Source organism: Synechococcus sp. MIT S9508, assembly GCF_047303045.1.
Taxonomy (GTDB): Bacteria; Cyanobacteriota; Cyanobacteriia; order PCC-6307; family Cyanobiaceae; genus Synechococcus_C.
Map to the genome: position 1 here is coordinate 2453634 of NZ_CP138941.1, position 57671 is coordinate 2511304.

A 57671-nucleotide genomic window follows, 5' to 3' on the forward strand; every position below is an offset into this window, starting at 1 on the left:
CGATTGGATAAAAGCCAATCCGCAAACAGTTGCTGAGGCATGGGTTAAGTACGCCTGCGACTAATCAATGCATTTCCGCGAATAGATTAGGCTGGACCAGCCCATACCAGTGTTTTCCATAGCATCTAAAAATCAATTGGAGAATTGTTTTGGCTCCTTGATGACATCAGTATCTATATCTCAACGAACAGTTGTTTCTTGAAGACTGATAATTAAAACCTCTCGCCATTTGCGCCTGACCTCGCTCACTAATACCACTTCTGATAATTTGTCGCTCGAGCAGATCTAATACATTTTCGACTCTCCGCTGACTATAACCAGAGTCCAACATTGCACAGGCCATTGCGGCCACCCCCTGACCAAAATCATTTCTTGCGGCATGCACCGGAACTGCTGCCAATAAAGCAACGAATAAAAATAGACTCTTCATGACAAATAGCTAAAGAAGCAAACCTTAGGCAAGATTTGGATTTGCCCAAGTGTGGCAAATGCAGCATAGCCAATCAATAGGTTTCGACCAAGTCAATCAATCTGCTTTGTATACACTGCGAGCTACATCTTAACTATATACATTGGGATAGGCAAATTAAATATTTAATAGATCACGAACAGAGCAAACCAGGATCAGTAGGCACAGAAGGGGGGGGGCTCCAGCGTCAGTTCAGGTAACTAATGGAGATTCGGAAATTTCTTCTGAGATTTAGACGATCACATGGCCTAGAGGTAACTCCCTTAGAGCCCAACCTAACAGGAGCATGCCGAATGGGGCCTAGAATACGATCTGACATTGACCAGAAGTAAATCACAAACGCAGCTAAGGGAAGCGCGTATCAGCGCAATTTTCTGATTAATACGTCAGTCATCCGTCCAAAACCATTTTTACCCTTGCAGCTAGCTGGCCTTAAGAGTCTTTCTCCTTCAAAAAATTGTATTTAATTGATGGGTCCTGTTGATCAGCAATCAATCACAACACATCCACCCAGCTCATTCTCAAAGACCATTAGTAATTCCTCCAAGAGTTTTAGGATAGGGCGACTTATTGATATCAATATTTCCTGCACCTGATCGTGTTGCTCGAAGTTCCATATAGGCAGGATCTGAGACTTGGTTATTTAACAGAGAAAGCATTTCCTGCTTTGAACACCCAGCATCAACCACTCCCATACCAGACAAAAGAGCATAAGTTCTTTGAGCACCTGTACCATGCGTTGGATCGCCAATGGCATATGCAGCCTGTGCCATCTGAATAGTGTCTTGGCGTGTGATTCCTAATTGCGTTGAGCCATAATCTACAAGTATTCCTGCCAAGCAATCAGCCTGTAACTCAACTTCTGCACCACCTTCCAAAGAGCCATATCGATTTTGAATAGCATGGCCAAATTCGTGAGCTACGACATATGCAACCGATGAGGGACCAAAAGCCTTATAGAAATAATTCAACTGTGATGGGACTAGATAAATTGTATTGGTAGCTGGGCAATAAGAGCTTCCACCTACTTCGTCACCACGCACAAATTCTCCGCAACCTCCATAGACTTTTGTACCTTGTTCAATAGCAAACACTTGAGGAGGCTGAAAACCATCAAACCGTTGATCAGTAACCCAATCTCTGATCAAAAAGCTAGTCGTCTGGTCTACGACTGATGCAACAGTCCTTGCTAAAGCTGATCCCCCAAGGATCGCCACTAATCCAGCCGCTACAAGTGTGAATCGCATTAGTGATAAGCATTTTGCTTTTGTATAGCAACAGCCATTACCGATGGCTAATCGAAATTGACAGGACGCCAGTCACCGCTCAGTTGAAAAGCCGCCCAAACATACGGAGCACGCCACATTGGTATCGCGTGGCTCCTGAACTCCTTCTGTGTTTCAGCCAGTGCCTGTCCTTTTCCTTGCCCCTCTTTCAAACGCTGATAGAAGCTCTCCATAAAGGCTGCCGTGGCGGAATCATCAACTTTCCAAAGACTCAACAGACTACTGCGTGCACCGGCTACTGCAATTGCACGCTTCAAACCATAAACCCCTTCACCTGCACGAATATCGCCTCGACCTGACTCACAGGCTGAGATCACAACAAGCTCTGTTCCATCCCAATCAAGTTGAGCCACCTCTAAGGCCGTCAAGTAACCGTCGTCATTTGGATTTGAATTTGGGCGATTGGCTCCTGCTAAAGCAATCCCACTTCTTAATAACGGACTTTCCCCTTGTAAAAGTGATGTGCTCAAGCCTTCGGAACTGCTGCGCTGTGTTTTCGATGTTGAGCGTGGAGTCGTCCCCATAGTTGCTTGATCAGGCAAGTAAAAAGCATGAGTAGCTAAGTGAAGAATTTGCGGGGCTCGAGTTTGCTTGACAATGCTTGCAGTAGCTTCTAGGTCCATCAATAGTTTGCCGCCCACTAACCCTTGAATTGTCTTGCCTTCATTTGCTGTTGCCTTCAAGCGCTTCCATATCAATTGAGTTGGCAAAGCTGCTGAACGCTTAACACTCGTATCTTCACTGCTGCGACTTGCAACAGCCTGCACTGAAGATACAACACCATCATAGTTAGGATCTGCAATAAGCAATACATCGGCTTGAGCTGATTTGGTTGGATTCTTTAGATCTAATAGCTCACGCCCGGTAGTCAAAAGTCGCAGCTCAACTTGATCACTTAAATAGCCATTATTAGCAATCGGTAGAGCTGCAAAAGGCAAACGATTTAGCTCCCCATCTGGCGAGACAAACCAAGTTTTTGCACTTTGAGTTACTTTCAGAAGTGGATCAATAATTATTTCACCGATTCTCTTGATTAATTCCAGGGATTCATTTGATTGACTTTCAATACTTTCTACAGCTTTACTGATTTTCTTATCAATTAAGTCGGAGGGTCCTAAATCCACCACCTCAATCATCCCATTCGATTTGAGCACCATCGCTAAATAACGTTCATCATCCCAACGCTTGTCAACAGACCGGTTTGCTGTAAAGGGACGATGCCTTTGAAATTCAATCAATACACTGTCTGATGGAAGAACTCTAACAATCTCTTCAACCTCAACAATCCTGGGCTTAAGTTGAGGCAATAATCGGTATAACTGTCTTTCTATGGCATCTTGACGGATGGTTAAAGTTTTACGTTTATCAGGCGTGGTAGCCACAGAAGCTATTTTTTTCATCACTTCCTTGAGTTCATTAGTCACTTTAATTTGCTCTTCTGAAAACAGTGCTATAAGCGCTTGCTTTTTTTCAATTTCTGTCAATAAGCCTTGGCGATTCAAGCGAGCGAAGAGCGATACCTCAGCACCACTTTTGCCTGATGATGCCAATGAGAAACTTGCTTCATGAGTAAACCCAAAGCTTTTAATAAATGAAAGCCGATCATTGCGTGCCATAAAAGGTGCTTCTCGTTGAATCAACTCTGCTTCAATAAGCAGACCACGCTTTAGCATTTGCGCTGATTTTTCCCGTGAGCCCTGGCTTTCATAGAGAAAGGCTAAATTATTTATAATGTCAGCCGTAGACGGATGATTGTGGCCGTAAATCTTCTCAAAGTTACTAAGGACATCCAGTAATAGCGGCTCGGCCTTATGACCTTGATCTTCTTTTATATACCATATCGCCAGATTGCTCTTGCTTATTAATGTCGCGGGATGGCGCTCGCCATATAAAGTTAAATAAATATCTAAAGATTCTCGATATAGCGGCTCGGCCTTATTATTCAAGCCTTGCTCAGCATATGTCCACGCCAGGTGATTAAGTGTCAAAGCAACTGCCGGATGATTTTCTGGCAATATCTTTGAATAAATAGACAACACACTCAGGTAAACCGGGGCCGCCTTTGCATATAATCTTTCCCTCTTATAAACATCAGCTAGGTGTTGAAGAGCACTAGCCGTTTGAAGTTTTTCAGCTCCTAGCCTATCCTTAAATATCTTAATCGCTTGTTGGAGCAAACCTTCTGCTTTGCGGTAGAAGCCTTGTTTTGAATATAGCTCACCTAGGCTTCTGTAAAGCCCAGCTGTATAGACGTGATTCTCTCCTAATTTTTCCTTGGAAATTAGAATTGCTTTTTGAAATAGTGGTTCTGCTTCGCTATATAAAGATTGAGTTTGATACACCAAGGCGAGATTACTGAGTGTGGAAATCATCTCCACAGGATCAGTATCTGGTTGCTTTTCCTGTATCGCCAGCGCTTTCTGGATATAAGTCTCTGCTTTGCTGTAAGAGCCTTGATCAAAATAGATACGTCCTAACGCGTTGTAGCCATATGAGGCAGCGAGGCTTTCCGAACCATATTTTGATTGCCTGATCTCAACAAGCGTCTTCCAAATCTTTGCTGCTTCAGCATGCTTACCTGACTTTTGTAAATCAATTGCCCTATTTACTGTTTCCTGGTTGTCATTTAATGTTGCGCCCTTGGCAATGAGATCCGCGGCGAAGGCTGGATTAGCAATGCTTGAGTCAAGACAAATTCCCACAGGCAGACATAGGCACCAGAGAGAAAGAAAGTTAACAATTCTCATTTGCATACTTGCTATTAACAATAGATTAGCAAAGTTTTATTAGTCATCTCCCTCTTCTTAGATTAAAACTTTTTTATTGTGCATCAACCCTGACAGGAGGGCAGGCTCAGCGAGTGGCGATCGCTAGAGCCTTGATTCATCACCCTCGGGTTCTCCTAATGGACGAGGCCACCAGTGCTCTGGATCCTTTCTCTCAACAGCGCATCAACGAAACAGTGCAGTCTCTTGGGATTACACGCATCAGCGTTGCGCGCCGCCTGGCCACTATCCGCAATGCGGACAGGATCATTGTGCTTCGCGATGGTGTAGCCGCTGAAAGTGGAATCTGGGACGAACTCAAGCATCACGGCTACCTTGCAGAAATTCTGGCGAAGGGCGACTGACAGTCGATGACGGAGTCAAAGAAATCGCTTTCCCTGCATCAACTAATGAATGCCGAAAAGGTTTCCGTTGCAGATTCAACCTTCAAAACATCAATCACTCGCGACGATCTGGAAGAGCTGCACCTGGGACTTGGTGATGCATGGCTTGATGCGATCGCGCCTCAGGAATGTGAAAAGCTTGAGCGTCGCTTTGCGTGGTCTGGACTTGACCGTAAGGCACTTTGCAGTGTGCTGGATCAGCTTGATCAACCCATTGAATCTTCCAGCTCAGAGCTTTGGTTTCAGGAGTTAACTTTTTTGCAGGCAGCCTTGTGCAGTGATGCTGAACGCGAGCTTGATCCTTATGTCGCGGAGGTGTCGGCAGCTAATCCGGATCAGCTGCCTTTCAGTGACCTATGGCTTCCCGCTGTCGATGCTTTCGTTGATCGTCTACGCAGCTGCTTGGTCGATCTCCAACATCGCAGCATCGACGATCAGGTTTACCGTTCTCTAGGTCGGTCACTGCTTATCAGATTGACCAACATCTCTGAACAGGCCTTGTTCGAGCAATTCAACCTGCAGCGTCCGCCAGGGGCGATATTGCTGGCCCACCTTGGTGGCGATGGGGATGGTGAGGGGCCTCCTATTAGGGAGTACTACGAGCGGTTTATTAGGGAGCAGAGGCGCGATGGATTGGCAACGTTTTTAGAGACGTTTCCAGTCTTAGGACGATATCTGGGTCAAGTCTGTGGTGATTGGCAGCGTGCCAATGAGACCTTGCTTCGGCGGATTGATGCTGATACGCATGCCCTGCAGCAGCTCTTTGATGTCGAGCCTGCGATGGCTCTGTCTGAAATCCATCAGGGTCTGAGTGATCCCCATAACCATGGTCAGGTTGTGAGCATTCTGAAGTTTGCTGAAGCGACTCATTGTGCTCCCATCCAGGTGGTCTACAAGCCCAAGGATATGGGTGTGGATTTTGTTTACCAGCAGGCAATTGAGCATCTCAATAATGTCAGCACACTGACGCCGCTGCGCAGTTTGCGGATTCACTGCGGTAATGACTACGGATATATGGAGCATGTCGAGCATCGTCTCTGTTTGGATGATGATGAACAGAAGTCTTTTTATCGCAATGCCGGACGATTGACAGCCGTACTTCATCTTCTGGGCTGCACCGATTGCCATTACGAGAACCTCATCGCCTGCGCTGATCAGCTGCTGTTGATCGATACCGAAACTCTTTTGGAAGCTGATCTGCCTGATCATGTTTCAGATGCCTCTGATCAACAGACAAACCTGACTCAGTCGAGTCTTCAGAAGAGTTTTCAGAGTTCAGTGCTTCGATCAGGTCTGATGCCGAACTGGATGTTTGTTGGTCAGGCCAAGGTCGCTGTCGATATCAGTGCTCTAGGCATTGCCCCCCCTCTCAAGCCCTTTACGAAGGGTCCGGGTTGGCTGGGGCTGAACAGTGACGGGATGATGGCTGCCCAGATCAGCCGTCCATCACTGTTGCCCACGAGTCTTCCCGTGGGTGTTGGTGCCACCAATGGTCTCAATGCCCATCTTGAGACGTTCTGCCAAGGATTCCGTGAGCAGTGCGCCGAATTTGAACGGACGCGTGAAGACTGGATCAGGCCTGGAGGTGTTCTCGATCAGTTCATCGGCCTGCCGCGTCGCATTGTGCTTCGGGCAACAAGAGTGTATTTCGCATTGCAGCGTCAGCAACTTGAGCCAGCGGCTCTTCGTTCGCCCCTCCGCCAGGGACTCGTGCTCGAGCAGCTCAGCCGCAGTTTTCTGATGGCCAGCGAACAACCGCTGCACTGGCCTGTATTTGAAGCTGAATTGCGTCAGATGGAGCGTCTGGATATTCCATTTTTCGTGCATTCCATCGATGGACAGGATCTGCCCTTAGTTGACGGCATGAAGCCCGTTGAAGGGTTTATAGAAACCAGTGGTCTGGAGTCGAGTCGTCAGCGTATTGCTGTATTAGATCCAGCAGCCGTTGCTTTCCAGGAGCAATTAATTCGCGGCACGATCGGTGCGCGCATCTCCACTGAAGCTGGTCGAAGCCCCCGAGATGTCGCTGGGCTTGATGTCGACGTCGTGAAGCTCACGCCGGAACAACTCCACCAGGAGAGCCGTCGTCAGCTCAAGATGCTCGAAGAGATGGCCATTAGCGATGCGGATGGTCTCGTCGACTGGCTAGGGATGGATCTTGGCAGTGATGGTGAGAGTTTCTGCTTCGGCCCTGTTGGTACTTCGCTTTACGGTGGATCCATCGGTGTTGCTTTACTGGCAGCCCATTTTGCCGATGAGACTTGTTCAGCGGAACTGATCATAAGTTGCTTGAAACCTCTGTTGCAGATTGGGGAAAAGGACCGGGATGGGCTTCGCTTGCGCTGGTGGCGTGATCAGCCGCTTGGCTTGAGTGGCTGCGGGGGGTCTCTGCTCTCTGTGCAGGAGTTGGCGACCTGGGGACCCGAATCACAAAAGCCAAGCCTCCAAGAGCTACAGACCTCCCTCATCGGGGCATTGTTGCCTGAGCATATTCGCGCTGATCTCGGTCTCGACTTGATCGCTGGTTCTGCTGGTCTGATTGGACCGTTGCTGAGGGATGGTTCCTCACTAGCTCTGGACTTGGCGATGGTTGCTGGAGATCACCTGCTTGCACGCCAAAACGAGCAGGGAGCTTGGAGTATCCAAGGTAAGCAACCCTTGCTCGGCTTCTCGCATGGAACTGCCGGTTATCTTGTTGGGCTGGCAAAGCTCGGCCAGCAGTCAGGTGAGCAGCGCTTCCTCGATGCGGCGACCAAGGCTCTGATCTATGAACGGGAGCGATTTGATGCGGAACACCTCAATTGGCCCGATTATCGAAATCGACAACCGGATCAGCCAAACACATTCATGACTACCTGGTGCCACGGAGCACCGGGAATCGCCTTGAGCCGGGCTTGTTTGTTTGGATCTCCGCTTTGGGATGAGAAGTGTGTTGCTGAGATTGCCAACGCTTTGCAGACACTCACTGCACTGAAGCTGCCCTTTTGCGATCATCTCTGCTGCGGCACGTTTGGTAATGCCAGCATTCTTCGCATTGTGGCTGAGGGGCCATGGGCGATGTCTCTTCCAGAGTCAGTCCGTACGGCTGCGATTGAAAGGTCATCTGCGCTCGTTTCGCGAGCTGTCGCTAGAGCCGATCACGACGGAGGAGTATTGCGTGCCTTTGGCACGTCTGACAGCAATCTGTTGCTGCCAGGTTGTTTTACGGGAATCTCCGGTATGGGTCTGGCGCTGCTTGATCAGCTGAATCGCGATGATCGCCTCTCCACGCTTCTGACCATGGGCTTGCTGTCACCATCGGCGGCGGTGTCGCCGACACCAGTGCACCAGACGGCTTCCAATGCCTGCTGAGGGGATCGTTTCAGGCCAGGGGATCAGCACCTCCCGGCCACGAGCGGTTTTTTTTGTATTAGCCCTACATCTCAATGCTTTTATAGATCGAAGCATCGGGGAAAAGGGTTTTGTGGCTAGTGCAGAAGTCAGCAACGAATTGATGGATCCTGCCTCTTGAGAACCAAGGAGCAGGGGTGACAAGCTCGCTTCTCAGCAGATGTTTATCCCGGGTGAATCACTCCGGAGAAGAGGCACTGAAGGCACTCGGCACTTGCCCAAAAATTGGCGAGGTCACCCAAGCTCCCGAAACACCGATTGCATTTGACCCTCGAGTTGAGCAACTTGAGCGACTTATGGCGATGGATCTTTCCGACGAGTGCGATCAGATTCCTTGCGATATCGACGAGGAGGGCGAAGAAGAAGAGCTCTGAATCTCAATAAGAAGGGGCCCCCTTGGGCCCCTGAAGGTCTTTGAGGTGACTCCCGGTGACCTCTGACCTTGCTTCATTTCTAACCAAGCTGTATCAAAGTGAACATCCGTGGAAGTACCTGTCTTTGGCGCAAGGGTTGGGCGATCAAGGCTCTAGATCAGCTCCCCAAGCAGGTTCCGCCACTGTCCACCCAAGGCTCTTTAGCTCAAACCACAGGGAGGCCGCATCCTCGTATCGCATTTCCCTTCTGGTCTTGAGCAGCGCGGGTCCTTCTGGCATTGGCCGCCCGTGATCTACAAAAACCCTTTGATCTTTGACCCAGGTGCTTTTGGGGTCCCGGTGAAAACGAGCAAGCCAGTACCCCTTCGGATCTGAAAGCCATCCGTCCATCACTCATCACCGGCAAGTACATCTGTACTACTCACAGAGAGGGGTGGTCGTCAAGTAGTTAGCTCACTTAGGGGATGGCATCGCATACCGAGTGGCAGACACTCAATTCATGCGTTTAGCTCGAGCCATGACTTCCACCCTTGTTCTTACCGTTGCTCTTCTGGTCGGCCTAGGCATGAACCAGATCAATGAAGCTGATAAAGCCAAGAAGCAGTAGCTAGTTAGCTCCTTTGGATGAGGGACTAGTAGTCACGACTATGGTTTTATTAGATATGTTCAGACCTAGCTAATGGACGACAAGAAGGTGGACAAACTTACGCAGACATACCCCAACTGGTTGAACTGGGTAGGGGCTGTTGTGTCTGTAGTGCTTGTCGTGTCTTCGTTAGTGCCAGGTGGTGGCAATGGTTGGCAATGGGCTCCTTTCTATGTGTTGATGACGTACATCTTTATTAGAAAGAGTAAGGAGAAGAGAGTTTGGGAGTTAGGAGAATTATTAGTAATGCCTGTTCTTACCTTTTGTTGTGTAGTTGGTTTTATTACGACAACAGGTGGGAATGGTGGGAAATATGACTTATGGCTTTGGGGATTAGGTGTAATAGTTGGCATCTTGCTTAGTGTTTTTAACATATATCTCAAGCCAAGGATAGAGAAGAAAAGGCTAGAGAAGAAATAGCTGCTCCCTGCTCCAATCATCTCAGGATCGCCTGCAAGGTGCCTGAAGTATCACTTATGACCACACTATGCAATGCCTAGCCAAGGCATATTGTAGGGCCACAGAGACGCCGTAGGGAATGCATCAGAGACACAAGTTGATTGAGCTGAATAATGTTCTTTTGATTTATCTAGCTTTAGGGGGTCGAGGCCATCCGTCAGGATTGGCGAAGACAGAACATCGGCAAGATAAATGGCCCGAAGGACTTATTCGTAGCAGTCGGGCCAGATCTTCTTCAACTCCTGAGAGGCCTTGAAAAAACTTTGTTTGAACGGGATTAAATCTGGGTCTGCTTCTGCCTCCACATAAGAGGCTTGCATGTACTCCGCTGCATAGCCTTTGGGAAGCATCCCTGCTTCGGTTGCCATGCAAAGAGAGGTTCCCTCTCCAACATTGTATGCAAACCAAAACTGCCCTTGATCAGCCTTGGCAGGGGCTGTAGTTAGCAATAGACCGCCTAACAAGGCAAGGGTCTTGATTGATTGATTTTTCATCTAGTCATTCTAGATGCTTGTCCAGGATAACACTTCCCTAGCTTTCGTGGTCCCTTGAATCGTGATGGTGGTTTGTAGAAGTAGCTATCTAGCTATTCACTTAGATTCGGTTTGGGAAGTGTTGCCGCAGGCTCCGCCTGTAGCACTTACTCCGCAAACATGAACAACTTCCCAATCCAGATTGGATTGGTTTCACTTGAGTTCATGGTGGTGCCGCTGTGTTACGCGCGTCACGCTGACGGGATCGGATAACGAGTACTACTACAAGCTGCCTGAATGCTTGTTCTCCCTGGCGTCCGATGGAGCGGATGACGACTTACTCCCGAAGGTATTCAGAGTCACCCCTTTCTTTTACGTGAATTCCAAACCACGGGTGTTTAAGTCTTTTCCTTGACTCAGTTTCTCCCTGTATAGACTGCTTATTGCCTTTTCTCTGTATACACTGCCTATTGCTTTTCTCTGTATAAGGTGCTTATTGATTTTTACCCTATGCAGACTGCGGACCGCTAGAGCAGCCCTGACGGTCCTTGCAGAGGCCCAGGGCATCACATGGTGGATTTGATCATTTAGCTCTTACCATTTGCCTTATAGAAGCTTGATGGCGCGTTTTAGTTCTTTCCAGGGCGTAGCGCCATACGCCATTGAAATTGAATTCGGTGTGTGGCCAAGCAAGGCCACGACAACTGCTTCATTCATATTATTTGCTCGCAATACTGTTGCTACACGATCCCTAAATCCTTTGGGTGTGACTCCAACTATTTTTTTGCAAGGCTTCGACAGATTGACTCCCCAGCGTTTATTTGACTCCTGATACTGACCTGGCCATAGAAGACCATTCTTCTTTCGCAACTCGATGACCAAAGACTGCAGTCTTGGATGAATTGGAATAGACCTCTCAGAGGCCTCTGTTTTCAAAGGTCTGGACTCGTTGGGTCGAATGAGTATTCGATCTTCACATAAGTCTTCAGCTTGTAAGCCAGCGATCTCAGCGAGTCGTGCACCTGTGAAATAAAGAAACTGAAAAATCTCAATCTGTTCACCTGAGCCCTGCCACTGCGAAGGATCGGTGAGTGTGACTTCAGACTTTCTGGATTTGACGACCTTGATCCGTTTATTTAGTCCTTGAAAGATATGAGTGGAATCAGGGCGTAGCTCACACAGGACTGACCAGAGACCAGACAGAAAAGCGAGACGAGTTTTAACAGTTGACGGACTGAGTCGTTCGAGAAGCCAAGAGCGATAAGCCACAGCGTGTTGCATTGTGGCAGCTGTTGGGTGAGTGACAGCAGCGTGTGCCAAGAAATCGTCTAAGGCACTCCTCCAACTCATTTCGGTCCTCGCGGCAGGTGCCTTCAGTGCCTTGGCCTGCTGGATCAGCTCTTCCTTCGACAGGTGGTCTCTTGGCTTCTCCTTACCCTTCAGGATCGCCCTGTACCTAGACGCCTGCTCACGAGTTAACGCCCCTTCCTCAACTTCGACATCACAGCCAGTCAGCAACGCCTCGACCACCTCTGGATCAGAGAGGTCACATCGGTCAGGGACCGCATCAATCAGCTCGTCACCCGTCAATGACACCTCATTGCGCGCCTCCGCGATGAGGCGATCGGTCTTGGCAGCGAAGACAGGTGACAGGCGCTGGGCGACGCGATAAGTCGAACCCGCACTTTCCACCCAAATCGTTTTGCCTATGACTGGCTGAACGTCTTTAGGGACGCCACGCTGCAGCTGGTACCCATTACGGGCTTTACGCACGTATGTCGGACGCTTCCGAAACGGCACCTTTAGTCACAGCTTTAGTCACACCCTAGCCAGCTAAAACCCAAATGGACACAAACAAGTTGCGATCACTGTGTCCTGCCCTGCAGAACAAGACCTACTTCAACTACGGAGGGCAGGGGCCGCTGCCCACACCCTCGCTGGATGCCATCACCGCCAGCTGGAGAAGGATTCAGGACCTCGGCCCCTTCACCACGGACATCTGGCCCTACATCAGCGCCGAAGCGAACAACACACGCGGCCGTCTGGCCCGCTTGTGCAATGTGCCAGCACATCGGCTCGCCCTGAGCGAGAACGTGACCACAGGATGTGTGCTGCCCCTCTGGGGCCTTCCCATCGACGATGGCGACCACATTCTGATCAGCGATTGTGAGCACCCTGGTGTCGTGGCGGCCTGCCACGAACTGGCACGCCGCCGCCAGCTTCAGGTTCACACGCTGCCCGTGAAGCAATGCAGGCTCGGCCGCGATGATCAGGCCCACACCGATCACGAGGTGCTGACAGCCCTCGAAGAGCAGCTCACCAGCAAGACCCGCATCGTGGTGCTGTCGCATCTGCTCTGGAACACCGGTCAGCAGATGCCGATCGCAGCGGTGGCCGCACAACTGCAACAGCATCCAGCACAGCCATTCCTGCTTGTGGATGCTGCGCAGAGCGTCGGCCAGATCCCCGTTGCAGAGGCGGCAGCAGCAGCCGATATTTATGCCTTTACTGGGCACAAATGGGCCTGCGGTCCGGAAGGACTGGGCGGGGTCGCGCTCTCAGAGCGTGTGCTCTCGGACGGCCATCCCACCGTCATCGGTTGGCGCAGCCTTCAGGATGAAACGCGTGCTGTGGCAGAAGATCCAGACCCCTTCCATCACGACAGCCGTCGCTTTGAGGTGGCCACGAGTTGCGTGCCACTGATGGCTGGCCTGCGCTGCTCTCTTGACCTGCTGGAGCAGGAGGGCTCTGAAGACAAACGACTCGGGCAGATCCGAATCCTGAGCGAACAGCTCTGGAGAGAGCTGAAGTCGATCCCTGGGGTTTCACCGCTGCTCGACGGCCCACCGCCGGCTGGTCTGGTGAGTTTTCAGATGCGCTCTGAGGCAACGGGAGCCACACCAGCCGAGGTCGTGAAGTCCCTCGGCGGACAACAACTTTGGATCCGTGACCTGGCAGACCCCGTCTGCCTGCGGGCATGCACCCATATCTGCACCAGTCAGAACGACATCGCACAACTCACCGATCAGATTCGGACGTTGTCAGCAATGGGCAGCTAGCTCCAAGAGTGCAGTGCTTTCTCCGCTTCTTCTCGATCATCGAAACGCAGCTTTTCAGTGCCGACAATCTGGTAATCCTCATGCCCTTTACCAGCGATCAAGACAAGATCGCCATGTCGTGCCTGAGCAATCGCCTGAGCGATCGCGATCGCTCGGTCGGCTTCCACCTGGTAGTCGATGCCTGAAGCAAGGCCAGCAACCACATCGTCGAGAATGCGCTTTGGATCCTCAGTCCGAGGATTGTCGGATGTGACCACAACGCGATCAGCCAGCTCTGCGGCAATCGAGGCCATCTGAGGACGTTTGCCCCGGTCGCGGTCTCCACCGCAGCCAAACACACACACCAGACGCCCATCCACAAAGGGGCGGCTGGCCTGGAGCGCGCTACGCAGGCCATCCGGGGTATGGGCGTAATCCACAACGACGGCGGGGAGCTGATCTGTGGAAGGGCTAGAGGGCAGCACCCGCTCCATGCGGCCTGGCACACCACGGAATTTCGGAAGGGCGTCCAACAACAGGGGCAGTGGTAAGTCCTGCTGGAGCAGCGAGCCGACTGCCTGCATCACATTCATCAGATTGAAGCGACCCACCAAAGGCGAATGGAAACGCCCTTCGCCTCGGGGAGTGAGCAGCATTCCCTCTACGCCGTTCGATGTCATCACGAGATCACGCATGCTGAGATCGGCAGCCTCGTCGACACTGCAGCGCCAACAACGATCACCAAGGCGATCAGCCAGTCGACGTCCCCAAGCATCGTCAACATTCACCACCGCTCGGGGGCCTTCACCAATGAGGAAGGGATCAGCAAACAGGCGCGCTTTCGCTTCGAAATAGGCCTCCATGGATACGTGGTAGTCGAGATGATCCTGCGTGAGGTTGGTGAACACCGCGGAGGAGAAACGGCAACCGGCGACCCGTTGCTGATCAAGAGCATGGGAACTGACCTCCATGGCCGCCACCTGTGTGCCCTGATTCAACGCTTCAGCGAGCTGGGCCTGCAGCCGATCCGCAACCGCAGTGGTGTGGGTGGACGTGAAGCTTTGTCCGGGCCAACGGTTGACCAGCGTTCCGAACAGGGCCGAAGAGCGACCGCACTCCAGGCTGAGGTGTTCAATCAAATGGGTTGTGGTGGTCTTGCCATTGGTGCCAGTCACACCAATCAACTGCATGCGCGAAGAGGGCAGTTGCCAGAACGCGGCAGCCAGCTCTCCCGCCCAATGGGACACCGGCTCAGGGATCACCAAAACAGGATCCTGAGCGGAGGGCGGAAGCGACTGTGCTGCTTGCTCACCGATCAGCGCGGCCACAGCGCCGGCCTTCAGGGCCTCTGGCCAGAAACAGCCCCCATCCACCCGTTCACCGGGAAGACCGATGAAGACGCATCCCTTGCCGACACTGCGGGAATCACAAGTGATGGACGTCACCGCTGGATTGGGCAGCGCAGAAGGCACTGGCAGCCCTACTGCGTTCAGCAGCGAATGGAGCATCTGCGTCATCACCAGCCCCTAAAGCTGAGGCCGTTCTAGTCCGATCCGGCGATGGTGGAGCAGAGCCGTTGCAACCAATTGAACAGTCCCTCTCCGCTCAGGCGAGGAGACACCCGTGGCAGAGGTTTCCCCTGCAGTGCCAAAACAGGCACTTCCAGGTCGTAACGAGTCCGAAGCTCCGGCTCAATCCCCGCAGCATCAATATCAATGACCTCCAAACTCAGCGGTGGCTTCAAACGACTGAGATCAAGGTCTTGCAGACGTTGCTCTAGACCTTCACAAAGACAGCAGCCCTGCCTGCTGAACAAGGTCAGCTGCAGGGGCTCAATCGGGGACTGGATCACAGCCGCAGGGGGTAAAGGGATGACAGCGACAGATCCGGCGCAGCGTGAGCCAGCCACCCCGCCAAGGACCATGGCGCTGAATCGCTTCTAATCCGTAGGCACTGCAGCTGGGAATGAAGCGACAACGGGGGCCGAAGAAGGGCGAAAACCAGCTGCGGTAAAAACCAATCGCCGCAATCATCAGCTGAGCCAGGGCATGACTGAAACCCTCCCCAACGCTCTCCAGGAAGCCGACGGATAGGATGCGTGGTTTGCGCATGCAGAAACGCAAGGCTGACTTCAAGTCCAGCATGGCGTTTCGCCGGCGTGAATGGTCCAACACCTTCCTTCCTTATGTCTCGTTACCGCGGCCCTCGCCTGAGGATCACGCGGCGCTTGGGAGACCTCCCTGGTCTCACCCGGAAGGCCGCAAAGCGGTCCTATCCACCCGGTCAGCACGGCCAAGCCCGTCGCAAGCGCTCTGAATACGCAATCCGCCTTGAGGAGAAGCAAAAGCTTCGCTTCAACTACGGCGTCTCTGAACGCCAACTCGTGCGCTACGTGAAAAAAGCGCGCGCTCAGGAGGGTTCCACAGGAACCAACCTGCTCAAACTTCTCGAGAACCGTCTCGACAACGTCTGCTTCCGTCTCGGATTTGGCCCCACAGTGCCTGGCGCCCGCCAGCTGGTGAACCATGGCCATGTCACCGTGAACGGGCGGGTCACCGACATCGCCAGCTACCAGTGCAAGGCCGGTGATCTGATCGCCGTCCGCGAGCGCAAGGGCAGCAAAAAACTGGCTGAAGGCAACCTGGAATTCCCGGGTCTCGCCAACGTGCCGCCCCACCTGGAGCTCGACAAGGCAAAACTCAGCGCCAAGGTGATCAGCAAGTGCGAACGCGAATGGGTCGCACTGGAGATCAATGAACTGCTGGTTGTGGAGTACTACTCCCGCAAGGTCTGAGGCTTACTTCACACCTCAGCACGTTCTTACTTTGCAATCCCCGCACGATTCTTCCGGAGCGGGGTTTTTCATGTCGGACGAATGAGTGATTGACACGTTCACCCCGCCGACCCATCAGCAGCAGCAATCACGAGAACCTTCAGTTGGCCTCAGCAAGAATTTTCCAGGAGATGTCTTCCATCAACACCGATGGCTGACCCTCAAGAGCGGCAGCAAGATCTGCGGGTTCGGAAAGATCAACCAGAATCACGCCATTTCGGCAGAGGAACTGCATGTCGGATTGATCATCACTAACAACCCGAAACGCAGCGCCATGCTCTTGAGACAACAGTGTCGCCTTGGCTCGGGCTTCCAGCAGGTTGAGGTTTTCTGCAATGCCAACCCAGCCTTGATCTGAAAGCCGTTGAATACAAAACACGATCGCACCCTGTGATGAGTGCACTGTGCTTCAGCCAGCATTTTTAAGCCAGTAAGCAACAGACGAGCTTTGGGATCACACAGGATTGACGGTGAATTGAACACAACTCTCCTTCATCAAGATTGAGCTGGCGTCATCCGGCTACCAGCGCAGCCAGACATCAGCAAATGCAGAGGTCACGGAGCAAAAGCAGGACGCCGAGACTCAGTCCTGATGCTCCTGACCAAGTTGGTCTCAAGACGTTAAGAGCTGACTGCGAAAAGCATCATCATTGCCATCATCAAAAGGATGCAGGTGGTTGGGGTCGGATTTAACCGGCCCCTTTTGCTTGGGATCGAGGTTCGCCCAAGACCAGACCGTGGCAACCAAAAACAGCAGATCGCAAAAGTGCCCGAGAATCAGTAAATCGGACACAACGACATTGAGTATTGATAAGCGCTGAAAACAGACAAACTACGACTCATTGGCCACAGCTAACATTGAACAACATGGTCGAATAAAATGCTCAACTGGCTGATGTCGCTGCTCTTTGGTGATCAGACTTTCCCAGATGAGAAAATGCTCTTAATTCTAGGCCCCGTGCCGAAAGAAGGAAGAAGCGAAACAGCTGAATGAATTTCTTAGTGCTGCTCACACTATCGCTAGGAAATCTCGAAATCAGCGAGATGAGTGCGGCTGTTCTCATCAGCGTCTCGCTGGTGTTTCTAGTGAGTTTCGGAATTGTCTCCCTTAAAAACGACAGCAAGGGAATGATGGAATGGATGTTTGACAACAAAAACAATGAAAAGCGCTGAATCCTTATCAACTGATCACTGAAACAAGTTCGCAAACAAGAAGATGATGACAAGAATGGGATAAACGTTCCTAACAAGAACTTGATTTCACTCGGTCAAGGCTTCTAACCCAAAGCCAGAGATCGATTCTCAACACCAACCGAACGCTGACTGGTTAGACGGTTCAGATTCGTCGATCAACGAATCAAGTTTGCTTTAAAAAAGCCGAGCCCCAACCCAAAGCCTTTCGGTTTGTCCTCCAGAAAAGTGAGGGCCAGCTCAAAATCCATTAGTCCCTTCTGCTCGATCAGGTCGCGTGGTAATTGCCCTTGTCGCTGCTCTAGGTAGCGAGCATGAATCTGCTGCTTATTTTCGCTCAGAAACGTGACGATTTCGCTGAGCACATGATCCCGCCACTCATCCTTGTGGCTCTGCTGCACTGAGGTATCGGCCAAGGCTCCGGATCTCAACGTCCGGCTCGACGCTAGCGGCGAGGGACAGCCTGTTTCCTAGCTTTAAGACCTGATCGCAGCCATCACTTGCAGCGCCCAGCAGCAACACCAGCCGATGCCACCCGGGCGATTCATCACGGGGAGAGCTTTGCGGACGGGACGGGCACCGTGATGCCGCCGATTTACTCCACATCGACATTTGCTCATGGCAACGCCGGTGGTTTCGATTACACACGCTCTGGCAATCCCAACTTTCGCATCCTTGAGGAAGTGCTGGCTTCGGTTGAGCGCTGCAACCATGCCACGGTGTTTGGCTCGGGAGTGAGCGCGATCACGGCGATTGCCTCAGGTCTCAGCCAAGGGGATCTTGTGCTCTGCGAGGAAAACCTTTACGGCTGCACGGTGAGGCTATTTGAACAGGTGTTCGCCAAATTCGGGGTCCACACAGAGTGGGTGGATTTCACATCAGCCGAGGCTGTCTCCAGCATCGCGGCTCGAAAGCCCGCCATGGTCTGGCTAGAGAGTCCCACCAACCCGCTGCTCAAGGTGATCGACCTCAAACAGGTCTGCTCGGCAGCCGCGGCCATCGATGTCCCCGTGGTGGTGGATAACACCTTCGCCACCGCCCTTGTGCAGCGGCCCCTGCAGCTTGGGGCCACCCTTTCACTAACCAGCACCACCAAATACATCAACGGACACTCCGATGCCCTTGGCGGTGCGGTCTGCACCGACGATCCGTCCTGGCACCAAAAAATGGTGTTTGCCCAGAAAGCTCTGGGCCTACAGCCTTCACCATTCGATTGCTGGCTAATCACCCGCGGCATCAAGACCCTGCCTCTGCGGCTTAGACAACAGATGGCCAACGCCGCTGCTTTGGCTGATCACCTCGCTCACCACGACGATGTGAACTGGGTGCGCTATCCCCATCGCCCGGATCACCCCCAACACGCGCTGGCCATGCAGCAGATGAGTAGTGGTGGCGCCATCGTCACGATTGGAGTCGAAGCCAGCCGCGACCAGGCTTATGCCATGTGCAAGGCGCTGCAGTGGTTCACCATGGCCGAAAGCCTCGGAGGCGTGGAAAGCCTGATCTGCCACCCGGCCACGATGACTCACGCTTCTGTGTCTATGGAGGTGAAACAGAAACTGGGTATCAGCGATGGCCTGATCCGTCTGTCTGTGGGCTGTGAAGACGCCGCGGATCTGATCGCGGATCTCGATCAGGCACTTTGCTTGCTCCGATGAGTTCGCGCGACCTGCTGCGGGATCCCTGCTGGCAAGGCAGCGATCTCGGCCATCCTCTCCCTGATGCCACCCATGCCGTCTCGGTCGCCCTACCTCGATGGAGCGATGTGATCGCCTACGAGGAACAGGATCCCGCTTGCCGAGGAGCTTTGCGGGCGGTGTATCCGCGATTTGGTCAGCATCCGCTGGTGGCACAGGTTGCGAAGCTTTCGCTGCAGGTCTCCGACCTCGCCCCCTCCAAGGGAGCAAGCAGCTGGCCTTATCCCAACCTCGCAGCGGCAGAAGCCGCTCTCGCCCACTGCCGCAGAACAAGGCCTGCGGGAGAAACACAGCTCAGCGTGATCGGTGGACTGACCTGCCTGATTGCCGACCCAGCCAGCACTCCTGCCGCAAAGGCCTTCTGGCAGCACACTGGCCTTGGAGCCTCCTCCAGGCTGGCTGCCATCACCCTTGGTCAGGAGCAGAACGCCAGCGGTTCCGCAGCTGAGAACGCCCGCCTCAATGTGATTGGGCGGCTGGCGCGGATCTATGGATGCGAGGGAGATGCGATCAGCCTCCACCCCTCAGGCATGTCGGCTCTGCACCGAGCACTCCAAATGATCTCGGCCATTCGGCCCAACAGGCCCGTGTTGCAGATCGGTTTCCCCTATGTGGATGTGCTCAAGCTGCCCCAGGTGGTGTTCAACGGAGCCGAACTGCTGCTTGATGACAGTGCAGCCAGTGTGGGTGACGCTCTCGAGCGCCTAGAGCCGTCGGCAGTGGTGGTGGAGCTGCCTAGCAATCCCCTGCTGCGCTGCATTGATCTGCCAAAGATCGCCAGGCTTGCCCACCAGCAGGGGATCCCCGTGATCGCCGACGACACCATTGGATCTGGGGTCAATATCGACGGGTTGCCCCACGCCGATCTGGTCTTCAGCTCGCTCACCAAAAGCTTCGCCGGCCGTGGCGATGTTCTGGCCGGAAGTCTGGTGCTGAGTCCGCACTCCCCGTGGAGAGATCAGCTCGTTGCATCAGCTCGCTCCCTGCAACCGTTGGCGGAGCTTGCCGACGTGGATGTCATCGCACTCGACCAGGGCAGTGAAGACGTGGTCGAACGGGTGCATCAGCTCAATCGCAACACGCTGTTCCTGGCTGAACAGCTGCGCGATCACCCCGCCGTGGAGAAGGTGTTCCATCCGGGTGAATGCGAGAACTTCAAGGCTCTGCAGCGGCCAGGTGCAGGCCATGGCTGCCTGCTGTCTTTTGAACTGAAAGGAGGAACCCTCTCGGCGCAGAAGGTCTACGACGCACTGACGGTCTGCAAGGGGCCAAGTCTCGGCACCGCCTTCACCCTGGTCTGCCCCTACGTGCTTCTTGCTCACTACGACGAGTTGGTTTGGGCGAAACGCTGCGATGTGCCATCCCATCTACTGCGCGTTTCCGTAGGACTTGAGGAGCAGCCGGATCTCTGGAAGCGGTTCCTGCTGGCTCTGGACTCGGCATAAGCGGAAAACAGGCTTGTGATGAAGGCGAAGTTGCTGCCTGCTGGGTTGACAGAGTTTGAACAAGCTCTTAAGAGCCAGGCACCTGACTGAGAGTCTCCCTAAATTGCGAAAATTGGCCATTTTTTCGACTCACTCATGTCTCGCGTTTACGCCGATAACAGCCAGGCCATCGGTAATACCCCCCTGGTGCGTCTGAACCATGTCACCAAGGACTGCAAAGCCACCGTTCTCGCCAAGATCGAAGGCCGCAATCCCGCCTACAGCGTGAAGTGCCGCATTGGCGCGAACATGATCTGGGATGCCGAAAAGCGTGGTGAACTCACCGAAGGCAAGGTGATCGTTGAGCCCACATCAGGCAATACCGGGGTTGCTCTCGCCTTCACAGCCGCCGCTCGCGGTTACAAGCTCGTGCTCACGATGCCAGAGTCGATGTCGATCGAACGTCGCCGCGTGATGGCCGTTCTCGGCGCTGAAATCGTGCTCACCGAAGCCGCCAAAGGCATGCCTGGCGCCATCGCCAAAGCCAAGGAGATCGCTGCCAGCGACCCTGGCAAGTACTTCATGCCCGGGCAGTTTGAGAATCCCGCCAACCCGGAGATTCACGAAAAGACCACTGGCCCTGAGATCTGGAACGACTGCGAAGGCGCCATCGACGTTCTGGTGGCCGGCGTAGGCACCGGCGGCACCATCACTGGAGTGTCCCGTTACATCAAGAACGCCAAAGGCAAGGCGATTGAATCGGTTGCCGTGGAGCCCAGCCACAGCCCCGTAATCACCCAGACCATGAACGGCGAGGAAGTGAAGCCAGGTCCCCACAAGATCCAAGGGATCGGCGCTGGCTTCATTCCCAAGAACCTCGACCTCTCCGTGGTCGACAAGGTGGAACAGGTCACCAACGAAGAGTCCGTTGAGATGGCTCTTCGTCTGGCCAAGGAAGAGGGCCTACTGGTGGGCATCTCCTGCGGAGCCGCAGCTGCCGCTGCCATTCGTCTGGCCAAACAAGATGCTTACGCCGGCAAGACCATCGTTGTTGTTCTCCCCGATCTCGCTGAGCGCTACCTCTCTTCAGTGATGTTCGCCGACGTTCCCACAGGGATCATCGAGCAACCCGTGACAGCCTGAACAACAGCGTTGACACAGCATGCAGCCCCGGAACACCGGGGCTTTTTCATGCCGAGCTGCTCAGCCATCCACTGGCAGCGTCACGCCTGGAAGCACGGCATCCGGCGCGATCCACATCGCATCACCGTAGGAATAGAAGCAATAGCCCTCCTGAATAGCGGTCCGATAAAGCTCAAGCAACCTGCTGCGTCCGATCAGAGCGCTGACCAGAAGCAGCAGCGAGCTCTTGGGCAGATGAAAGTTGGTCAGCAGACCCTGCACCACTTGAAAACGAAAGCCGGGCTGGATCACCAAATCAACAGGACCCCGCAGAGGTTGCAGGCTGCCGCCCCCTGCCGCAGCAGCACCCTCCAGAGCCCGCACACTGGTTGTGCCCACTGCAATTACACGGCCTCCACGCTGCCGGCACGCGACGACAGCAGCTACCAGCTCAGGAGTGACCTCCACCCATTCGCTGTGCAAACTCAGATCCTTGAGATCTTCAGTCTCCACAGGCCGGAATGTGCCTAACCCAACGTGCAACGTCACCGTTGCCAGTTGAACGCCGCGGCCGCGGATCGCCTTGAGAAGCTCATCACTGAGGTGCAAGCCCGCGGTTGGTGCAGCAACCGCTCCTGGCCTGGAGGCGTAGCGAGTTTGATAACGCTCCTGATCCGACTCATCGTGACGCGTGATGTAGGGCGGTAAAGGCACTTCGCCGTAACGCTCCAGCAGCGTTTCGATCGCTGCAGCATCGACGAAAGCAGCTGGGAATTGAATGATGCGCCCGCCACTGGCGCCATCTGTGGTCAACACCTGCAAAGGGATGGGCTCCTGCTCAAGGGCTTCAAGCCAAACCTCATCGCCAGGCTTCAATTTCTTGCCGGGTCTGGCCAGACAGAGCCAGCGGCCTTGGCCGCGGGGCTCGAGCACCAGCAGCTCCGCCAGGCCACCACCGGAACGCCGCACCCTGAGGCGCGCCCGCAGAACCCGGGTGTCGTTGACCACCAGCAGGTCGCCAGGACGGAGCTCATCCTGCCAATCCCACACCTGACGATGCATCAGCTCCGTCACGGGTCGGTTTATGGGGGGAGCCATCAGCAGTCGTGCTGCATGGCGAGGCTCCACGGGTGCCTGCGCGATGCGCTCTTCAGGCAGGCGGTAGTCGTAGGAGCTGAGCTGAAGATCCCTTGGATCCACCACAACGCTTGAACGTGATTAATCCATGCTGCCTGAGGGCAACGTCCCTGCTTTGCTTGCCAAGCGGGGAACGAAATAGCGCACAATCGAGAACACGCGGCTCTGGTCGGTGGAGAGTGCCTCGAACAGGCTGCGAGCCCTTTGGTTGAGTAAAGCCACATCCAGTCGATCCCTGGGAATGGCCACCGGCATGACCACCGTGGTTGTGCGCTCGGGATGCCGTTGCTCCTGCTCCATCACGAAGTCACAGAAGGGATCCAGCAGCGAACTGTATGGGCTGTCGAGCAGCACCAGCTCAAGAGCACCGGTGTCGGTGCCGGCGTAGCGATCCCACAGTTGGCTGAGCTGGCCGGCGTCTTCTTCCTTCTGCAACACCATCACCGCCGTGACCGAATCGGCAAACGAACAGGCGTAGCGCAGCGCCTCAAACGACGGTTGCATCATGCTTGCGACCCAGACAATCGCATGGTGTCCGGTGGGTGGATCACGGGGAATCAGCTTCAGTGACGACCCATCAGGGTCCAGAGCGAGGGCAGCGAAGATCTCCCGGTAGCGGCGACGGATCAAGGCCAGTCCCCACACCAGCAGAGGAATCGCAATCACCACAGTCCAGGCCCCCTCATCAAATTTGCTCACCACAATCACCAGCAGGACCACAAAGGTGGTGAGCGATCCGAGCGCATTCATGGCCATTCGCCCGCGCCAGCCTTCTCCACGCCGCTTCCACCAGCGACAGACCAGGCCCAGCTGCGACAACGTGAAGGCCGTGAACACTCCAAGGGCATAGAGATTGACCGCCACGGTGGTGTCACCTCGGCAAATCACGATGATCAGCGCCGTAATCACGACCAGCGCACTGATCCCATTCTGGTAAACGAGCCGATCACCCAGCAGCTTCATCTGCATGGGCAAGCAGTGGTCTTCCGCCAGCATTGCCGCCAGACGTGGAAAGCCGGAGAAGGCCGTGTTCGCTGCCAGAACCAGAATCAGCAGTGTTGAGATCTGCAGGGTCCAGTACAGAACGCTGCCGTCGCCGAACACACGCTGACCGATCTGAGCCAACACGGTGATGTCGGGATTGGGTGCGACTCCATACATGAAGCCCATGGTGCTGACCGCAAGGAACATCACCGACAGCAACACACCCATCACCAGCAGGGTTTTGCGGGCATTAACGGGAGCAGGCTCCTTAAAAACCTGAACACCGTTAGCGATGGCTTCGATCCCGGTCATCGCTGAACAGCCGGAACTGAAGGCCCGGAGCACCAGAAATAAGCCGATCGGCTGCAGCGCAGCCGTGAGCGGGGGAGCATCGGGAGTCCAGCCGTGATGGAAGGTAAGGTCCTTGAACCCAGCCACCGTGAGCAGAACAATCATCACCACGAAGGCATAGGTGGGCACCGAGAACACGCGTCCCGCTTCCTTCACCCCGCGCAGGTTGGCCCAGCCCACGAGCAGGAGCATGAACAGAGCGATCGGAACCTCGTAGGCCAACAACGCTGGATCCAATGACGACAGCGCCTGTGTGCCCGCCATCAAGCTGACCGCTGCAGTGAGGGTGTAGTCGATCAGCAACGCAGCGGCTGCTACCAATCCCACGTTGCGTCCGAGATTGTCGCGAGCCACCACGTAGGAACCGCCACCGTTGGGATAGGCAGAGATCGCCTGCCGGTACGACAGCACCACGATCGTGATCAAGGCGATGATCGCCACGGTGATTGGCAGCGACAGCCGCAAAGCGGCACTGCCTCCCAGGATCAGAATTCCAAGCGCCGCTTCCGTGGCATAGGCCACGGATGACAAAGCATCCGAGGAGAGGATGGGCAGCGCCTGAAGATTGGGAAGTCGCTCATCCTTGGCACTGGAACGCGGCAGGGGACGTCCCAGCAGACGTGAAAAGGACGGAACTGACACAGGGCGACCATCACCACATCAAGAGTGGCAAGGCTCCCTGAGATCTGCAGCTGCGTGTCTTCCTTTGAGCTGATTCAGATCGCCAAACTTTCGGGACGGGTTTCAATCAATTCCGCCAGATCCTTGAGGAAGGCGGCGCCATCGGCGCCATAGATCACACGGTGGTCCGCCGTGAGATTCACCTGCATCTGCCGCTTGACAGCGATGGACCCATCCTTTCCAGCCACAACGGCAGGTCTTGAAGCCGCCACTGCGAGGATGGCACCGGTGCCGGGAGGAAGGATGGCATCGAAACGATCCACCCCGAACATGCCGAGATTGGAGAGGGTGAAGGTTCCGGTGCTGTATTCCTCAGGCTGCAACTGTTTGCTGCGCGAGCGCTTCACCAGATCCCCCCACTGACGCGAGAGCTCATACAGATCGGTTCGATCGGCCTGACGCAGCACAGGGGTGATCAAACCTCCGTCTTCCATCGCCACGGCGACGGCGACATTCACATCAGCGGGATAGGTCATACCCGCAGCAGTGGTTGCAGCATTCACCTGCGGATGCCGCGCCAGAGTGACGGCTACGGCCTTCGCCAAGAGGGCCGTCATCGTGACGCCCTTGGGCTTCACCTGCTTGTAAAAGGCATCCAGTTGATCGGTGGTGATCGTGTAGCCCACCCGGAAGCAGGGGACCGCGAGGCTGGCTTCCATATTGCGGTTCACCGCTCCTTGGAGCGTGTTGAACGGCACGGTGTCGCCAGGGCGGCCAAAACTATTGCCAGCCGGTGAGCTCGGAGGCTTGGCGGCGCTCGCAGCTCCGGCACTGACGGAAGCAGCAGTCCCCTCCCCGACCAGGGGCACACTGATGGGACGCCCTGCGGCGCGCTCCACGTCTTCAGCCTGAATTCGACCGTTAGGACCACTGCCGCGGATCCCGGCGAGGTCGACGCCCATCTGAGAAGCCAGCTTCTTAGCCCTAGGACTGGCAATCAGTCGACCATTGCTAGCTGGCGCAGCCACCGGAGCAGGAGGCGCAACTGGTGCGGGTTGAGCCGCAGCTGGGGCTGGTGCTGTTGGAGCAGAAGATGTTGGCGCTGGTGATGAGGCTGCAGGCGAGGTGGCTGCGGGCGAGGTGGCTGCAGGAGCCGATCCACCACCCGACGGTGCCTTGGCCTGAGCTTCGGCAATCTCAGCCTCGGTCTCCACGATCAAACCAATGGTCTCGCCCACAGGAGCCGTGCTGCCCGCGGGCATCAGCACAACTGCGAGGTAACCCTCATTGAAGGACTCAACATCCATGTCGGCCTTGTCGGACTCGACCACGAGCACGGACTCGCCGCGGCCAACCTTGTCGCCAGGATTCTTGAGCCACTCAACGATCTTCCCCTCCGTCATCGTGGAACTGAGGGCAGGCATGAAGATGTCGTGAGTCGCCATCTAGTCCTAATTGCAACGGTTTTGAGGGTGCTGTCCAACCATTTGTCCAACGGTTGTCCAACTGCTCTTTCAACGTAAATCAGCACCCGACAGCATTTCCACCCCTGAATGTCGGTGTCCCGAAGCACAAAAAAACGGGATGGTTTCCCGGACCGTCCCGCCCCTCTATTGGTGTGTTCGCGTTTCCGTCAGCGCCCCCTTCATCTGAGCGATTTCATTTTTGTGTATCAACGTGATACACAACGTCGTCAAAGGCACATCTCTAGAAAAAGGTTCCGCAAGGCACGAGAACCCCTCAAACGCCTTGACAGCAAAGGCACTATGCAACTGTTCACCACAAACTTTTCTGATGGAAAAAGTCCGCGAGATGGTCAACACCCATCTTCCTGTCGTCCTCAAGGTCATCAACACAGTCGCGTTTGTCGCCATCGCGGCATCCACAATCTGTGCCGCTGATTCGCTCAAGGAGATGTCAGGCAAAGGCGCCGCTCCAGCAGCAGTCACCGAAACCAACTGACCCTGCAACAGGCACAAAAAAGGAGGGTCGGTATCCCTATCGCCCCTCCCGATGAATTGAAAATGTCGCTTAAGGCAATGACGCCAAGCGAATCACACCTTTACGCATGGGAACGAGATGCCGTGGGCGCAGTGAGCGTTTCTCAAAAAAAGACCCAGGAGTGTTTGACCTCCCGGGACTTAGTTCTCATGCGATGAATCTGTTCTAGCAGCATCCGCTAAGCATTTATACTTACGGGATGCCGAACCACCTCGCTCGCCAGCACCTGGCCACCACGCGAAGAAAGACCCTCGAGGTTCTCACTCCTATGAGTTCCTGCTCTTTCTGGCTTGACGCGACTCATTCACCTTTCTCCTGCCCTTTAGAGCGACGGCGGCGAATGACTTGCTGCGCCATGAACTCACAAGCGTGGTCAACCAACTGCTGAGGGTCAGTCACTTCTGGATGGAGGCAGGCATAGACATTGAGGGTATTGATCCTCAATCGATTGGTGGCGTCACCCTCTTCTTCAGGGACGAGATCAAGGAGAAGACGTGCTTTCTCGATGGTCTTGATCTGCTGAGGAGACGGAACCCAGTCCGCCAGTTTTGGGTTGGTGCTGAATGGTTTGGTCATATCGACAATGGGTCATTTGTTTTTCCGCTTCTGACTGATGACGAGAAGTAGAAAAACCCAGGCGATGGGCGCTGTTACCAGCAACTGCTACGCGTCAGATCCCATAAAGAAAGGGGCATTTCTGCCCCCGCCTATCCATGAGAACTCTGTCCTCGCCAAAGGGCAGGCGTTCCTCGGGTCTTCCTGATTTCTAAGCAGACCCAACCAAGACAAATCATCTGAGTAATAGAAAGAAAAGAAAGGATGCGAATGCGAAACCTGATTCCTGAAGTGATCAAGCGCATGCATGGGACGCGGCGCGAACCAACCCGTGGTCCATATCGACTGATCCAAGGCAGTCACCTCGCCAAGCAAAACCCACTTCCCCTGTACTGGGATCCACTAGGACAAGAGGTCCTGCTGCTTCCACCCGCAGGAAAGAACTGATCACCAGGATTATTCGCTTTACAGAACCTGCTGCCCTTGTATTGAGATCCAGAAGGACAGGCTGTTCCACTGCTGCCTCCAGCAGGGAAGAATTGATCACCAGGATTATTCGCCTTACAGAACCCACCACCCTTGTATTGCGACCCAGACGGGCAAGCAGAACCAGTACTGCCTCCAGCACGAAACATCTGGTTTGCGGAAGCAGGCATTCCCATCACCGAGATCGCACCCGCAAGAACGAAAGCAACAGCAAGATGAATACGAGTCAAAATACCTCACAAAAGCTCAATACTACTTCCAACAAAGAAACGTCCTAAATCACCCTGGATGCCCGCCAACAATCTTATCAATATAGCGAACGCAAATAGATCCGAGTGACCATGATTCCGAACAAGATGCTTCGCCATTTTCTTCAATCAACTAGAGGGATTGCGGGGGCAAGAAATTCATCAGCATCTTTGCCTTACGCTCGCAACGGGTCCCAGGTCTTAATGCAGATTCATCACTCCTAACCTCAATCTTTAAAAGACATTTTTGTTCATTTGTCCAACTTGTAATCAATTTTATACACGACTTATATCCCAGTTCAGAATCAGGGGTGCATACCGCGAATAACTGTTTATCGGTGGTCCAATCATCATCAATTTGAAAACCGATGCTTGCCAAACGATTTGACAGCGCAGAGCGCATATCGGAATTTTCTACGCTTGCCACCCACTCGTAAGTTGCCACACGCTAAGCAGACAATTAGATTTAAATTTACTCAATTATTCAAGTTTATCAATGTGTCGCGCAATACAGATCTTGCTCTAAAATATGAATCCTCCGGACCACGTACAGGCGCCAAGGAAGGGAAACGAAGCAGGTGTTCCAACAACCAAACGGAAACGAGAACATCACACGCAAGTGCCAACACTGAGTCCTTACCGTTCCAATAAGGGTGTTCGGTTGCCATGGCTTAACCAACGTCCTTTTTGAAACGATGACTGCTTGAAGCGTTGGATATGCCCGCTGTTTCACGGCATCCCAAAAAACAGACGCTCAGATTGCGGCGTTGAAGGAAGCAGGTTGTGCGGTCGTCTTTGAGGAGACCATCAGCACCAGGGTCAAAGAGAAAGACCGACCTCAACTACAGGCGGTACTGAATGCCGTCTTGCAAGGCGACGAACTGATGCTGGCGAAGTTGGATCGCCTCGGCAGAACTCAAGTGGAAGTGGTTTCCCGTCTACACCAACTGCAGGAGCAGGGGATCCATGTCCGAACGCTGGATGGACTGGTCAACATAAAGAGTCTGGGCAAATTCGCACCTGTCCTTATTGGTCTGCTCTTTGGTTTGGCAGCAGTTGAACGCTCACTGATCCAGGAGCGAACACTGGAGAGCATCCAGCACCGCAGATCAACAGGCGTGAACCTGGGCGGTCGCCCGAAGACCAACGAAGCAAAGGAACGCTTGGTGCTTCGCCTCAGGGATGAAGGATGCTCTTATCGCTCCATTCGTGAGCAGACGGGACTGGCGCTCTCCACGATTCGGCGGATCATTGCTGAACAGGAGGCAGCACTGTGCTGAAAGTTCTAGTTGGCATTGGTCTCGGGTATTTGCTCTTCACCAATCCAGGCGCCCGCCAGATCACTGCTGATGCACTGCGTACTGCTGCTGATGCTCTTTCACCAGAGCAAAAAGAGACATCATCTCCTAATGACAAGAAATGAATAAATGAAGCAAGAAGTCCTATTAATGATCACTATTCTGACAAACAAGCAGCGCAATAGCAGATGCCTCTCCGTAGATCCCATAAGGCAGCACTTGCTGCAATAGGAGTGATTGCTGGTTGGATATCACTCTCTGCAATTAGCAATCAAAAGGCAATAAGACTTCTGTACTGCCCCGCAGGCAAAGATGGGGTTGGCGAGGTGATTTGCCGATCAATGAGATGCGGATACAAGTATTACTTCTTCGTTCCATTCTCTAATTTCTGGGAAGACAAAGAAATTGGTTACAACCCAAAAAGATGGTGTATCAGATCAGTATTAGATGACATGAACAAATAGCAAAACCCTGACTACCCTGATGAGACCGCAAGCGCTTAAGTAGATGCCTCTTCGCAGATCCCTGGCAGCACTGGCACTTGCGCTTTGCACCTTTAGTGCAACAGGTTGCGATAATTGGTCATTTGAATTCAAAGGCCCGTCGATTGAAATGCCTGGGTTCGAATTCAATTCAGGCAAACCAAACCCCTTACAAATAAGCGGAGAAAAGAAATGGCACTCAGGTGATTTCCAAGGCGCACTGGAAGACTTCAACAAACTGATCAAAGAAGAGCCCAACAATGCGTATGCCTACTTCTCACGAGCCTCTTCATTAGCAAGTTTAGGCAAACTACAGGAAGCAATTAATGCTTCCAACAAGGCAATTGAACTCGATCCAAACCTTGCTGAGGCATATGAAAATCGTGGCAGTGTTAAAGCAATGATGGGAAATCAAGGCGGAGCACTCCTCGACTTCAACAGAGCGATAGAACGCGATGAAAACTTTGCAAGTGCTTATAGAAACCGAGGCGCAGTAAAATCAGACCTAGGCAACTACGAGGGAGCACTTATAGATTTGAATAAAGCAATAAAACTAGATCCAAACTATGCCGACGCTTATAGAATCCGTGCGCTCACCCATGACAGAAATGGCAACGTCACTGATACCTGCAAAGACTTGAAGAAAGCATCGTCACTTGGAGATGATTCTGCAACCAGAACCCTTGAGAACCCGAAGAATTCCGGTTTATGCAAATAGGAGTGAGAGAGGCAGTGAGCGTGACCCCACCCATCAAAACAGGCAACCACGCCTGATTGATCTCCCTCTCACATCAAAACAATAGACATGAAACGTCTTATAGTCCTTGTCCTTCTTGCCCCTTCACCCGTTATTGCATCTCCAAAGTGCCAATGGGTCAGCGAACCAAACCCTGATGCGGTCATCCAAATCGGAGAGGTCAGTCCAATAGGGATCTTGTCCGCTGAACTCGTATGGAAAGGGAAGGTGATTCGTTCCTTATTGATGGGGCAACCAAATGGATACGGTTCCAGGTGGTGGGCGCACAAGGGCAACGACGGAAAACCAATCGGAGGTGGTCGCCTTGTTCCCTTCAGGGGCAATCAACCGACCAGAGGAACCAACCGAGAGGAATTGGGCGAAACAGCGCCAAGGAAAGCGCTGATAGTCGGTCTGGGGTCAGATATCTATTACTCCGATATGCGTGGCGAAAGGGGTTTGATCACAGCAGCAGAAGGTTTCTGGCATATACCAACCAACTGCGAAACTCCAGGTCGGGGGAACTGGTGATGGGGTCCTCTGTCTTTCCCAGGTGTCTGATGTCGTCCCAGGGAGTCCCGTAAATGTGTTGTTGGTTGTGATGACCGACTCAACAGAGTGCTTCTTGAAGAATGGAAACGTATGGGGGAATGAGGTTGTGACTTCCACTAATCAATTTCCTTGCCATAGCAGTCAAGACACCCCACGGTGGTGATGGCAAACCCATCAAAGAGATGTGAGAGAGGCAGCGAGCGTGACTCCTACCCATCAATACAGGTAACCACACCTGATCGATCTCCCTCTCACATTAAAACTGTAGACATGAAATATCTTCTAAACCACTGAAATATCCCTAGTCATTAAATACCAATCCTTGTCTTCAAGTTCAACCATGATTTACCTGTTGAATCAGTGAACCAAGAACGGTTCTCCTTGCGTAGTCCAAAAGCACAATAGGCAGTACTCAAACCTGCTCCACAACGCTTGCGAAACATTTCTCCTGCTTTCTTCAACTCTTTTTCAGTAAACGCAAATTCCACCTCTCTCATGACGCAGTCTTCGAATTCATCTTTGCCAAAAAGCAAACGGTCATCGTCAAGACATTGCTGAAGGTTCCGTTGTGCAACCTCAATCGCCAATAGGCGAACCGGTTCACCACGCTCATAGCGTCGGTACTGCTTAGAAACGACCTCTGGTTTCCTCTTGCGCTTGTATTTTTTCTCTGCCTTTTTGGAATCCTTCTTGACTTTGCCGAACTCCTTACCGAAAAGGTCAGAGTCAACCTCCTTACCGAGACGGAAGGAAGGATCCAAAAGGTCCTCCTTAAGGCGGGTGACGGCAATGTCCCTTGCTGCTTCCCCTTCAAGTGCCTGTTTTACGAATAAGATAAGGTCCTGCCTCCTAACTTCTAAAGCATCATTATTAGAAAACACATATCGCGTTCTTTTCATCGAACGAGCGCAGGATTCATAACTGCTCTGAGTAACCTTGATATCTCCGATGGACTCCCTAACCAGATCCTCTACTTCACTGTGCTTGTCGATATCCAGTGAACCCAACAGCGATTGCACATTGGACTGCTCCAACACCCAATCGATCAAGACATTTTTCTTCTTTCCGCTGACGAACCGGTTCTCATAACCCTTACCCGTTGAGTAGTTCGTCAGTGAGTAGATGGAAATAACGATCTCATTATTCATGTAATCCAGGATTTCCTGGGCAACGTTGCCTGGATCCGACTGTGACCTTTTCTTCAGACGGGAGAGCAAGTCAAAGACCGTCTCCTTAGAGAAAGCGTCACGACAACCCTTGATACGGGTACTGACGAAGGTCCTGTACCCCTTTCTGAGCAGACACCAAGCGCGTAGGACGTAAACCCCGTCGTCATATGCATAGACCTCCTCGATACGGACCTCTCGCCTTGTCGTTATGCCTGACTTATCGACGTAGTCGATCAGGAGACAGTCCTGGACTAAGAACTTCTCGCAAAGCAGTGGGCGCTTTTGCTCTTCATTGGAGTCGGTCTCAGGATCCTTAGGGGCAACCCGTGGTTGCATTAGCACTTCTGGCAATGCCTCCTGCACCTGTTCAGGTGGAACCCACTTGTACGTCGAGGCACCAACCTCCTTCCATTGAGGTTCAGGTGCCTCATACGTCAGATCCCCTGTGAACCGTCCTTCACTCCTACCCTTATCGCCGTACCGACCACTCCGATAGACATCACTCAACTGTTTATAAAGGGATTCACCAAACACCTTTTTGAGGACATTTCGAGCAGCAGTCCCCAGATTCATTGCAGATGAGAAGCGACCAGAACCTTAGACCCTCATCAAGAGGATCCCAGTTCCATCGAGTGAATATTGACCATTTAACAGTAAATAGTAATACTTACAGACATTGCTATAGCAATATTTCCCAAAAAACTCTCTTCAACAGAATGACCACGAAAAGCAAGGGGGCTGACTGCAACTCTTTTATCCCTAATCAGGAAAACCGGGCTGGTTGTTCTTCTTTCCCAATTCCTTCTCCCCTACATAATTCCTGTATTGAGGTGGGTTCCAATGCTTAAGGAAGGTGGAGAACCTCATCGTGTAATTACAAGAATGAACTCCTTGAACTCCACCATTCAGTCCCCTATTGCAGGAAAAGAAATGGTTGAAGGTGCCCTCTACTGGATATAGAGAGGCACACTTCTCGTTTTTCTTGCTCTCACGCTTCTGCGCTTCCCTACAGAAGGGGCAGGCAAGAGTACAACCCATTCCATCTCTGAACTGCTTCCTTTGGCAATGCAGCAAAGATAATGCGATCATCTCAATATACTTTTCCGTGATAGTCATTAGTTTAAAGTGAATTATAAAGCCCTATTGGCACATACACGCCATGCACAATTTATTCAATCTAGTCAATACTTGCGTCGACCAATAACGCTTACAAGGTATCAATTACTCAATAGAATGAATACGCAGTTATTCAGCAAATGCTGTGTACCTTAAACTTCTTAGTTGTCTATATAATTCATAGAGTTTTCAGAGACTCTACCTCGAAACAATTAAAGACTAAACACAAGATTAGATGCCGAAGGCATTTTCGCCGAACGAAGTGATGAGAAAACATTTTTAATTGATAAATAAACCATAGGGGTCCTGCCTATCTCTCGCGATCTAAGACCGCTAGCAACTAGGAGACCAAAGTCCCACCTAAAGACCAAAGAAAAGTTCATACCCATTAAATACACCAGTAAATATGATGCTCCAAAAGAAGAAACAAAACAGGTTCCAGTTGAGTTTTAAGGAGAAAGAGGTTCCCGTCTACATGCCGATGGAGCAATTTCTAATGGATGATTTGGATATTCCCACTAGAAGCGATACATACAAACTCGATCTCAAGAACCTATGCAGACAGCGAAAACAAGCACATTTTGAGATGATATGAAACAAGTAAAAGTAGATTCAGTTCAATATGAAATGCTTCTAGCAGTTGCTAAGCGATGGAAGATGAAACCAGATGATGTAATCGCAGAGTTTATAGAAGAAAACTACAAAAGCAAGACAAAGCGTTAAACTCTCAAACAATATTTAATTCATCTTCAGGCTTGACTAGTTTTCGGTGCATGCCAAGTTCCTCAATATTGAGCAAGTTATTCAACCTGTAGTAAGTCCTTTCAATTTCTGCTTCAGAGTTTCCAACGTTGTCAGCAATCAACCGTATACGAACTCCATTCAAAAGTTGATGAGTTATATGAGTTGATCGCAAGGAGTGCAACGTGAATTTCCTAAAGTCAGTTGGCGTTCTGCCATCACGTGGGAATTTAAAGACCATTGCTGCCTCAACTAACGATTGATACTTCTTCCGTATTTGTTCAGACGAATACGGAGACGTCTTCCAACGGACCTCATCTAATTTCTCTTCCGCCTCAAACCTCCTCATATTCCTCTTATCTTCTTTATTAATCGTATGAAAAATAGGATTCAAAAAAAGCAAGGTATCTTTTTCTGGTTTAGGCAATAAAGGGATTCTCCCCTGAAACCTCCAACGGTATTTCTTTATCTCACCACTTTCAACTAATTCATTGTGCTCTTCGATTATTTGGTTACGCAATTTCACGCCTTTATTCAGATGAGACTTAACGGAATTGACCCAATAACCATTCATTACTGCGATTCGGCGTCCCATTTTCGTTGCTGAACTGACCTCAATAATGCCTTTTAGTCTTCCATCCGGCATTCTCTTTGTACTGAGATCTCCGACCCGCAAACGCATTGCTTCGTGATATCTGCCTCCAAAGTGGTACATAAAAAATATCCAGTTAAACATCCATCTCCTACGCCATAAGGTCAGTTCATCGTCATCGTCCCTCTTCTGCACCCATTCCATAAGTTGGGACTTGACTGCATCCCATTCATCTGGCATAAATGCCGGATTAGCATCTTCCTTATACTCTTTCCTATCTCTAAGCTTTTTAACTTTAGGGGAAGAGGTTGCATCCAAGATATTCCTCTCAACCATCCAACGCATCAGTTCATTGAGTGTTGTCAAATCAGAATTGATTGTCGCAACCGAAAGACCAGAAGTCGCAGTGTTCCACTTTCCCTTTGTCTCTACCTTCCGGTAGTGAAAACCATAATTTCCAAAACTCTCCTTACAAATATCTCCAATACTGTTAACACCAGTCAACTTTGCATAAGGGATAATACGTTGGTGAATTCGCTGGGCATATGTCCTGACTGCACTCTCTTTGATTTCTCCAATCTGCGCTTGCTCTTCCTTCCATTCCAAAAACTCCTTACAAGCAGTGGCAAATAGAAACTTTCTATTCCTTGACCTCAGAGGTTGATTAATAGTTGAGGCATATACATCAAGCGCCTTATCGTGAGCAATTTTGATGTCGGTCGTCCCAAGAGAGATATTGGAATACTTTTTATCGCCTCTTGGAATACGAAGCGTCAAATATTCACGGTCTGCATACCCGATGATGAATGCCCGTCCATTCAGGGTTTCTTCCTTGAACTGGATTTTCGGCATCAGCGTTGAAATCCCTCACGGATTTTTTGGTTTCCCTCTTCCGCCTCAGCAGGACACAATTTTGCCCATCGCATAAACGGATTACCTGCAACTGTTTGAAACTTAGGTTCTCCTGCCGATGCTCCATCCCGATAGAAGACGTCCTGCTCCCAGGCATCACTCCGATCAGGGTTCTTGCTGGTAGCGAATCGTTCTCCCCTGCAATCAGCAAACAACCAAAGGTCCTGCACCGGCGGACCTGCTCTGCCCGATGCCGGTTCATCAACGCATGTCACTGGTGTGGATTTCCAGTCGCAGTTCTGAACCCAGCGCCGCTGTCTGACTTTGACCCTCCACCACCCGTCAGACATCCGCTGAGGGCGCGACAACTGCTCTGTCTCGACCCTGCAACCAGTTCCACACCCAAAGACCGGAAGAACGTGCTCCTGCGGCACAGAGGACGGGGTGGCGGCACTAAGGACCAGCAGCACCAGAGAACTCAACATCTCCAGATCGCTGCGAAGTGTCCAACCTCCTGTCCAACCACGTGAAGACAAGCACCGTCAGCACTGACGTTAAGAGGGACACTTTGCCTTGTCCAACTCTTGTCCAAATAGCAAACCCATTCCAGTGACTTAAGTCAGGGAATGTCGTGAGTTGCCAAAATCATCTCCAGAAGGGCTGACTAAGAAAAATCTTACGGGCCGGCAGGCCGGCCCTCATCAGCGCTCAGCCCTGCTCGATCGACTCGATCACGCCGTCGCGCACCACGACCGCAACCTGCATCTTGCTCACCAGGTTGTCGCCCACTTGAATGTCGCAGAAGCTCTCAAGCTGGCCCTGATCCACAATCTGTTCCATTTCAAGCTCGCGAACCTGGGCCTGCTGCTGAAGAAGATTGCGCTTCTGCTCGTCGAGCTCAGCCCGCTTAGCAGCAACCTGCTGCTGCACCTGAGCGACCTGCTCTTGCACACGCGGATCAAGGGGATTAGCGCTTTGACGCCGAACATCATCCACAACCTGCTGCCCCTCCTGCTCAAGCTGAGCCAGTTGCTGGTCGGTAGTGGCGATGCCAGCGCTCAACTCACGCTCGGCCTCTTCCTTCCAGGCCGACGTGACCACGGCACGGATGGTGATGGAACGCTTGATCGACAGAGTGGTGCCGTCAGACATTGGGGCGAGGAATCAGCGCCAAGCGTCTCAGCCTCACGGCGGATGGTCAACCCGACCCTGACCGGAGGGCGATCAACGGCCATACACGCTCTCAATCAATGAGCGATCCCGTTCAGTGATCCGGTCTCGGCGTTGCTTGAGCGTCTGGGTGAGTAGGCCGTTCTCGATCGAGAATGGTTCGACAAGAGCCACACCAGCAAGACGCTCATCAGCCCTGGATCCAGCACGGTCCGCCAACAGTCGGTTCAACTCCCCGCGTAGCAGCTTGAGCAAGCGCTTATCACCGGGATGACCGCCCAGGTCATCACCTGGATCGCAGCCCTGTGAGCTGGCCCAGGCCTTGATCGCATCCGCCCGCGGCACCACCAGAGCCCCCAGTTGACGTTCGTCCTGCCCCACCAGCATCACTTGCTCGATCAGCGGGCTGGAGACCAGAGCCTCTTCAAGCGGCCCCGGCTCGATGTTCTCACCGCTGCTGAGCACGATTGTGTCCTTGGCCCGTCCGGTCAGGACCACAGATCCATCAGGGAGAAGCATGCCCAGATCGCCTGTATCAAACCAGCCATCGGCATCCAGCACCTTGGCTGTGGCCTCAGGTTTGCCGAGGTAGCCAGCCATCACCTGAGGGCCGCGCACCAGCACCACCCCACGTTCACGGAACCCAAGTGGCTTCCTGCTGTCGGCATCAACAATGCGGAACTCGGTGTCCGGGAGAGGCAGACCGGAGCTACCGCGAATATTGCGCCAGGGCCGCCGGCAACTCACCACCGGACTGGTTTCCGTGAGACCGTATCCGACTAGGAGCTCGATTCCCACCGCTTCAAAGAAGGCATCCACGTGGGGAGCGATGGCACCTCCTCCATTGATCGGGAAGCGCAGTGCTCCGCCACTGAGCTGCTGCCTCAGCTTGGGCCAGATCAGCTTGGAGGCCAGCGCATGGGCTGGCCAGCGACGGCTCGCCTCAGCAGCAGCCTTCAGACGGTCGCGTTTGCGCAGCGGCTGAATCATCAGGTCACGGCTGCGACGCCGGGCAAGGGTGAAGGCCGTGCTGTTGGCCAAGGCTGCTCTCAACAGGCGTTGACGGGAGGCGGGAAATGTCTTGACGGCATCCTCGAAACCAGCCTGAACCGCTTCCCACAACCTGGGGACCGTGGCCATGATCACCGGCTTGACCCGTGGCAGATCCTTCTTGAGCTGCTTGATCGTGGTGTAACTCTGCGAGCAGGCACAAGAAAAGAAGTAGTACTCAGCGCTGCGTTCATAGGAATGCCAGATCGGCAGAACGCTCAGCACTGGTGATCCCGGTTCCGGACGTGTCACGCAGGCGAGGCTGCGCATCTGATGCAGGAGGTTGGCGTGCGTCAGCGGCACGCCCTTGGGCCGACCGGTGGTCCCACTCGTGTAGAGGATCGTGGCCGTGGTGGCTGGCGCAGAGGCGCGGTCCCGCCCAGTGATTGGATCCGGTGCCTCCTGTCCATCGGCAAGGGCGAGGAAAGTGTCGAAGTCGAGCGCGCCAGCAGGTGCAGACCCCTCAAGCACGAGCACAAAGCGCAAACGCTCCTGCAGCTCCGCCGGCAGCTGTAAACGCTGCAGCAGATCAGCGGTTTGCACCACCAGCGCGACGGCAGAGGAATCCTCGAGGATGTAGCGCAGCTCTTCCACAGGTGCTGCTGCCCCACGCACAGCATCAATGGCACCTGCCCGCATCAAGCCCTGATCAGCCACCAGCCAGCGAGGACTGTTCTCTGCGAAAAGCCCCACCACATCGCCACTGCCGATCTGCAAACTTCGGAATGCGGCAGCGGCCTGATCAATCCGCTCTGCCAATTCTTGGTAGCTGAGACGCTCTGGATGGGCGGCGTGAGGAGCATCAACTGCCATCACCTCACCGTGATGCGATTGCAACCAAGGCCAGACCTGATCCACACGGCCGAGAGTTTGAACATGAGCCTGGCGAGCCAATGCTGCCTGCTCGCGGGACGTTGGTTGCCAGGTGGATTGAGCGGCGGCAGTCACGGGAACGGTCTGTAGTCGCCCAGGACTATCACCTCAACGCTGCTTCGGCAATCACAGCTGCTCTCCAGTTCTCTCCTGCCAAACCAAATCAAAGCGGGCAGCCAGGGCATCGCGCAACAGGGGTTGCACGCTCTCGATCTCCAGGTCAGGGATCCAGTTGCAAAGTCGACCGACGGCTCGTCCTTTGAGTCCACAGGGCACCACGGATTCGAAACCCTCCAGATCGCAGGTCACGTTCAACGCAAGACCGTGCTGGGTGATCCAGCGACGGCAACCGACACCGATGGCCGCCACCTTCTGCTGATCGAGCCAGACCCCTGTAAGTCCTTCGATCCGTTCCCCCTGCAGCCCGAGACGCTGCAACACATCAATCACCACCTGTTCCAGCTGACGCAGATACCAGTGCAGATCGGTGCGACGACGGCGCAGATCCAACACCGGATAGGCCACCAGTTGACCGGGTGCATGATGCGTGACTTCCCCACCACGATCGATGCGGTGCAGCGGGGCAGGCGGATGTTCGGGATCAAAGAGCAGATGGTCTTCACTGGCGCCGCGGCCGAGGGTGTAACAGCTGGGGTGCTGCAGCAGCCAGACCGCTTCAGCGTCAGTGTCCGCATCAGAGGCGTTGTCTGACTCCAGGAGCAACCGCTCCTGCCAGCAGCGCTGCAGATCCCAGGCCTGCTGGAACGTCACCAGCTGTTCAGGCTGAAAAAGAAATGCCGAAGACCCGGTTCCGGAATCTGTCGGCGTCACTAGCTTTCCGTTAGGCGCAGGCACCGGAGGTATGCATGAAGCTTTTGATCCATGGTCGCAATCTGGATGTGACTCCCGCATTAAGGGATTACACCGAGACGAAGCTTGATAGGGCGATCCATCACTTCAATGACCTGGTTCAGGAAGCAGATGTGCATCTGTCAGTGGCTCGCAACCCCCGCGTGCCGCAGCAGACGGCCGAGGTGACGGTCTTCGCCAACGGCACCGTGATTCGTGCCCAGGAACGCAGTGAGAATCTCTACGCGAGCATTGACCTGGTGGCGAGCAAGCTGGCACGGCAGCTGCGACGCTTCAAAGAACGCCACAGCGACCACCATCACAGCCCCGGTCACCGGGCCACCGAGACCCCCACCACTGAAGCGGTGCTTGATGACACCCCCGTGGACGATTCACTGTTCGAGGGGAAAGAAGCCCAGCTACCGAGCCCGGGTGTGCGGCGTAAGTACTTCGCCATGCCGCCGATGACGCTGGATGACGCACGCACCCAGCTGGATCTCATCGACCATGACTTTTACCTGTTCCGCGACAGTGAAAGCGGCGAACTACAGGTGATTTATCGGCGCAACCACGGTGGCTATGGAGTGATCCAGGCACGCAACTGAACCTTTCGTGGCGGCTTGATCCGTCGTTTGCTCAGCGATGACCAAGTCACCGCGCCGGCAGGACCTGCCGGACATCCCCCCTCTGATTCACCAGGCTCTGCTCAATCCACTCCTGCAAGAGGAGGAACTGCTGACGCTCTGCGACGCAGCCAAACAACTGGGCTTCGGCGGCGTGTGCGTCAGCCTCATACACCTCGAAGCAGTGCGCAGGCGCCTGGGGGGCCAGGGAGCGGTGACGTTGATCGCCACCGTTGCCTTTCCATTCGGAGCACTGCCAGCCGAACTGAAACAGGCCCAGGCCGAATGGGCTGTTGGCCATGGTGCCGAAGCCCTCGAAGTCACACCCGACTGGTCAGCTCTCGTGAACGGTCGCGCCAACAGCTTCGCCGAGGAGCTGGCAGCGATCGCAGCATTGGATCTACCCATGACCGTCGTAATGGATATGAATCAGCTGAATGAGGCGCAGCTTGCTCTGGCAGCGGAGGCCGCCATGGATGCAGGGGCTGCATCGCTGCAGGCCGGCAACGGATTTGGAGCAGCGGTCTCCGCCAATCAGATCAGAGAACTACGGCAGCTCACCCGAGGCCGTTGCGCCATCAAGGCCGCCGGTGGGATCCGGGAGCTTGAACAGGCGCTGGATCTCGTGGAAGCAGGAGCCATCGCGCTGGGCACCGGTCACGGTCCAGCGTTGGTGAAAGCCCTGCGACAACCACGATGAGTGGGGACAAGCGCCTGTCGGGACTTGCTCTCAAGGTGGGGCCCCTCGGGGAGCATGATCGGCTGCTCACCCTGCTCAGTGATGAAGCCGGCGTGGTGCGACTGGCAGTGCCTGGAGCACGCAAACCACGCAGCAGCCTTGCCGCTGCAGTCCCGCTCACTCTGCTGGAACTGCAGGTGGTAGGTCGTCGCAGTTTGAAGAGGGTTCGTCAGCTGCAGGTCGTGCATAACTACAGCGGTGTTGGCAAGCAACTGGAAACACTGGCTGCCGCCCAAGCCCTGGCGGAACTAGCCATTGCCCTTGTGAGCGACTGCGACCCTGTTCCTGGAATGCTGGATACGGTGCTGATTCATCTCGAGAGCTTCGAAGCCCTGAGCCGCTCCGACCAACCAGACGCGGATCTCTGCCTGGCCATGCTCGTGCAGGCGGGAGTGCATCTGCTGGCGCTAGGCGGCTATGGCATTCCACTGCAGATCTGCTGCCGCACTGGAGCAGAGCTGGCTCCTCCGATCGGCCAGTGGGAATGGCGCTGCAGCCTTCTGCCTGAAGAGGGACTAGCGATCGGCTCATTACCGGGCGCCACGCTTCAGTTCAACCCATCTGAACTGGCTCTTTTGCAACGGTTGCCCAGGGCGGAACTCCCCAGGAGACGCGATGGCCAACTGATGGGTCCACGTCCTGTTTGGCTGAAGCTCCTGGCTGTCCTGGAGTGCTGGTGTCGCGCCCATTTGCCCCGCCCGGTGCGCTCACTGGAGATGGTCGGCGACTGCATGCCGTCGCAGTAAGCGATCATGAGCCGGTCATTGCTGGAACCTTGAGCGGATCCCCCCTGAACAGTCCTGAGCCGGTCCTACCAACCGGCAACAATCCGGAGGGAGGCCGCGGGCTCCAGGCCGTGTTGCGCCTGAGCGACTTCCGCAAACTCTGGATTGGCCAGATCTTCTCTCAGCTGGCGGACAAGTTCTACATCGTGCTGATGGTCTTTCTGATCGATCAGCACTTGCTGCTGACCACCCAACAGAACGGCGTTCTTGCGGAGGTGGCCTCCGATTACGGCCTCGATATCAGTACGCGCACCAAAGTCATCACCCTTCTGGCCACGGGAATCTTCGTGGCGAACACACTGCCGGCGATGGTCCTGGGCAGCGTGGCGGGGGTGTGGGTTGACCGCTGGCCGAAACGACGGGTGATGGTGGCCTCGAACGGATTGCGGGCACTGATGGTGATGCTGACGCCTCTGTTTCTGATTCCGGGCCCCCTGATCCTGGGACTGCCCTGGGGCTACTGGGGTCTGATCGGCATGACGTTTATCGAATCGATCCTCACGCAGTTCTTCGCACCGGCCGAACAGGCGGCCATCACCCTGCTTGTGCCTGGCCAACACCTACTGGCAGCGAACTCGCTCTACCAAACCACCAGCATGGGAGCCACCATCGTTGGCTTCGCTCTGGGTGAGCCGATCCTGCGAGCACTGAATCACCTGTTCAGCGCGGTCGGCGTGCGCGGTGGTGAATTCATTCTGCTGCCGTTCTGTTATGGAATGGCGGCCCTAAGCCTGCTGGCGGTCAGCCACCGAGAGCGGGAAATCCACAACGATGGTCGATCGGTCTGGCACGAAATCGGAGAAGGGCTGCAGGTGCTGAAGCGCATCCCCACGGTGCGCAACGCCATGGTTCATCTGGTGTTGCTCTACAGCCTGCTCGCGGCTCTCTACGTTCTGGCCCTTCAGCTGGCAGGCCTGATTCGCAGTCTTGGCCCCTCTGGTTTCGGCATGCTGCTGGCGATGAGCGGCCTGGGCATGGCCCTTGGCGCCGTGATGATGGCCCAGCTCGGTCATCACTTCAGTCGCCGTCGACTCACCGCAGCAGGACTCGGCCTGATCACCTTTTCACTGGTGTTGCTCAGCCAGTTCAAAGGCTCGCTCAACAGCACTCTGGCGTTCTGCGGAATCCTCGGGATCGGAGCCGCACTGGTCGCCATTCCGGCACAGACCACCATTCAGGAGGAAACTCCGGTCTCCCAGAGAGGCAGAGTCTTCGGTCTTCAGAACAACCTGATCAATATCGCTCTCAGCCTGCCGCTAGTGCTGGCAGGCACTCTGGTCAGCAGCATCGGGCTCAGTCCGGTGTTGTGGTTGCTCGCCCTGCTGGCACTTGTTGCCGCCTTGCTCGAACGACCTTGGCAACGCTGCTAGCGTTTGCCAAGGCTGTGACTGGTGGCGGTGACGCATATTGCCTGGCTGGGCAAAAAAACTCCGTTCTGCGGCAATGTCATCTACGGGCTCAGCACAACGGAGGCCCTGAGGGCAAGGGGTCATCAGACCAGTTTCATTCACTTCGATAATCCGAAGGCACCTGGCAGCAGCACATCGCTTCTCGCCAACGATCCCGATGTCAGCCTTCCGTATCTGGTCAAATCGCAGGTTTACACAATCCCCTCGCCGGGTGCCCAGCGTGAGTTGCGGGAATCGCTGGAACGTCTGCAACCCGATCTGGTGCATGCAAGTCTCACGCTGTCGCCGCTGGATTTCCGACTGCCGGAGCTCTGTCAGCAGTTGGGAGTCCCCCTGGTGGCCACCTTCCACCCTCCCTTCGACGCCAGCCTCCGCAACCTGACGGCAGGGACACAGCAACTCACTTATCAGCTCTACGCACCGGCGCTCTCCAAGTACGACCGGGTGATCGTGTTCTCCGATCTACAAGCTGAATTCCTGGCGCGTCTTGGCGTACGCGAAGACCGTTTAGCCGTGATCCCCAACGGGGTTGATACCAACCAGTGGAGTCCCTCTGACCCACTACCAGAACCAGGCATCACACCGCCCATCGGCAGCGCACTGCATCAGGTGCGCTGCCGTCTTGGTCAGGAGCGCGTCTTCCTCTACATGGGACGCGTTGCCACCGAAAAAAACGTGGAAGCTCTTCTGCAGTCTTGGCGTCTGGTGGCCATGCAGGGCTGTCGCCTAGTGATCGTCGGCGAAGGGCCTTTGCGCAGCACCCTGCAGAACAGTTACGACGACGATGACGTGCTCTGGTGGGGCTACGAAGCCGATCTGGCCACGCGCATTGCCTTGCTGCAATGCGCCGAGGTGTTCGTGCTTCCCTCTCTAGTGGAGGGGCTTTCACTCGCCTTGCTTGAAGCCATGGCCAGTGGCTGTGCCTGTGTGGCCACCGATGCTGGAGCCGACGGAGAAGTGCTCGCTGGGGGGGCAGGAATCGTGATGAGCACCCTGGGCGTGACCAGCCAACTGCGCACCTTGCTTCCGGTGCTGCGTGATCAACCCGTTTTGACGCGCGAACTAGGTCGACAGGCCCGCGAAAGAGTGCTGGAGCGCTACACCATCAGCCGCAATATCGACGCACTCGAGCAGTTGTATGGCGAGCTAATGCGTCGAGCTCCGCTGGCGGCCTAGCGCAAAGTCCGTCCATGTTCGGCTGCAGCAATCACCGCTTCGATCAGGGCTGTCCGAACACCAGCGTTCTCCAATTTGCGCAGAGCCGCCATAGTCGTACCGCCAGGTGAGGCGACCATATCTTTGAGCTGTGCTGGATGGAGTTGCTGCTGATCGAGCAATGCAGCCGTTCCGGCCAATGTCCGATGAGCGAGCCGGTGGGCTTGATCGCGCGGCAAACCGGCAGCTACTGCGCCATCAGCCATGGCTTCAGCCACAAGAGCCACGTAAGCAGGGCCTGAGGAGGTCAACGCCAGAAACGCATCAAGCCTGGACTCCGGCAGCTCAAGAACTTCGCTCACTGGATCGAAAGCCTCCTTCACCCACTGACGCTGCTGCGCCGAGACACCTTCTGCAAATGCCAGTCCACACAAGCCTTCACCCACCAAGCAAGGGGTATTAGGAACCGCCCGCACGCACGCACGACCAGCAAATTGACTCTGAAGACGCTCCAGAGTGACACCCGCCAACACAGAGATCAGCAGGGGCGACTGGCCTGATGGAACTGGCCCAACGCATTCGGCCACAGCATCAAGCTGCTGGGGCTTCACCGCCAACAACTGAACCGGAGCATTCCAGGCGTCCATAGCCCGGGGATCAGACGCGGAAACAACGGTCAAGCCATTGGGCAAATCAGGGGTCAGCCGGGAGACAGACGACTGACTGCCAACAACCCCGATGACATCGGCTGACTGAAGCTTGCCTCGTTTAATCAGAGGGAAGATCAGGGCCTGGGCCATCCGACCCAGACCAATCACACCAACAGAAACAGTCACCGAAGCGAAAACTCAAAGAGCGGCGGCATCCGAAACGGCCCAGGCCGGTGCGGGAGCAACGCTGCTCTCAGCTGAAGTTTGCTCGACATCCTTGGTGACAACCGTTGGAGTCGTGCTCTCGTCCTGACTGGCGTTGGTCACAGTGACGCAACTCGGGGCAAACAGGAAAATGCTCTCACCAACACGCTCTTGATGACCATCAATGGCGAACGTTCCACCGGCCACGAAATCAACCGCTCTTTGAGCTTGATCAGGCTCCATCATTGTGAGGTTGAGAATCACGGTCTTGCGTTCGCGCAAGGCCTGAATCGCCCTTGGCATTTCATCAAAACTGCGCGGCTCCATCAGAGAAACCTCTGCGGTGCCGGAACTAATTCCAGGCATCCCGATCACATTCGAGCCTGAGAAGTTCTGGTCCATCTCAAACGGATTGGATGCACCCAGAGGCGCCAGAGCACTGCTGCTGACGGAAGACATGCCCTGCATGCTGTCGTCTTGCTCGCCTGTGTCGTAGTCGAGCTCGTCATAATCGCCATCTAGATAATCGTCACCAGCAACGACCGCACGAAGACGAGAAATCAACGACACTGGAAATCTGCAGAACCTTGACCCTGAATAGCGCTCAAGGGAGTTGTGAGCAAGCGTGTCCAGATGAATTGATGTCCATCTCGCAACGTTGATTTGATCATTCCGATCAAGAAGACACAGGCGGCCGCGCACCAAACAGTGCTGATCCCACACGAACCCAGGTCGCACCGGCGGCGGCAGCTTGCGGCCAGTCGCCGCTCATCCCCATCGAACATTGAGACAGATCGAGCTCATCCGCCAGATCACGGCAATCCCTGAAAAGCCCCTGACGCTCGATGCTGTCCAGTCCCAACGGAGCCATCGTCATCAGCCCGGAGGCCTTCAGTCCCGGCAACTGTCGCAACACGGGCCAGGCCTCTTTGAGTGACTGAGGGTCCCAGCCGCCCTTAGAGGGATCAGACCTCAGCTTCACCTGAAACAACACCGAAGGACAACACCCCTCCTCCAGGGCAATTCGGGATGAACGCTCCGCCAGCGCCATCGAGTCGATGGAATGAATCCAGCTGAAGGCCTTCACCACCGCGCGGACCTTATTGGCCTGCAGGCGGCCAATGAAATGCCAGCGCAAATCGGTGAGGTCGGCGAGAGCCTGCTGCTTAGGCAAAGCCTCCTGAACCCGACTTTCGCCGAAATCAATCTGACCGCAAGCAGCAAGCTCTCGAACTGCCGACGCAGGCTGCATCTTGCTCACAGCAAGCAGGTTGACTCCCTGCGGAAGACGCTGTTGGAGTTGCTGCCAGCGGGTCTGAATCTCCGTCACCCGAGCGGTCCGTCTTGCATGGTTCAGATGAAGGTCTGATCGAACAACTGCTTCCAGCTGCCGTAATCCTCCGAAGCATCCCGGCGACGGCGGGCAAGATTCAACTCAGCGTGGTGGCGCGCATCCAGATAGGGAATCACTTCAAACTGAGCCCCTCGGGGCTGCAGGGTGACGAGGAAGAACATGCGCTGGGCGTACAAGGTGGCGTAAACATCACGACCTTCCCCCGCAGGGGCCACTCTGTAGAGCATCCCAAAGGTGGGGTGGTTGAGATAACCCTCAGCGCTCACAGACCTGAAAACGGGGATCAGAGAGCACCGTACCTTCCGCGCAGAACAAGAACAGTGACAAGCCCCACAGCAGCAACCCCGTTGAGAATGCTTGGAACAGCACCCTTCGGAGCCTGCTCTGGACGAAACGCATCTGCAGGCAACCAGGTTCCACCTCGCGCAAGCAACGCTTCAGCGCCTTGTTCTGCACGCAGCAGGATGTTGGCCAGAAGGCGCTCTCCGACTGAAAGCACCAGCCCAAAAGAAGCTTTAAACCCGAGGCGGCGCAGGTTCACGGCACGACTGGCGAGCGAGCGCAACAGGTTCTGGAGTTCTTCCTGAACCAACGGCAGAAAGCGAAGAGCCAGAAGCAACTGAAAGCTCAGTCGATCAATCGGCACTCCAAGCCGAGCCAGGGGAGCCAACCACCAACTCAAGGACCACATCAACTCCTCACTGGGGGTCGACAGCAACATCAGATTCACGCTGTGGACAACGGTCACGATCAAGGTGGTGCTGTTCAACCCCAATTCAGCCGAGCGGCGATCGACCACAAGTGAGCCCAGTTGCAGAGACCCCAACTGCAGAGGCCCCAGACGAATCAACTCCCAAGAGGGTGAGGTCAGTGTGAGACCTGGAATCTCCGCCGGCGACCGCAGGTTCATGCTGGCTCCAGGATCACCGGTGGGCAGCAACATGGCCAGCAGGCCGACCGCACAGCCGAGAACACTGACCAACAGCAACGAGCGCCACCACAGTCGCGCCGGCAATCCACTCACCAACGTGATCAACAGCAGGGCCAGCACGAGCGCAACGCGCCACAGGGGGCCTGCCAGTACAGGCGTGAGCAGAAACACCAGAACCCACAACAGCTTCAGGCGGGGATCCAGCTGGCGCAGCCAACCACCGGCACCATCCACGTACTGCCCGATCGGAATCTGCCTCAGCCAATCCATGCTGCTCAGCCCTGATGGTTCTGCTGCCTGGCCAGATCCTTTTCGGCGTCGCGCTGCTGCTTCCCACGCCAGAACAGCTTCAAGGGAGTGCCATCAAATCCGAGCCCTTCCCGGATCTGACGCTCGACATAACGCCGATAGGTGTCACCGAACAGCTTGGGGTCATTCACGAACAGGGTGAAACTCGGGGGCCTGGTCGCCACCTGGGTGCCGTAGTACAGCCGGCCCTGACGTCCGCCTCTTGTTGTCGGCGGGCTCCGCCAGCTGAGGGCTTCCTTCAGCACTTCGTTGACCACGGAAGTGCTGACACGACGACGGTGCTGCTCCACAGCCAGAACAGCCAGAGCGAAAATGCTGTCAATACGCTGGCCAGTGAGTGCTGAGGTGAACAGCATCTGGGCCCAGTCGAGGAAATAGAGCTTGGAACGCAGCTCCTTCTCCATGGCCGTCATGGTGTGGCTGTCCTTCTCCACGGCATCCCATTTATTGACAACAACCACGCAGGCCCGACCGTCTTCTTCGATGCGACCTGCAAGGCGTTGATCCTGCTCGGTCACACCGTCCAATGCATCGATCACCAGCACGCACACATCACTGCGCTCAATCGCCTTGAAACTGCGGTTGATTCCAAAGAATTCAGGCCCGTAATTAACACTGCGACGCCGGCGGATCCCAGCGGTGTCCACCAGGCGCCAAGGACGGTTTTCACGCACGATGCTGGTGTCGATCGTGTCGCGCGTGGTGCCTCGAATCGGACTCACAATGGCCCTCTGCTCACCGCAAATGGCATTCAAAAGGCTTGACTTACCCACGTTGGGACGACCAATGATGGCCATTTGAATCGGCTCTTCCTGATCACCCTCTTGATCTTTCGGAGGCAGGAATGTGAGCACCCGATCCAGGACTTCTGCAGTGCCTGCACCATGAATTGCGGAAATGGGGTAGGGCTCTCCGAGGCCAAGGCTCCAGAACTCCGCAGCCATGGCCAGACCCTGATCAGGTGACTCGCACTTGTTCACCGCGAGCAGCGTTGGACAACGCTGACCGCGCAGGAACTCCGCGATGGCCTCATCCGATGCCGTGAGGCCCTGCTGACCATCAACAATCACCACAGCAACACTGGCCTCCTCGAGAGCCAGCGCAGCCTGCTCACGGATTTCAGGCAGAAACTCACTGTCGTCATCGAACACCAAACCACCGGTGTCGACCACCTTGAATTCGCGATCTCCCCAATAACCATCTTGATAGGTGCGATCACGCGTCACACCTGGCTGGTCGTGGACGATCGCCTCTCGACTTCGGCAGAGACGATTGACCAGCGTGGATTTACCAACGTTGGGGCGCCCGATAATCGCGACGACGGGACGCGCCAAGAAGGTCCACAGCAAGAACAGTCTTGACAGTACAGAGGCACCTGTCTGCGAGATCAGGACCCAAAAGGGAAGCCGCTCAACTTTTCATTTCGCCAACAGGAATGGGAATTCTTTCCGAGCGAGACCAGTAAGACTCGAATGAGACAGCTAGCGATAGGTCAGTGAACCTGCTGTCACACCATCATGCTCGAACTGATCGCCACCCTGGTGGTGGACCTCTCAGATCAACAGCTCACCGTCTACGACCAGAACCAAGAAATTATGCGGGTCATCCCCGTGAGCACCGGCAAGGCATCCACGCCAACTCCCACTGGAGAAGCCAAGGTGCTGACCAAATATCGCTCCGTCACCATGCGCGGCCGTGGTTATGTCGCACCCGGCGTGCCCTATGCGATGTGCATCACCGCAAACGAAATGATCTGCATGCACGGAGCTCCCTGGCAGGAAGACGCCGGCCAGGCCTTCGGCGTTCCCCGCAGTCATGGCTGTGTCCGCATGCCCACGCATCAGGCTCGCTGGCTGTTTGAAAACACGCTCAAGGGCACCAAGGTGGTCATTCAGGTGTGAGGCTCATTCCACCGGCGGATCTCCGGGGTGCCCCCGCACCGGATCCGCCGGTGCATCGAGCAAAGGCGGCAGAGCTCCTTCCTCTGGCAGCAGCTCACCAGCTGAGACCAACCAGGCGAGTAACCAATTCACCGCCGTGGCGCGGCGAGTGCGCCTTGGATAGAGCTCATGAATTCGATAGCCGCCGAACTGCAGCTGTTGCTTCAGCAGCTGTTTGGATTCCTTTGGAATCGACCGGGTCAGACGCACCGAAGCGGGCCGCACAGCAATCACCTGCGGAGCTTCCGGGAAAGCCTCTCTCCAGGCGGCGGGCGTCGCAGGGCCTGCCAGCCATGACCCCGCACCATCCTCAGGGGGTAGATAGCCCAATCGCTCCCAGACCAGCGACGCCACGAATCGGTCGCTGAGCCGATCTTCAAGGATCGCCATGAGTAGGGCCCGGCTCAGGCTCCAGGAGTGTGAGGACATCGCCGCATGCTGTCATCGACAGCCGCTGAGGGGGAAGGGATGACACGACATGCCCTGCAGCACCTCGATTAACTTCGTAGCTTCTACGTCTTCGACACAGTCCTGGAACCGCAGACGACGCTTCTTGGTGATGCACGCCTGCAGCGTCTGATTTTTCGACTTCCCCACGAGGTCATGGCAACGGCCAGACGCGATAGACGACGACGACTCAAGACCCCTGAGAGGAGTGAATCATCAAGACCTCCCTGGGATGTGGAAGGCAAAGTGTGCTTCAGCTACAGCGGCAAGAACAGCATCAGCACACCCGTGTTCGCCGACCGTCGTGACGCTCCTCTCGGCAATAAAGCTCTGCAACGGATTTGTGCTGGTTGTCCGGTGCGCTTGACCGTGCGTCAGGCGAGACACCGGCAGCCTCGGACCGGCACACGGCTTCAGGTTTTGAAAGTGCAAGTTCTGCATCTCGACGCACCCCATCAGGGGGGACTGGCCAGTCCCCACAGCATTCAGACCGTAACCCTTCGGTTGCCGCTGGATCTGATGCAGGACCTGGAGCGACTGGCTCAGTGCGAAGACTGGTCCAACCAGTCCTGGCTACGCAACGCCATCGAAGCCCAGGTTCGCGACACCCGTGCCCGGCTCGGACTGGATGAGTCCGCGTCCTGAAACCGCTTGAAACCTGCAGTTAGCGAGGATGTATGAACTGAATCCAATCCCGATGGTGAGGGGTCTGCGGCTGAAGGGAAGCAGCGTTGAACGCGTTCTGCGCTGCAACGTGCTGCAGTCTCCGCTTGCAGGAGTCAGCGACAAAATTTTTCGCGCGCTCGTCAGACGCTGGGCGCCGGATGCTCTGCTGTTCACGGAAATGGTGAACGCCACGAGTCTTGAGCTCGGCCACGGCAGAGGCAAAGTCGATGAGCTGAGCGAGGAAACGGGCCCCATCGGCGTCCAGCTGTTTGATCACAGACCCGAGTCAATGGCCGATGCAGCCCGACGAGCTGAAGACGCAGGTGCCTTCTTGATCGACATCAACATGGGCTGTCCCGTGAGAAAAATCGCCCGCAAAGGTGGCGGCAGCGGCCTGATCCGCGATCCCGATCTGGCCTGCCAAATCGTGGATTCTGTGGCTTCAGCCGTCGGCGTTCCTGTCACGGTGAAGACACGCCTGGGATGGTGCAATCAAGTACAAATCGAAGGCTCCCATCAAGCGGCAGTGGCCTGGTGCAAACAGCTGGAGGGTGCGGGCGCCACGCTGCTGACCGTGCACGGTCGTACACGGGAACAACGCTTCAGCGGATCCGCGGATTGGGAAGCGATTGCATCGGTCAAGCAGTCACTCAGCATTCCGGTGATCGCCAATGGCGACGTCAACAACCCTCACGCCGCCTTGCGCTGCCTCGAAAAGACCGGTGCCGATGGGGTGATGGTGGGGAGAGGCACCATGGGAGCGCCCTGGCTGGTGGGGCAGATCGATGCGGCGCTGACCGGTCGCGCCATTCCCCCCACTCCAGGTCCGCGGGAACGCCTGATGCTGGCTTCTGAACAACTGCAGGCCCTCGTTGAGTCGCGGGGAGATCACGGCCTGCTGATCGCGCGGAAACACATGAGCTGGACCTGCACAGGATTCACCGGTGCATCACAGTTCCGCCAGAAACTGATGCGTGCACCCACCCCTGATCAGGCACTGACACTGCTTCAACAGCAACAGGAGCAGTTGGCTTGAACTGGCTGCCACTGATGCTGCTGGCGTGGCCCCTGTGGTTGAGGCAACAGCCTGAGCAGCAGAGCCCCATCTGGAAGCGACGCAGCCTGATTGTGCTGATCAGCCTGCTGACAGCCAGGTATCTGCACTGGCGAATCACCAGCAGCCTCAACCTGAGCACGCACCTGAGCACAGGGTTGAGCCTGTTGTTGTTGACAGCGGAAGCCTGGCTGCTGCTGTCGGGCTTGTTGCCGCTATGGCTGGCCTGGCGTCGCTTCCCCGACCGTCGAAGCACGATCGACCAACTGAAAAAACAATGGCAGAGCAGCGACTGGCGGCCGATGGTCGACATTCTCGTGCCCACCTACGGCGAACCCCTTGAGGTGCTGGAACGCAGCCTGATCGCTTGTTGTCATCAGAACTATCCGAACCATTGCGTGTGGGTACTGGATGACAGCGGCCGTGACGAAGTCAGAGAACTAGCCCTTCGGCACGGGTGCCATTACCGCCATCGACCGACTCGAATCCACGCCAAAGCAGGCAATCTCAATGACGGACTTCAGCACTGCAGCGGAGAGCTGCTGGCGGTTTTCGACGCTGACTTCATTCCGCAGAGAGACTTTCTCGAGTGCTGCATCGGCTTTCTCCAGGACCCATCGGTTGGGCTGCTTCAGACCCCGCAGACCTTCATCAATGCGGATCCAGTGATGCGGAACCTGAGCATGGAGCGTTGGTTATTGCCCGACGAAGAGAGCTTCTATCGATGGATCGAACCCGTCCGCGATGGCTGGGGAGCAGTGGTTTGCGCTGGCACTGCTTTTCTGGCTCGACGCAGCGCCATTGATTCAGTCAGAGGATTCAAGGAACAGGCGATCTCAGAGGATTTCGTGACGGGGCTACGGCTACGACGCAAGGGCTGGAAACTGCTGTATCTCCAACAGAAGCTCAGTGCTGGACTTGCAGCGGAAACCATGGCCGACTTTGTGCGTCAGCGCCAGCGCTGGGCCAATGGAACGCTGCAAAGCCTGCGACTGAGCGATGGACCACTGGGCCCAGGCGAGCTTCGTTTCGGGGAACGAATGGCCTACCTCGAAGGCGTTGTGCACTGGTTCAACAACATGCCCCGGCTGGTGCTGATGCTGATGCCACTCAGCTACGGCCTGCTTGGTACTGTTCCCATTCTGATCAGCAGCAGTGAAGCTCTCCGGCTGCTGTTGCCGCTCTGGGCCACACTTCTGCTCAGCATCGGATGGATCAACCGCGGCTCACGCACAGCCTTGTTGAGCGAACTCACCGGCTGGGTGCTGACGGTGCCGCTGACGCTGACGGTGTTCACCAATCTGATGGGGTACATCGGTGGTTTTCGGGTGACACCAAAACACCAGAAACGCAATCGGGGCAGCTTCAGCCTCGTTCTGGTGATCCCCCTGCTGGCACTGCTGCTGCTGAACCTCATCAACCTGTTCGGATTGGTGACGACAACACCACTGGACAGCGAGATTCTCGACTCGCGGCCGCTTGGCCTGACCTGGGCAGTGATTAACCTTCTAAGCCTCTGGATTTCACTGCGCGTTTGCTGGGATCCACCCGCACGCGACCCGGCCCCATGGCAGGCCGCTTGCTTGCCAGCAGAGCTGGAAGACAGCGACGGGCAGCGGCGACCCTGTCGAATCACGGCGCTCAGCGAAAGCGGCGCTGAGCTGGAGCTGGACACTCCATTGCCAGCTGAGCTGAAGATCAAGCGGCTTCGCTGGACAGACGACGTGTCGCCACTGCCAGTTGCTTGGGAACGCACTCAAGGCAATCGACTGGCGCTTCGCTGGCAAGAACTCAGCGACCAGACTCGACAACAGCTCATCCTCTGGTTGTTCTGCCGTCCAGGCTGCTGGCCGGAACGTCAGGCACCGCCTGAGTGGCGAGCATTGATTGCCCTGATCAGTCGCCTGGTCATCCTGCCGTCACGACGCCCGTTCCACCGCTGCCTGATGCCACAGACCCCGCTGCAGTGACACTCAACCAAGCCAGAGATCACGGGTCCCCGTGATGGCCTGAGTCGCCAGCAAAAGGGCCACGAGAACATTGACAGAAACATGCAGACGGCGAATCCAAAGGCGCCCGGCGATCTCTCGCTGACAGGCCATGGTCAGCAGCAGAAAAGAGAGCAGCAATAGTCCGCCCCAGGCGTGAGACTGCCAGACGGCAGGAGCAGCCAGCGCACGCTCACTCACCAGCAAAGGCTGGATCGTGATCAGTAGCAGAAACAGCCAACAGCTCCAGGAGAACAGCAGCCTCAGGGCCAGTCGTCGGGTGCGCAGGAGGGCCACAAACGACAGCACAACGCCGCACACCTGAAGGATGACCACCGCCCAGATGCTGAAACCGGCGCCGGCGGCAGCCAAGTCATGACTCAAAGCAAACAGCACAGCCACGAGCAGACCAGCCGTTGCCCAACGGCCGTGATCAACATGTTCAACAGGCACTGTTGGAGCGATGGGGTTGATCTCTAGACGCCTCTCCCTGGCCAGAATTCCAAGGCGGATCGTGGCGCCGATCACCGGATACACAAACAGAATGATCAGCACCGGATGCACCAGCGCCAGCCATTGCAGGGGTGTCAGCGGTTGCAATGCGGCGATCAAGGCAATACCTCAGGCCATTGCTGACGGATCAGCAGCATTGAGAAGTAAGGCCTCACATCGTCGGGCACCGCCTGAGCCGATGCCACCCACTGATCTGGCCAACCAACCCGTTGCGCAAAGAGGGCACGATCGAGCAGCTGTTCCTGCTCCAGAGCCGCTCGCACCCAAGACCAGCGCTGCCCCAGCTTGATCAAACCCAGCACCGTGGAGGTCTTGCGAGCACTCTGCAGCAAGGCGATCAACTCAGCATGCGTTTCCGGACAGGGACGAATGAGCAAGCCCTCCTGCTGAAACGCCAAAGGGAAATCGAAAGAATCTTTGGCCGCTGCTGCCGCTGCAGCACTCACCGACGTGATGCCTGGAATCAAAACGAACGGCACATCAGGGTGATGGCGCCGCAGAGCCAGTTGCACGTAGCTCCCGGTCGCGAACAGTGAGACGTCCCCCTCGCACAGCAGCACCACCCGGTTGCCAGATCTGACCTCTGCAGCCAACACATCAGCCGCCTGCCTCCAGGCTGCGATTCGTGGCTGAGATTCAGTCACCATGGGGAACAACAGAGGCAGACAACGCTGATCAGGCCGAATCCAGCGGGATGCAATCGCCAGGGCCATCCCTTCAGCCCCCTCGTAAGCGATGGGATGGACAACGACATCAGCAGCTTCCAAAGCTCGAACGGCAGCAACGGTGAGCAGCTCGGGATCCCCGGGACCTACGCCCACTAACACCAGCTGATCTTGGGAAAACTCGGACGTGATGGACAACGGCAATGCAAGCCAACCAGCCATCCAGCATGCTGAACAGGGTGGAAGGAGCCTTGATGCACTGCTTCAGGATTGCTTCAGGCCCATGAGCGAACTGACGCTGTATTCGGCACGGTCCAACACCATCCTGCTGAAAACCCAGGAAGGCAGGCGGATCCAAGATGTGCTGAAGCAACGGGGCATTGGCTTCGAACGATGGCCGGCACACCATCGGCCGGATGGCAACGCCTCACCTCAACAGATCCTGGACAACTACAAAAGCGAAATCGAACGAACGCAGGCTCGAGGGCATTACCCGAGCGTTGATGCCATCAGGGTGCTTCCTGATCATCCGGATCGTGTCTCCCTGCGCCGAAAGTTTCTGAAAGAGCACGTCCACGCAGAGGACGAAGTGCGTTTCTTTGTAGAAGGTTGCGGTCTGTTCTGCCTGCACATCGGCGATGAAGTTGTGCAGGTGCTCTGTGAAACAAACGACTGGATCAGTGTTCCTGCAGGAACACCTCACTGGTTTGACATGGGCGAAACGCCCTATTTCTGCACACTCAGGTTTTTCAACAATCCAAACGGGTGGGTCGCAGAATTCACCGGAGACCCAATCGCCGAGCGCTACCCCCGCCTCCGACCGTCTTAGACACTCAGGCCGCCAGCAACAGACGCGCGTCGACAGCAGATTTCAACGATGCGATCCGACTGGTGGGTAGTTCGGCCGCCAATGCCTGATCATCGAGCAGCATCGCAGCCTCCAGGTCGGCACAACGCCCGATCAGATCACGGACCAGGGGGTTGGACTTGAGACCATCCCATTGTTCGTCGGTGGTGCCATTACGCAGGGCCTGCAACGAATCAGCAACAGCGATCACAGGGTCAGGCATCGACATCGCAAATTGACTGGGTCAATTCTAGAAGTGACCCAGAGCCCATGGCGCGTCTCTTCAGACTTCTTTTGGACTCTGATTACGAACTTGCCGCGTCTGGCCCTGGCCAACTGAAAAAGCCTCGTCTCCATCCAGAGATCGACAGGTCATGACTGATCAGGCATCAACTCCCACTGAATGCATGCGCACAGCCTCCGGTGCAGAGAGCTCCCCGCGCAGCGCATCCACCTCAGCCGCGGCAAGCTCTTGAAGCCGAGGCACAATCTCGTCCCTTGGATATCGGTCTGCAGATAGCACCCAGTAGAGACCGAAATGGCGGGCTTCGCTCTTCAGCAGGTCGCCATACAGCAAGCGCAGGTCTGGATCCGGACTGTGCTCAGCCAGTAGTGCCATGCGCTCATGACTTCTGGCCTCGATCAAGCCGGCAACCAAAAAAGAATCGAGCATGCGCCCGGGCTCTGCCCGGCGCACCTGCTTGGCCAGCCATGCCCCATAACCAGGAGAGCGCAGCGGCTCCAGATAGCGCCCCCGGTCCTTGAGCAGCTTCAACACCCGTTCAAAATGTTCAAGCTCTTCCCGCGCCAGCGGACTGAGGGCCTCGCCCAGGCCTGGTTCGCACAAGTAGCGGAACATCAGCTGCACTGCCGCCCCAGCCGCTTTGCGTTCGCAATGGGCATGGTCGATCAGCACTTCCATTGGCCTGGCAATGGCCTGCTCAACCCAGCGACGACTGGTGGGCGCTGCAAGCCAGCGGATGCTCGTCACCGACGAGGTGATGGTCATACGGCAGCTTGACGCAGGTGATTCAGCAGACCATCGAAGGCCAGGTCATAGCTGAAAGGCCCGAAACCACTCACGACACCAACCGCGTGATCGGCCAGAAATGAGTGATGGCGGAATGGCTCGCGGGCATGCGTGTTGCTGAGATGAAGCTCCACGTAGGGAATGGCCACTCCCAGCAAAGCGTCACGCAAGGCGATCGACGTGTGGGTGTAGGCGCCTGCATTCACAAGAATCCCGTTCACCTCACCCATGGCCTGATGGACGCGCTCTACCAGCGCACCTTCGAAATTGCTTTGAAAACAGTCCAGCTGAACGCCTGCTGCCGTCGCACGCTGTTTCAAATCTTGCTCAATCTGCTCGAGCGTCTGTAGTCCATAGAGGCCAGGCTCTCGTTGCCCCAGCAGGTTGAGATTGGGGCCGTTGATGAGCAGCAGGCGCATGGCCTTACGAGAATTCCTTTGAAACTCGATCGTATCGAGAACCAACGAGAGGCACAGATCGCTGAAAGGATCGCCAGGCCGACTGGTAAGTTCTTCGGGTGGTTCGGGTCGGTGCCCGAGTGGTTAATGGGGGCGGACTGTAAATCCGCTGGCTCTGCCTACGTTGGTTCAAATCCAACCCGGCCCATCCACCACAAGCCCTTGTAGCTCAGCGGTAGAGCACTCCCTTGGTAAGGGAGAGGTCTCGAGTTCAAGTCTCGACAAGGGCTTCACACAACACCCAGGCACCGGGTGTTGTGTCCAGAGGCAATCAAGGATGGATTGCCTCTCAGGACGTTTCCTGGAGGTCAGAATTGCCTCAGCTCCCGAGCGCAGCTGTCAAGCTCGCGGTCGATGGATCAAAACGTGCAACAGAACAACCTGGCTTGGCGATAAGACCTCAACATCGAGTGGCGATAGCCGACCAGTGCCGCTAGCACTAAAAAAAGTCTCGGCTATGGCAGCAACGC

Annotated in this window: 59 protein-coding genes, 2 tRNA genes and 1 pseudogene (2 of these 62 cut by a window edge); 28 read left to right on the forward strand and 34 right to left on the reverse strand. The window is 55.2% G+C overall.

Features of this window, described 5'->3' with window-relative positions:
- A protein-coding gene (locus SIB42_RS13635) for a hypothetical protein (RefSeq protein WP_156485154.1) crosses the window boundary here: on the forward strand, positions 1-64 show its 3' portion. It extends 269 nt beyond the left edge of the window; the window shows 64 of its 333 coding nt (coding positions 270-333); its start codon lies off the left edge, out of view; the stop codon is at positions 62-64.
- Between the two features lie 926 nt (positions 65-990).
- Here the strand turns inward: SIB42_RS13635 and SIB42_RS13640 are convergent.
- Together SIB42_RS13640 and SIB42_RS13645 are read right to left on the reverse strand one after the other, a co-directional pair.
- Complete coding sequence (locus SIB42_RS13640; RefSeq protein ID WP_082825018.1) at positions 991-1716, reverse strand: neutral zinc metallopeptidase; 726 nt, start codon at positions 1714-1716, stop codon at positions 991-993.
- Positions 1717-1763: 47 nt separating this feature from the next.
- Positions 1764-4457, reverse strand: a complete 2694-nt coding sequence (locus SIB42_RS13645) for a CHAT domain-containing protein (RefSeq protein WP_197459868.1) — start codon at positions 4455-4457, stop codon at positions 1764-1766.
- 134 nt (positions 4458-4591) lie between these two features.
- Between SIB42_RS13645 and SIB42_RS13650 the strand changes: the two genes are divergently transcribed.
- From SIB42_RS13650 to SIB42_RS13660, 3 genes are all read left to right on the forward strand, one after another.
- On the forward strand, positions 4592-4885 hold the full coding sequence (locus SIB42_RS13650; protein WP_255359904.1) for an ATP-binding cassette domain-containing protein: 294 nt from the start codon (positions 4592-4594) through the stop codon (positions 4883-4885).
- Positions 4886-4891: 6 nt separating this feature from the next.
- Complete coding sequence (locus SIB42_RS13655) at positions 4892-8275, forward strand: type 2 lanthipeptide synthetase LanM family protein (RefSeq protein ID WP_156485153.1); 3384 nt, start codon at positions 4892-4894, stop codon at positions 8273-8275.
- 212 nt (positions 8276-8487) lie between these two features.
- A complete protein-coding gene (locus SIB42_RS13660) occupies positions 8488-8688 on the forward strand; it encodes a hypothetical protein (protein ID WP_067094033.1) in 201 nt (66 codons plus the stop codon).
- 144 nt (positions 8689-8832) lie between these two features.
- Here SIB42_RS13660 and SIB42_RS13665 read toward each other — a convergent pair whose 3' ends face one another.
- Positions 8833-9078: a DUF1651 domain-containing protein gene (locus SIB42_RS13665; RefSeq protein ID WP_067094030.1), complete on the reverse strand. Its 246-nt coding sequence runs from the start codon at positions 9076-9078 to the stop codon at positions 8833-8835.
- 289 nt (positions 9079-9367) lie between these two features.
- Here SIB42_RS13665 and SIB42_RS13670 point away from each other — a divergent pair, with 289 nt between their 5' ends.
- Positions 9368-9754, forward strand: a complete 387-nt coding sequence (locus SIB42_RS13670) for a hypothetical protein (RefSeq protein ID WP_067094027.1) — start codon at positions 9368-9370, stop codon at positions 9752-9754.
- A 245-nt stretch (positions 9755-9999) separates the two neighbouring features.
- Here SIB42_RS13670 and SIB42_RS13675 read toward each other — a convergent pair whose 3' ends face one another.
- Together SIB42_RS13675 and SIB42_RS13680 are read right to left on the reverse strand one after the other, a co-directional pair.
- Positions 10000-10287 (reverse strand): hypothetical protein, encoded by a 288-nt coding sequence (locus SIB42_RS13675; RefSeq protein WP_067094023.1) that lies wholly within the window; start codon positions 10285-10287, stop codon positions 10000-10002.
- A gap of 585 nt (positions 10288-10872) precedes the next feature.
- A complete protein-coding gene (locus tag SIB42_RS13680) occupies positions 10873-12039 on the reverse strand; it encodes a tyrosine-type recombinase/integrase (RefSeq protein ID WP_067094019.1) in 1167 nt (388 codons plus the stop codon).
- 71 nt (positions 12040-12110) lie between these two features.
- Between SIB42_RS13680 and SIB42_RS13685 the strand changes: the two genes are divergently transcribed.
- Entirely contained in the window at positions 12111-13325 is a 1215-nt protein-coding gene (locus tag SIB42_RS13685) for an aminotransferase class V-fold PLP-dependent enzyme (RefSeq protein ID WP_067094015.1), read from the forward strand.
- Here the strand turns inward: SIB42_RS13685 and SIB42_RS13690 are convergent.
- From SIB42_RS13690 to yidD, 3 genes are read right to left on the reverse strand one after another with little or no spacing between them, the layout of a single operon-like run.
- Entirely contained in the window at positions 13322-14821 is a 1500-nt protein-coding gene (locus tag SIB42_RS13690; RefSeq protein ID WP_067094011.1) for a UDP-N-acetylmuramoyl-L-alanyl-D-glutamate--2,6-diaminopimelate ligase, read from the reverse strand. The two genes, SIB42_RS13685 and SIB42_RS13690, sit on opposite strands and share 4 nt — an antisense overlap.
- Positions 14822-14847: 26 nt before the next feature.
- Positions 14848-15156, reverse strand: a complete 309-nt coding sequence (locus SIB42_RS13695; RefSeq protein ID WP_156485152.1) for a glutaredoxin family protein — start codon at positions 15154-15156, stop codon at positions 14848-14850.
- On the reverse strand, positions 15137-15415 hold the full coding sequence (yidD, locus tag SIB42_RS13700; RefSeq protein WP_074160733.1) for a membrane protein insertion efficiency factor YidD: 279 nt from the start codon (positions 15413-15415) through the stop codon (positions 15137-15139). Before yidD ends, SIB42_RS13695 begins: the two co-directional genes overlap by 20 nt.
- Positions 15416-15489: 74 nt before the next feature.
- On the opposite strand from yidD, the gene rpsD reads away from it, so the two are divergent.
- Positions 15490-16098, forward strand: a complete 609-nt coding sequence (gene rpsD, locus SIB42_RS13705; protein WP_067094008.1) for a 30S ribosomal protein S4 — start codon at positions 15490-15492, stop codon at positions 16096-16098.
- Between the two features lie 139 nt (positions 16099-16237).
- Here the strand turns inward: rpsD and SIB42_RS13710 are convergent, their stop codons facing one another.
- On the reverse strand, positions 16238-16540 hold the full coding sequence (locus tag SIB42_RS13710) for a hypothetical protein (protein ID WP_067094005.1): 303 nt from the start codon (positions 16538-16540) through the stop codon (positions 16238-16240).
- Positions 16541-16750: 210 nt separating this feature from the next.
- Positions 16751-16930 carry a hypothetical protein gene (locus SIB42_RS13715; protein ID WP_067094002.1) on the reverse strand — a complete coding sequence of 60 codons (180 nt, stop codon included), beginning with the start codon at positions 16928-16930 and terminating at the stop codon, positions 16751-16753.
- Positions 16931-17139: 209 nt separating this feature from the next.
- Between SIB42_RS13715 and SIB42_RS13720 the strand changes: the two genes are divergently transcribed.
- Positions 17140-17310: a hypothetical protein gene (locus SIB42_RS13720; RefSeq protein WP_231856378.1), complete on the forward strand. Its 171-nt coding sequence runs from the start codon at positions 17140-17142 to the stop codon at positions 17308-17310.
- A 176-nt stretch (positions 17311-17486) separates the two neighbouring features.
- On the opposite strand, the gene SIB42_RS13725 is transcribed toward SIB42_RS13720, so the two are convergent.
- A complete protein-coding gene (locus SIB42_RS13725; RefSeq protein ID WP_413328164.1) occupies positions 17487-17729 on the reverse strand; it encodes a hypothetical protein in 243 nt (80 codons plus the stop codon).
- Positions 17730-17828: 99 nt separating this feature from the next.
- On the opposite strand from SIB42_RS13725, the gene SIB42_RS13730 reads away from it, so the two are divergent.
- From SIB42_RS13730 to cysK, 3 genes are all read left to right on the forward strand, one after another.
- Positions 17829-18986, forward strand: a complete 1158-nt coding sequence (locus SIB42_RS13730) for a trans-sulfuration enzyme family protein (RefSeq protein ID WP_067093992.1) — start codon at positions 17829-17831, stop codon at positions 18984-18986.
- Positions 18983-20470 carry a PLP-dependent transferase gene (locus SIB42_RS13735; RefSeq protein ID WP_067093989.1) on the forward strand — a complete coding sequence of 496 codons (1488 nt, stop codon included), beginning with the start codon at positions 18983-18985 and terminating at the stop codon, positions 20468-20470. Before SIB42_RS13730 ends, SIB42_RS13735 begins: the two co-directional genes overlap by 4 nt.
- Before the next feature lie 135 nt (positions 20471-20605).
- Entirely contained in the window at positions 20606-21592 is a 987-nt protein-coding gene (gene cysK / locus SIB42_RS13740; RefSeq protein ID WP_067093985.1) for a cysteine synthase A, read from the forward strand.
- Between the two features lie 60 nt (positions 21593-21652).
- Here cysK and queA read toward each other — a convergent pair whose 3' ends face one another.
- The 3 genes from queA to SIB42_RS13755 form a co-directional block, all read right to left on the reverse strand.
- Positions 21653-22774, reverse strand: coding sequence for a tRNA preQ1(34) S-adenosylmethionine ribosyltransferase-isomerase QueA (gene queA / locus SIB42_RS13745; protein WP_067093982.1), 1122 nt, complete (start codon positions 22772-22774; stop codon positions 21653-21655).
- A 15-nt stretch (positions 22775-22789) separates the two neighbouring features.
- The gene (locus tag SIB42_RS13750; RefSeq protein ID WP_067093979.1) at positions 22790-24685 is read right to left on the reverse strand and encodes an APC family permease; all 1896 of its coding nucleotides are present in this window, start codon (positions 24683-24685) and stop codon (positions 22790-22792) included.
- Between the two features lie 74 nt (positions 24686-24759).
- On the reverse strand, positions 24760-26109 hold the full coding sequence (locus SIB42_RS13755; protein ID WP_067093976.1) for a dihydrolipoamide acetyltransferase family protein: 1350 nt from the start codon (positions 26107-26109) through the stop codon (positions 24760-24762).
- 220 nt (positions 26110-26329) lie between these two features.
- Between SIB42_RS13755 and SIB42_RS13760 the strand changes: the two genes are divergently transcribed.
- Positions 26330-26626 carry a hypothetical protein gene (locus SIB42_RS13760; RefSeq protein ID WP_413328168.1) on the forward strand — a complete coding sequence of 99 codons (297 nt, stop codon included), beginning with the start codon at positions 26330-26332 and terminating at the stop codon, positions 26624-26626.
- 339 nt (positions 26627-26965) lie between these two features.
- Here SIB42_RS13760 and SIB42_RS13765 read toward each other — a convergent pair whose 3' ends face one another.
- Together SIB42_RS13765 and SIB42_RS13770 are read right to left on the reverse strand one after the other, a co-directional pair.
- Positions 26966-27241: a hypothetical protein gene (locus SIB42_RS13765; protein WP_067093973.1), complete on the reverse strand. Its 276-nt coding sequence runs from the start codon at positions 27239-27241 to the stop codon at positions 26966-26968.
- Positions 27242-27515: 274 nt separating this feature from the next.
- Complete coding sequence (locus SIB42_RS13770) at positions 27516-27848, reverse strand: hypothetical protein (RefSeq protein WP_156485151.1); 333 nt, start codon at positions 27846-27848, stop codon at positions 27516-27518.
- Positions 27849-28661: 813 nt separating this feature from the next.
- Here SIB42_RS13770 and SIB42_RS13775 point away from each other — a divergent pair.
- The 3 genes and pseudogenes from SIB42_RS13775 to SIB42_RS13785 all read left to right on the forward strand — a co-directional run.
- Positions 28662-29234 (forward strand): annotated as a pseudogene (locus tag SIB42_RS13775) (recombinase family protein); the annotation flags it as partial.
- Positions 29228-29377, forward strand: a complete 150-nt coding sequence (locus SIB42_RS13780) for a hypothetical protein (RefSeq protein WP_197459866.1) — start codon at positions 29228-29230, stop codon at positions 29375-29377. The pseudogene SIB42_RS13775 and the gene SIB42_RS13780, both read left to right, overlap by 7 nt.
- Before the next feature lie 382 nt (positions 29378-29759).
- Positions 29760-30452, forward strand: coding sequence for a tetratricopeptide repeat protein (locus SIB42_RS13785; protein ID WP_082825015.1), 693 nt, complete (start codon positions 29760-29762; stop codon positions 30450-30452).
- 878 nt (positions 30453-31330) lie between these two features.
- Here SIB42_RS13785 and SIB42_RS13790 read toward each other — a convergent pair.
- From SIB42_RS13790 to lipB, 6 genes are all read right to left on the reverse strand, one after another.
- Positions 31331-32764, reverse strand: a complete 1434-nt coding sequence (locus SIB42_RS13790; protein WP_067093960.1) for a hypothetical protein — start codon at positions 32762-32764, stop codon at positions 31331-31333.
- Between the two features lie 1270 nt (positions 32765-34034).
- Complete coding sequence (locus tag SIB42_RS13795; RefSeq protein WP_067093951.1) at positions 34035-35492, reverse strand: tyrosine-type recombinase/integrase; 1458 nt, start codon at positions 35490-35492, stop codon at positions 34035-34037.
- On the reverse strand, positions 35492-36028 hold the full coding sequence (locus SIB42_RS13800) for a mannose-6-phosphate (RefSeq protein WP_231856376.1): 537 nt from the start codon (positions 36026-36028) through the stop codon (positions 35492-35494). Before SIB42_RS13800 ends, SIB42_RS13795 begins: the two co-directional genes overlap by 1 nt.
- A 172-nt stretch (positions 36029-36200) precedes the next feature.
- Entirely contained in the window at positions 36201-36644 is a 444-nt protein-coding gene (locus SIB42_RS13805) for a YlqD family protein (protein ID WP_067093948.1), read from the reverse strand.
- A gap of 72 nt (positions 36645-36716) precedes the next feature.
- Positions 36717-38660, reverse strand: a complete 1944-nt coding sequence (locus tag SIB42_RS13810; RefSeq protein ID WP_067093945.1) for an AMP-binding protein — start codon at positions 38658-38660, stop codon at positions 36717-36719.
- Positions 38661-38711: 51 nt separating this feature from the next.
- Positions 38712-39440, reverse strand: a complete 729-nt coding sequence (gene lipB / locus SIB42_RS13815) for a lipoyl(octanoyl) transferase LipB (RefSeq protein ID WP_067093942.1) — start codon at positions 39438-39440, stop codon at positions 38712-38714.
- A gap of 11 nt (positions 39441-39451) precedes the next feature.
- Here lipB and hpf point away from each other — a divergent pair, with 11 nt between their 5' ends.
- From hpf to SIB42_RS13840, 5 genes are read left to right on the forward strand one after another with little or no spacing between them, the layout of a single operon-like run.
- Complete coding sequence (gene hpf, locus SIB42_RS13820; protein ID WP_067093939.1) at positions 39452-40039, forward strand: ribosome hibernation-promoting factor, HPF/YfiA family; 588 nt, start codon at positions 39452-39454, stop codon at positions 40037-40039.
- A 37-nt stretch (positions 40040-40076) separates the two neighbouring features.
- On the forward strand, positions 40077-40757 hold the full coding sequence (locus SIB42_RS13825; protein ID WP_067093932.1) for a 2-deoxyribose-5-phosphate aldolase: 681 nt from the start codon (positions 40077-40079) through the stop codon (positions 40755-40757).
- Entirely contained in the window at positions 40754-41542 is a 789-nt protein-coding gene (recO, locus tag SIB42_RS13830; protein WP_067093927.1) for a DNA repair protein RecO, read from the forward strand. The genes SIB42_RS13825 and recO overlap by 4 nt, the downstream gene beginning before the upstream one ends.
- 29 nt (positions 41543-41571) lie before the next feature.
- A complete protein-coding gene (locus SIB42_RS13835) occupies positions 41572-42951 on the forward strand; it encodes an MFS transporter (protein WP_067093923.1) in 1380 nt (459 codons plus the stop codon).
- 27 nt (positions 42952-42978) lie between these two features.
- Positions 42979-44166, forward strand: coding sequence for a glycosyltransferase family 4 protein (locus tag SIB42_RS13840; protein ID WP_067094469.1), 1188 nt, complete (start codon positions 42979-42981; stop codon positions 44164-44166).
- On the opposite strand, the gene proC is transcribed toward SIB42_RS13840, so the two are convergent.
- From proC to der, 6 genes are all read right to left on the reverse strand, one after another.
- A complete protein-coding gene (proC, locus tag SIB42_RS13845) occupies positions 44163-44981 on the reverse strand; it encodes a pyrroline-5-carboxylate reductase (RefSeq protein WP_197459865.1) in 819 nt (272 codons plus the stop codon). The genes SIB42_RS13840 and proC overlap by 4 nt on opposite strands.
- A 12-nt stretch (positions 44982-44993) precedes the next feature.
- Positions 44994-45569, reverse strand: coding sequence for a cell division protein SepF (locus SIB42_RS13850; RefSeq protein ID WP_067094464.1), 576 nt, complete (start codon positions 45567-45569; stop codon positions 44994-44996).
- 106 nt (positions 45570-45675) lie between these two features.
- Positions 45676-46329: a YggS family pyridoxal phosphate-dependent enzyme gene (locus SIB42_RS13855; protein ID WP_067093920.1), complete on the reverse strand. Its 654-nt coding sequence runs from the start codon at positions 46327-46329 to the stop codon at positions 45676-45678.
- 23 nt (positions 46330-46352) lie between these two features.
- Entirely contained in the window at positions 46353-46619 is a 267-nt protein-coding gene (locus tag SIB42_RS13860) for a PipX family protein (RefSeq protein WP_067093917.1), read from the reverse strand.
- A gap of 17 nt (positions 46620-46636) precedes the next feature.
- The gene (locus SIB42_RS13865) at positions 46637-47554 is read right to left on the reverse strand and encodes an energy-coupling factor transporter transmembrane component T family protein (protein WP_067093914.1); all 918 of its coding nucleotides are present in this window, start codon (positions 47552-47554) and stop codon (positions 46637-46639) included.
- 5 nt (positions 47555-47559) lie between these two features.
- Complete coding sequence (der, locus tag SIB42_RS13870; RefSeq protein WP_067094461.1) at positions 47560-48927, reverse strand: ribosome biogenesis GTPase Der; 1368 nt, start codon at positions 48925-48927, stop codon at positions 47560-47562.
- 183 nt (positions 48928-49110) lie between these two features.
- On the opposite strand from der, the gene SIB42_RS13875 reads away from it, so the two are divergent.
- A complete protein-coding gene (locus SIB42_RS13875) occupies positions 49111-49494 on the forward strand; it encodes a L,D-transpeptidase (RefSeq protein WP_067093911.1) in 384 nt (127 codons plus the stop codon).
- A 3-nt stretch (positions 49495-49497) separates the two neighbouring features.
- On the opposite strand, the gene SIB42_RS13880 is transcribed toward SIB42_RS13875, so the two are convergent.
- A complete protein-coding gene (locus SIB42_RS13880; RefSeq protein ID WP_067093908.1) occupies positions 49498-49962 on the reverse strand; it encodes a DUF1823 family protein in 465 nt (154 codons plus the stop codon).
- 174 nt (positions 49963-50136) lie between these two features.
- Here SIB42_RS13880 and SIB42_RS13885 point away from each other — a divergent pair, with 174 nt between their 5' ends.
- The 3 genes from SIB42_RS13885 to SIB42_RS13895 are packed head-to-tail and all read left to right on the forward strand — an operon-like array spanning position 50137 to position 53670.
- The gene (locus tag SIB42_RS13885) at positions 50137-50625 is read left to right on the forward strand and encodes a hypothetical protein (protein ID WP_231856375.1); all 489 of its coding nucleotides are present in this window, start codon (positions 50137-50139) and stop codon (positions 50623-50625) included.
- 52 nt (positions 50626-50677) lie between these two features.
- Positions 50678-51682, forward strand: coding sequence for a tRNA dihydrouridine synthase DusB (gene dusB / locus SIB42_RS13890; protein ID WP_067094458.1), 1005 nt, complete (start codon positions 50678-50680; stop codon positions 51680-51682).
- Entirely contained in the window at positions 51679-53670 is a 1992-nt protein-coding gene (locus SIB42_RS13895; RefSeq protein WP_067093902.1) for a glycosyltransferase family 2 protein, read from the forward strand. Before dusB ends, SIB42_RS13895 begins: the two co-directional genes overlap by 4 nt.
- A gap of 3 nt (positions 53671-53673) precedes the next feature.
- On the opposite strand, the gene SIB42_RS13900 is transcribed toward SIB42_RS13895, so the two are convergent.
- Together SIB42_RS13900 and cobI are read right to left on the reverse strand one after the other, a co-directional pair.
- Positions 53674-54306 (reverse strand): DUF4079 domain-containing protein, encoded by a 633-nt coding sequence (locus tag SIB42_RS13900; protein ID WP_369818432.1) that lies wholly within the window; start codon positions 54304-54306, stop codon positions 53674-53676.
- Positions 54297-55064 carry a precorrin-2 C(20)-methyltransferase gene (cobI, locus tag SIB42_RS13905; RefSeq protein ID WP_413328179.1) on the reverse strand — a complete coding sequence of 256 codons (768 nt, stop codon included), beginning with the start codon at positions 55062-55064 and terminating at the stop codon, positions 54297-54299. Before cobI ends, SIB42_RS13900 begins: the two co-directional genes overlap by 10 nt.
- A gap of 85 nt (positions 55065-55149) precedes the next feature.
- Here cobI and SIB42_RS13910 point away from each other — a divergent pair, with 85 nt between their 5' ends.
- Complete coding sequence (locus SIB42_RS13910) at positions 55150-55695, forward strand: 1,2-dihydroxy-3-keto-5-methylthiopentene dioxygenase (RefSeq protein ID WP_067093896.1); 546 nt, start codon at positions 55150-55152, stop codon at positions 55693-55695.
- A 4-nt stretch (positions 55696-55699) separates the two neighbouring features.
- On the opposite strand, the gene SIB42_RS13915 is transcribed toward SIB42_RS13910, so the two are convergent.
- The 3 genes from SIB42_RS13915 to aroQ form a co-directional block, all read right to left on the reverse strand.
- Positions 55700-55942 (reverse strand): hypothetical protein, encoded by a 243-nt coding sequence (locus SIB42_RS13915; RefSeq protein ID WP_231856374.1) that lies wholly within the window; start codon positions 55940-55942, stop codon positions 55700-55702.
- A 153-nt stretch (positions 55943-56095) separates the two neighbouring features.
- A complete protein-coding gene (locus tag SIB42_RS13920; protein ID WP_067093893.1) occupies positions 56096-56722 on the reverse strand; it encodes a tRNA-(ms[2]io[6]A)-hydroxylase in 627 nt (208 codons plus the stop codon).
- Positions 56719-57162 (reverse strand): type II 3-dehydroquinate dehydratase, encoded by a 444-nt coding sequence (gene aroQ / locus SIB42_RS13925; protein ID WP_067094449.1) that lies wholly within the window; start codon positions 57160-57162, stop codon positions 56719-56721. The genes SIB42_RS13920 and aroQ overlap by 4 nt, the downstream gene beginning before the upstream one ends.
- Positions 57163-57267: 105 nt before the next feature.
- Between aroQ and SIB42_RS13930 the strand changes: the two genes are divergently transcribed.
- The 3 genes from SIB42_RS13930 to glpK all read left to right on the forward strand — a co-directional run.
- Positions 57268-57349, forward strand: a tRNA-Tyr gene (locus SIB42_RS13930).
- 10 nt (positions 57350-57359) lie between these two features.
- A tRNA-Thr gene (locus tag SIB42_RS13935) sits at positions 57360-57431 on the forward strand.
- Positions 57432-57658: 227 nt separating this feature from the next.
- Positions 57659-57671 carry the 5' portion of a glycerol kinase GlpK gene (glpK, locus tag SIB42_RS13940; RefSeq protein WP_067094442.1) on the forward strand. Its footprint extends 1493 nt past the window's final position, so the window shows 13 of its 1506 coding nt (coding positions 1-13); it begins with the start codon at positions 57659-57661; its stop codon lies off the right edge, out of view.

Coding starts and splice junctions, on each gene's coding strand:
- SIB42_RS13640 (WP_082825018.1), bottom strand. CDS start 1,716: ATGCGATTCACACTTGTAGCGGCTGGATTAGTGGCGATCCTTGGGGGA.
- SIB42_RS13655 (WP_156485153.1), top strand. CDS start 4,892: ATGACGGAGTCAAAGAAATCGCTTTCCCTGCATCAACTAATGAATGCC.
- SIB42_RS13665 (WP_067094030.1), bottom strand. CDS start 9,078: ATGGACGGATGGCTTTCAGATCCGAAGGGGTACTGGCTTGCTCGTTTT.
- SIB42_RS13670 (WP_067094027.1), top strand. CDS start 9,368: ATGGACGACAAGAAGGTGGACAAACTTACGCAGACATACCCCAACTGG.
- SIB42_RS13675 (WP_067094023.1), bottom strand. CDS start 10,287: ATGAAAAATCAATCAATCAAGACCCTTGCCTTGTTAGGCGGTCTATTG.
- SIB42_RS13685 (WP_067094015.1), top strand. CDS start 12,111: ATGGACACAAACAAGTTGCGATCACTGTGTCCTGCCCTGCAGAACAAG.
- SIB42_RS13690 (WP_067094011.1), bottom strand. CDS start 14,821: ATGACGCAGATGCTCCATTCGCTGCTGAACGCAGTAGGGCTGCCAGTG.
- yidD (WP_074160733.1), bottom strand. CDS start 15,415: ATGCGCAAACCACGCATCCTATCCGTCGGCTTCCTGGAGAGCGTTGGG.
- rpsD (WP_067094008.1), top strand. CDS start 15,490: ATGTCTCGTTACCGCGGCCCTCGCCTGAGGATCACGCGGCGCTTGGGA.
- SIB42_RS13735 (WP_067093989.1), top strand. CDS start 18,983: ATGAGTTCGCGCGACCTGCTGCGGGATCCCTGCTGGCAAGGCAGCGAT.
- cysK (WP_067093985.1), top strand. CDS start 20,606: ATGTCTCGCGTTTACGCCGATAACAGCCAGGCCATCGGTAATACCCCC.
- SIB42_RS13755 (WP_067093976.1), bottom strand. CDS start 26,109: ATGGCGACTCACGACATCTTCATGCCTGCCCTCAGTTCCACGATGACG.
- SIB42_RS13765 (WP_067093973.1), bottom strand. CDS start 27,241: ATGACCAAACCATTCAGCACCAACCCAAAACTGGCGGACTGGGTTCCG.
- SIB42_RS13785 (WP_082825015.1), top strand. CDS start 29,760: ATGCCTCTTCGCAGATCCCTGGCAGCACTGGCACTTGCGCTTTGCACC.
- SIB42_RS13790 (WP_067093960.1), bottom strand. CDS start 32,764: ATGAATCTGGGGACTGCTGCTCGAAATGTCCTCAAAAAGGTGTTTGGT.
- SIB42_RS13795 (WP_067093951.1), bottom strand. CDS start 35,492: ATGCCGAAAATCCAGTTCAAGGAAGAAACCCTGAATGGACGGGCATTC.
- SIB42_RS13805 (WP_067093948.1), bottom strand. CDS start 36,644: ATGTCTGACGGCACCACTCTGTCGATCAAGCGTTCCATCACCATCCGT.
- hpf (WP_067093939.1), top strand. CDS start 39,452: ATGAAGCTTTTGATCCATGGTCGCAATCTGGATGTGACTCCCGCATTA.
- SIB42_RS13825 (WP_067093932.1), top strand. CDS start 40,077: ATGACCAAGTCACCGCGCCGGCAGGACCTGCCGGACATCCCCCCTCTG.
- recO (WP_067093927.1), top strand. CDS start 40,754: ATGAGTGGGGACAAGCGCCTGTCGGGACTTGCTCTCAAGGTGGGGCCC.
- SIB42_RS13865 (WP_067093914.1), bottom strand. CDS start 47,554: ATGGATTGGCTGAGGCAGATTCCGATCGGGCAGTACGTGGATGGTGCC.
- SIB42_RS13875 (WP_067093911.1), top strand. CDS start 49,111: ATGCTCGAACTGATCGCCACCCTGGTGGTGGACCTCTCAGATCAACAG.
- SIB42_RS13880 (WP_067093908.1), bottom strand. CDS start 49,962: ATGTCCTCACACTCCTGGAGCCTGAGCCGGGCCCTACTCATGGCGATC.
- SIB42_RS13885 (WP_231856375.1), top strand. CDS start 50,137: ATGGCAACGGCCAGACGCGATAGACGACGACGACTCAAGACCCCTGAG.
- dusB (WP_067094458.1), top strand. CDS start 50,678: ATGGTGAGGGGTCTGCGGCTGAAGGGAAGCAGCGTTGAACGCGTTCTG.
- SIB42_RS13910 (WP_067093896.1), top strand. CDS start 55,150: ATGAGCGAACTGACGCTGTATTCGGCACGGTCCAACACCATCCTGCTG.
- SIB42_RS13915 (WP_231856374.1), bottom strand. CDS start 55,942: ATGTCGATGCCTGACCCTGTGATCGCTGTTGCTGATTCGTTGCAGGCC.
- SIB42_RS13920 (WP_067093893.1), bottom strand. CDS start 56,722: ATGACCATCACCTCGTCGGTGACGAGCATCCGCTGGCTTGCAGCGCCC.
- aroQ (WP_067094449.1), bottom strand. CDS start 57,162: ATGCGCCTGCTGCTCATCAACGGCCCCAATCTCAACCTGCTGGGGCAA.